At 69.4% G+C, this 56,780-nt stretch carries 52 protein-coding genes (2 of these 52 only partly in view); 33 read left to right on the top strand and 19 right to left on the bottom strand.

Annotated elements, in window-relative coordinates; genetic code table 11:
* On the bottom strand, positions 1-543 hold the 5' portion of the coding sequence (locus CYJ26_RS01720) for a TetR-like C-terminal domain-containing protein (protein ID WP_101637820.1). Its footprint begins 30 nt before the window's first position; the window shows 543 of its 573 coding nt (coding positions 1-543); the start codon lies at positions 541-543; its stop codon lies beyond the left edge, outside the window.
* 128 nt (positions 544-671) lie between these two features.
* Between CYJ26_RS01720 and CYJ26_RS01715 the strand changes: the two genes are divergently transcribed.
* The 3 genes from CYJ26_RS01715 to uppS all read left to right on the top strand — a co-directional run bounded on the left by CYJ26_RS01715 (position 672) and on the right by uppS (position 3,231).
* The gene (locus tag CYJ26_RS01715; RefSeq protein WP_006549566.1) at positions 672-1,595 is read left to right on the top strand and encodes a DUF5692 family protein; all 924 of its coding nucleotides are present in this window, start codon (positions 672-674) and stop codon (positions 1,593-1,595) included.
* A gap of 75 nt (positions 1,596-1,670) precedes the next feature.
* Entirely contained in the window at positions 1,671-2,420 is a 750-nt protein-coding gene (recO, locus tag CYJ26_RS01710; RefSeq protein ID WP_024034999.1) for a DNA repair protein RecO, read from the top strand.
* 1 nt (position 2,421) lies between these two features.
* Positions 2,422-3,231 carry a polyprenyl diphosphate synthase gene (uppS, locus tag CYJ26_RS01705; RefSeq protein ID WP_034234597.1) on the top strand — a complete coding sequence of 270 codons (810 nt, stop codon included), beginning with the start codon at positions 2,422-2,424 and terminating at the stop codon, positions 3,229-3,231.
* Positions 3,232-3,236: 5 nt separating this feature from the next.
* Here the strand turns inward: uppS and CYJ26_RS01700 are convergent, their stop codons facing one another.
* Genes CYJ26_RS01700 through CYJ26_RS01685 form a run of 4 tightly spaced genes read right to left on the bottom strand, consistent with a single transcriptional unit; the run spans position 3,237 to position 6,389 of the window.
* Positions 3,237-3,617, bottom strand: a complete 381-nt coding sequence (locus CYJ26_RS01700) for a Fur family transcriptional regulator (RefSeq protein ID WP_006549569.1) — start codon at positions 3,615-3,617, stop codon at positions 3,237-3,239.
* On the bottom strand, positions 3,614-4,471 hold the full coding sequence (locus CYJ26_RS01695) for a metal ABC transporter permease (RefSeq protein WP_180950826.1): 858 nt from the start codon (positions 4,469-4,471) through the stop codon (positions 3,614-3,616). Before CYJ26_RS01695 ends, CYJ26_RS01700 begins: the two co-directional genes overlap by 4 nt.
* A gap of 38 nt (positions 4,472-4,509) precedes the next feature.
* Positions 4,510-5,361 carry a metal ABC transporter ATP-binding protein gene (locus CYJ26_RS01690; RefSeq protein ID WP_101637897.1) on the bottom strand — a complete coding sequence of 284 codons (852 nt, stop codon included), beginning with the start codon at positions 5,359-5,361 and terminating at the stop codon, positions 4,510-4,512.
* Positions 5,358-6,389: a metal ABC transporter substrate-binding protein gene (locus CYJ26_RS01685; RefSeq protein ID WP_244901993.1), complete on the bottom strand. Its 1,032-nt coding sequence runs from the start codon at positions 6,387-6,389 to the stop codon at positions 5,358-5,360. The genes CYJ26_RS01690 and CYJ26_RS01685 overlap by 4 nt, the downstream gene beginning before the upstream one ends.
* 122 nt (positions 6,390-6,511) lie before the next feature.
* On the opposite strand from CYJ26_RS01685, the gene CYJ26_RS01680 reads away from it, so the two are divergent.
* Entirely contained in the window at positions 6,512-7,906 is a 1,395-nt protein-coding gene (locus CYJ26_RS01680) for a glycine--tRNA ligase (RefSeq protein ID WP_024034531.1), read from the top strand.
* Positions 7,907-7,983: 77 nt separating this feature from the next.
* Positions 7,984-9,273: a YibE/F family protein gene (locus tag CYJ26_RS01675; RefSeq protein ID WP_101637818.1), complete on the top strand. Its 1,290-nt coding sequence runs from the start codon at positions 7,984-7,986 to the stop codon at positions 9,271-9,273.
* On the opposite strand, the gene dusB is transcribed toward CYJ26_RS01675, so the two are convergent.
* Positions 9,253-10,569, bottom strand: coding sequence for a tRNA dihydrouridine synthase DusB (gene dusB / locus CYJ26_RS01670; protein WP_006549575.1), 1,317 nt, complete (start codon positions 10,567-10,569; stop codon positions 9,253-9,255). The genes CYJ26_RS01675 and dusB overlap by 21 nt on opposite strands.
* A 35-nt stretch (positions 10,570-10,604) precedes the next feature.
* On the opposite strand from dusB, the gene CYJ26_RS01665 reads away from it, so the two are divergent.
* From CYJ26_RS01665 to CYJ26_RS01655, 3 genes are read left to right on the top strand one after another with little or no spacing between them, the layout of a single operon-like run.
* Complete coding sequence (locus CYJ26_RS01665; protein ID WP_006549576.1) at positions 10,605-11,327, top strand: SDR family oxidoreductase; 723 nt, start codon at positions 10,605-10,607, stop codon at positions 11,325-11,327.
* Complete coding sequence (locus CYJ26_RS01660) at positions 11,324-12,157, top strand: SDR family oxidoreductase (protein ID WP_006549577.1); 834 nt, start codon at positions 11,324-11,326, stop codon at positions 12,155-12,157. Before CYJ26_RS01665 ends, CYJ26_RS01660 begins: the two co-directional genes overlap by 4 nt.
* Before the next feature lie 50 nt (positions 12,158-12,207).
* Positions 12,208-12,747: a SixA phosphatase family protein gene (locus tag CYJ26_RS01655; protein ID WP_244901988.1), complete on the top strand. Its 540-nt coding sequence runs from the start codon at positions 12,208-12,210 to the stop codon at positions 12,745-12,747.
* Between the two features lies 1 nt (position 12,748).
* Here CYJ26_RS01655 and serB read toward each other — a convergent pair whose 3' ends face one another.
* Complete coding sequence (serB, locus tag CYJ26_RS01650) at positions 12,749-13,453, bottom strand: phosphoserine phosphatase SerB (protein ID WP_101637816.1); 705 nt, start codon at positions 13,451-13,453, stop codon at positions 12,749-12,751.
* Positions 13,454-13,521: 68 nt separating this feature from the next.
* Positions 13,522-14,766, bottom strand: a complete 1,245-nt coding sequence (locus tag CYJ26_RS01645) for a glucose-1-phosphate adenylyltransferase (protein WP_034234579.1) — start codon at positions 14,764-14,766, stop codon at positions 13,522-13,524.
* Positions 14,767-14,983: 217 nt separating this feature from the next.
* On the opposite strand from CYJ26_RS01645, the gene glgA reads away from it, so the two are divergent.
* On the top strand, positions 14,984-16,219 hold the full coding sequence (gene glgA, locus CYJ26_RS01640) for a glycogen synthase (protein ID WP_101637815.1): 1,236 nt from the start codon (positions 14,984-14,986) through the stop codon (positions 16,217-16,219).
* 32 nt (positions 16,220-16,251) lie between these two features.
* Here glgA and CYJ26_RS01635 read toward each other — a convergent pair whose 3' ends face one another.
* On the bottom strand, positions 16,252-16,956 hold the full coding sequence (locus CYJ26_RS01635; protein ID WP_101637814.1) for a hypothetical protein: 705 nt from the start codon (positions 16,954-16,956) through the stop codon (positions 16,252-16,254).
* Positions 16,957-17,056: 100 nt separating this feature from the next.
* On the opposite strand from CYJ26_RS01635, the gene CYJ26_RS01630 reads away from it, so the two are divergent.
* The 7 genes from CYJ26_RS01630 to CYJ26_RS01600 all read left to right on the top strand — a co-directional run bounded on the left by CYJ26_RS01630 (position 17,057) and on the right by CYJ26_RS01600 (position 24,816).
* The gene (locus CYJ26_RS01630) at positions 17,057-17,869 is read left to right on the top strand and encodes an ABC transporter ATP-binding protein (protein ID WP_101637813.1); all 813 of its coding nucleotides are present in this window, start codon (positions 17,057-17,059) and stop codon (positions 17,867-17,869) included.
* A 48-nt stretch (positions 17,870-17,917) separates the two neighbouring features.
* A complete protein-coding gene (locus CYJ26_RS01625) occupies positions 17,918-18,370 on the top strand; it encodes an NfeD family protein (RefSeq protein ID WP_006549584.1) in 453 nt (150 codons plus the stop codon).
* 74 nt (positions 18,371-18,444) lie between these two features.
* The gene (locus CYJ26_RS01620; RefSeq protein WP_006549585.1) at positions 18,445-19,545 is read left to right on the top strand and encodes an SPFH domain-containing protein; all 1,101 of its coding nucleotides are present in this window, start codon (positions 18,445-18,447) and stop codon (positions 19,543-19,545) included.
* A gap of 77 nt (positions 19,546-19,622) precedes the next feature.
* On the top strand, positions 19,623-21,371 hold the full coding sequence (locus CYJ26_RS01615) for an ABC transporter ATP-binding protein (protein WP_006549586.1): 1,749 nt from the start codon (positions 19,623-19,625) through the stop codon (positions 21,369-21,371).
* Entirely contained in the window at positions 21,368-23,323 is a 1,956-nt protein-coding gene (locus tag CYJ26_RS01610; protein ID WP_048683984.1) for an ABC transporter transmembrane domain-containing protein, read from the top strand. Before CYJ26_RS01615 ends, CYJ26_RS01610 begins: the two co-directional genes overlap by 4 nt.
* The gene (locus CYJ26_RS01605; protein WP_006549588.1) at positions 23,320-24,183 is read left to right on the top strand and encodes a TrmH family RNA methyltransferase; all 864 of its coding nucleotides are present in this window, start codon (positions 23,320-23,322) and stop codon (positions 24,181-24,183) included. Before CYJ26_RS01610 ends, CYJ26_RS01605 begins: the two co-directional genes overlap by 4 nt.
* 207 nt (positions 24,184-24,390) lie before the next feature.
* On the top strand, positions 24,391-24,816 hold the full coding sequence (locus CYJ26_RS01600; protein ID WP_101637812.1) for a hypothetical protein: 426 nt from the start codon (positions 24,391-24,393) through the stop codon (positions 24,814-24,816).
* Positions 24,817-24,882: 66 nt separating this feature from the next.
* Here CYJ26_RS01600 and CYJ26_RS01595 read toward each other — a convergent pair whose 3' ends face one another.
* Positions 24,883-25,122 carry a hypothetical protein gene (locus CYJ26_RS01595; RefSeq protein WP_101637811.1) on the bottom strand — a complete coding sequence of 80 codons (240 nt, stop codon included), beginning with the start codon at positions 25,120-25,122 and terminating at the stop codon, positions 24,883-24,885.
* Between the two features lie 294 nt (positions 25,123-25,416).
* Complete coding sequence (locus CYJ26_RS01590; protein ID WP_101637810.1) at positions 25,417-27,462, bottom strand: glucose PTS transporter subunit IIA; 2,046 nt, start codon at positions 27,460-27,462, stop codon at positions 25,417-25,419.
* Positions 27,463-27,686: 224 nt separating this feature from the next.
* Here CYJ26_RS01590 and CYJ26_RS01585 point away from each other — a divergent pair, with 224 nt between their 5' ends.
* The 4 genes from CYJ26_RS01585 (at position 27,687) to CYJ26_RS01570 (ending at position 31,592) form a co-directional block, all read left to right on the top strand.
* Positions 27,687-28,307, top strand: coding sequence for a hypothetical protein (locus CYJ26_RS01585; RefSeq protein WP_040319865.1), 621 nt, complete (start codon positions 27,687-27,689; stop codon positions 28,305-28,307).
* A gap of 41 nt (positions 28,308-28,348) precedes the next feature.
* Complete coding sequence (locus CYJ26_RS01580; protein ID WP_006549594.1) at positions 28,349-30,007, top strand: ABC-F family ATP-binding cassette domain-containing protein; 1,659 nt, start codon at positions 28,349-28,351, stop codon at positions 30,005-30,007.
* A 164-nt stretch (positions 30,008-30,171) separates the two neighbouring features.
* Positions 30,172-30,564, top strand: a complete 393-nt coding sequence (locus CYJ26_RS01575; RefSeq protein ID WP_024034975.1) for a HesB/IscA family protein — start codon at positions 30,172-30,174, stop codon at positions 30,562-30,564.
* A 44-nt stretch (positions 30,565-30,608) separates the two neighbouring features.
* Positions 30,609-31,592 (top strand): FKBP-type peptidyl-prolyl cis-trans isomerase, encoded by a 984-nt coding sequence (locus tag CYJ26_RS01570; protein ID WP_006549596.1) that lies wholly within the window; start codon positions 30,609-30,611, stop codon positions 31,590-31,592.
* Positions 31,593-31,698: 106 nt separating this feature from the next.
* Here CYJ26_RS01570 and CYJ26_RS01565 read toward each other — a convergent pair whose 3' ends face one another.
* Positions 31,699-32,322 (bottom strand): superoxide dismutase, encoded by a 624-nt coding sequence (locus CYJ26_RS01565; protein WP_006549597.1) that lies wholly within the window; start codon positions 32,320-32,322, stop codon positions 31,699-31,701.
* Between the two features lie 196 nt (positions 32,323-32,518).
* On the opposite strand from CYJ26_RS01565, the gene CYJ26_RS01560 reads away from it, so the two are divergent.
* On the top strand, positions 32,519-32,962 hold the full coding sequence (locus CYJ26_RS01560) for a response regulator (protein ID WP_006549598.1): 444 nt from the start codon (positions 32,519-32,521) through the stop codon (positions 32,960-32,962).
* 8 nt (positions 32,963-32,970) lie between these two features.
* On the opposite strand, the gene CYJ26_RS01555 is transcribed toward CYJ26_RS01560, so the two are convergent.
* Positions 32,971-34,614 carry a DEDD exonuclease domain-containing protein gene (locus CYJ26_RS01555; protein ID WP_006549599.1) on the bottom strand — a complete coding sequence of 548 codons (1,644 nt, stop codon included), beginning with the start codon at positions 34,612-34,614 and terminating at the stop codon, positions 32,971-32,973.
* Positions 34,615-34,683: 69 nt separating this feature from the next.
* Here CYJ26_RS01555 and CYJ26_RS01550 point away from each other — a divergent pair, with 69 nt between their 5' ends.
* The 3 genes from CYJ26_RS01550 (at position 34,684) to CYJ26_RS01540 (ending at position 38,305) form a co-directional block, all read left to right on the top strand.
* Positions 34,684-35,532 (top strand): lysophospholipid acyltransferase family protein, encoded by an 849-nt coding sequence (locus tag CYJ26_RS01550; RefSeq protein WP_024034963.1) that lies wholly within the window; start codon positions 34,684-34,686, stop codon positions 35,530-35,532.
* A gap of 109 nt (positions 35,533-35,641) precedes the next feature.
* Positions 35,642-36,871, top strand: coding sequence for a pyrophosphate--fructose-6-phosphate 1-phosphotransferase (locus tag CYJ26_RS01545; RefSeq protein ID WP_101637809.1), 1,230 nt, complete (start codon positions 35,642-35,644; stop codon positions 36,869-36,871).
* 78 nt (positions 36,872-36,949) lie between these two features.
* Positions 36,950-38,305, top strand: coding sequence for a class II 3-deoxy-7-phosphoheptulonate synthase (locus CYJ26_RS01540; RefSeq protein ID WP_006549602.1), 1,356 nt, complete (start codon positions 36,950-36,952; stop codon positions 38,303-38,305).
* Positions 38,306-38,341: 36 nt separating this feature from the next.
* On the opposite strand, the gene pknB is transcribed toward CYJ26_RS01540, so the two are convergent.
* Together pknB and CYJ26_RS01530 are read right to left on the bottom strand one after the other, a co-directional pair.
* Positions 38,342-40,246, bottom strand: a complete 1,905-nt coding sequence (gene pknB / locus CYJ26_RS01535) for a Stk1 family PASTA domain-containing Ser/Thr kinase (protein ID WP_006549603.1) — start codon at positions 40,244-40,246, stop codon at positions 38,342-38,344.
* 126 nt (positions 40,247-40,372) lie between these two features.
* Positions 40,373-41,524, bottom strand: a complete 1,152-nt coding sequence (locus CYJ26_RS01530; protein WP_040319866.1) for a polyprenyl synthetase family protein — start codon at positions 41,522-41,524, stop codon at positions 40,373-40,375.
* A gap of 107 nt (positions 41,525-41,631) precedes the next feature.
* Here CYJ26_RS01530 and CYJ26_RS10925 point away from each other — a divergent pair, with 107 nt between their 5' ends.
* Entirely contained in the window at positions 41,632-43,257 is a 1,626-nt protein-coding gene (locus CYJ26_RS10925; RefSeq protein ID WP_006549605.1) for an RNA polymerase sigma factor, read from the top strand.
* A gap of 173 nt (positions 43,258-43,430) precedes the next feature.
* Here CYJ26_RS10925 and CYJ26_RS01520 read toward each other — a convergent pair whose 3' ends face one another.
* Positions 43,431-43,697: a DUF7455 domain-containing protein gene (locus tag CYJ26_RS01520; RefSeq protein ID WP_024036230.1), complete on the bottom strand. Its 267-nt coding sequence runs from the start codon at positions 43,695-43,697 to the stop codon at positions 43,431-43,433.
* A 139-nt stretch (positions 43,698-43,836) separates the two neighbouring features.
* Between CYJ26_RS01520 and CYJ26_RS01515 the strand changes: the two genes are divergently transcribed.
* Both CYJ26_RS01515 and CYJ26_RS01510 read left to right on the top strand, forming a co-directional pair.
* Positions 43,837-46,077, top strand: coding sequence for a DNA gyrase/topoisomerase IV subunit B (locus CYJ26_RS01515; protein ID WP_006549607.1), 2,241 nt, complete (start codon positions 43,837-43,839; stop codon positions 46,075-46,077).
* 245 nt (positions 46,078-46,322) lie between these two features.
* The gene (locus tag CYJ26_RS01510) at positions 46,323-47,378 is read left to right on the top strand and encodes a GNAT family N-acetyltransferase (RefSeq protein ID WP_024036231.1); all 1,056 of its coding nucleotides are present in this window, start codon (positions 46,323-46,325) and stop codon (positions 47,376-47,378) included.
* Positions 47,379-47,456: 78 nt separating this feature from the next.
* Here CYJ26_RS01510 and CYJ26_RS01505 read toward each other — a convergent pair whose 3' ends face one another.
* Complete coding sequence (locus tag CYJ26_RS01505) at positions 47,457-48,365, bottom strand: HNH endonuclease signature motif containing protein (protein ID WP_006549609.1); 909 nt, start codon at positions 48,363-48,365, stop codon at positions 47,457-47,459.
* A 727-nt stretch (positions 48,366-49,092) separates the two neighbouring features.
* Positions 49,093-51,627, bottom strand: coding sequence for a DNA gyrase/topoisomerase IV subunit A (locus tag CYJ26_RS01500; RefSeq protein WP_101637808.1), 2,535 nt, complete (start codon positions 51,625-51,627; stop codon positions 49,093-49,095).
* Between the two features lie 150 nt (positions 51,628-51,777).
* Here CYJ26_RS01500 and CYJ26_RS01495 point away from each other — a divergent pair, with 150 nt between their 5' ends.
* Both CYJ26_RS01495 and CYJ26_RS01490 read left to right on the top strand, forming a co-directional pair.
* On the top strand, positions 51,778-52,383 hold the full coding sequence (locus tag CYJ26_RS01495; protein ID WP_048680125.1) for a DUF5998 family protein: 606 nt from the start codon (positions 51,778-51,780) through the stop codon (positions 52,381-52,383).
* The gene (locus CYJ26_RS01490) at positions 52,380-53,693 is read left to right on the top strand and encodes an alkaline phosphatase family protein (protein ID WP_006549615.1); all 1,314 of its coding nucleotides are present in this window, start codon (positions 52,380-52,382) and stop codon (positions 53,691-53,693) included. Before CYJ26_RS01495 ends, CYJ26_RS01490 begins: the two co-directional genes overlap by 4 nt.
* A 33-nt stretch (positions 53,694-53,726) precedes the next feature.
* Here the strand turns inward: CYJ26_RS01490 and sepH are convergent, their stop codons facing one another.
* Positions 53,727-54,863, bottom strand: coding sequence for a septation protein SepH (gene sepH, locus CYJ26_RS01485; RefSeq protein ID WP_024036445.1), 1,137 nt, complete (start codon positions 54,861-54,863; stop codon positions 53,727-53,729).
* Between the two features lie 344 nt (positions 54,864-55,207).
* Between sepH and CYJ26_RS01480 the strand changes: the two genes are divergently transcribed.
* From CYJ26_RS01480 to CYJ26_RS01465, 4 genes are all read left to right on the top strand, one after another.
* Entirely contained in the window at positions 55,208-55,513 is a 306-nt protein-coding gene (locus tag CYJ26_RS01480; RefSeq protein ID WP_006549617.1) for a DUF4193 domain-containing protein, read from the top strand.
* 76 nt (positions 55,514-55,589) lie between these two features.
* A complete protein-coding gene (locus tag CYJ26_RS01475) occupies positions 55,590-56,315 on the top strand; it encodes a DUF3710 domain-containing protein (RefSeq protein ID WP_006549618.1) in 726 nt (241 codons plus the stop codon).
* Positions 56,312-56,686 (top strand): OB-fold nucleic acid binding domain-containing protein, encoded by a 375-nt coding sequence (locus tag CYJ26_RS01470; RefSeq protein WP_024036446.1) that lies wholly within the window; start codon positions 56,312-56,314, stop codon positions 56,684-56,686. The genes CYJ26_RS01475 and CYJ26_RS01470 overlap by 4 nt, the downstream gene beginning before the upstream one ends.
* Positions 56,683-56,780: the start of a DUF3159 domain-containing protein gene (locus CYJ26_RS01465; protein ID WP_024036447.1), read on the top strand. Its footprint extends 616 nt past the window's final position; only the first 98 of its 714 coding nucleotides appear in the window; its start codon is at positions 56,683-56,685; its stop codon lies beyond the right edge, outside the window. Before CYJ26_RS01470 ends, CYJ26_RS01465 begins: the two co-directional genes overlap by 4 nt.

Below are 56,780 nucleotides of genomic sequence, written 5' to 3'. Positions count from 1 at the left end.
CGACTGGGAGACGCACCCACGCAGGACCCGCTCGATCCTCGGCACGAGGACGTGCGGGTCCTGCTGCATCCCGGTGGCGAGCCAGTGCATGAGGTGCCCCAGGACGCACAGGGTGTAGTGGTCAATGATGAAGGCTCGGTCCTGCGGATGGAGGCCGCGGTCATGGTCGAGCTCGGCGACGATCACCACCATCATGGCGCGCAGCTGGCTGTGCAGGAAGCGCTCGAGGTCCTCGTGGCTGAGCGCCTGGATGGTCTGGTAGGTCTGGGCCTTGTGCTGGGCCATCCAGACCATGAGCAGCTCCAGGCCCTCGGCCCAGTGGTCGTAGCCGGCCGCGTCCATGACTCGGTGGGTGACCTCCTGCATGAAGGTCCACACGGCCAGGTCGTAGACGTCGGCGAAGTGGTAGTAGAAGGCCTGCCGGGTGATCCCGGTGGCCTGGGTGAGGCGACGGACCGTGACGCGATTGAGCGGCGTCGTCTCCAGCTCGTCCTTGAGCGCCTGGCCCAGGGCCAGGCGTGTGCGCGCGGCAGTGTCACTCACGGCTGCCAGCCTAACCAGGAAGGCCTTGACACTTCAGCCCAGGTGACAAGTGCGCGTGGTGGCGGCGCTGCCTAGCCTCACGGTGACAGGCAACCTCCTGACTCCCAATGACGTGAAAGGTGCTCGCCATGTTCCTGTACGCCGATATCGCCTGGTACTCCTGGGCCGCCTGGTTCGCGGTCCTGGCCGCCCTCATCGTGCTCAATGAGATCAGCCGCCGCTGGCGCGTGGCCGGCTGGCTGCTGTTCATCGCCCTGCCCGTGGCCCTGACGGTCTTCGTGTGGCCGCAGACCGCCGGGGCCGGCTCCTCCACCGGGACCTGGTTCCACTGGGTCAAGGTCTACTCCGCCCTGGCCGGCTGCCTGGGCTTCATGGCGCTGCGATACCGCCCACGCCTGGATTCCAACAAGTGGGCGCTGGCCTTTCCTCCTGCCATCCTGGCGATCAATATCGCTGAGGCCTGCATCCGTGACTTCCAGGTCGGGGCGATGGGCGCCAACGGCGTGGTGGACGGCGTGTTCATGGTCTCCGGCCCCTGGAACTGGATGAACGGTGTGGCGGGCCTGCTCAACCTGGTGACGATCTGCGGGTGGACCGGCATCTTCATCTCCAAGGCTCCCTCCAAGGACATGGTCTGGCCGGACATGCTGTGGTTCTGGGTCATCGCCTACGACCTGTGGAACTTCGCCTACGTCTACAACTGCGTGGGCGACCACTCCTTCTACGCCGGCGCCGCGCTGCTCATCTCCTGCACGATCCCGGCCTTCTTCATCAAGAAGGGCGTGTGGCTCCAGCACCGTGCCCACACGCTGGCCTTCTGGATGATGTTCACCATGGCAGTGCCGGCCTTCGTCACGGACTCCCGCTTCGCCGTCGAGGCCTCTCATGACCCGGCCGCGCTCATGACGGTCTCGGCCGTGGCCCTGGCTGCCAACGTGGCCGTGGCCGTCTACCAGCTGCGCACCATGGTCCGTGACCACCGCAGCCCGCTGGGCGAGGAGCTCTACACCGGGCACCGGGCCTACCGCGAGGTCGTGGAGGCCAACCGCTGACACGTCCGCTCAGGGCCGACGGCGCCGCCTGCCTGGCGGGGTGAGGCGGCGGCGCCGTCGTGGCACAGTGTCCCCGTGCCCAGCAAGCTCTACCGCGACGAGGCCATCGTCCTGCGGACCTACCGCCTCGGCGAGGCCGACCGCATCATCGTCATGCTCACCCGCGCCCACGGGCAGGTGCGCGCGGTGGCCAAGGGCGTGCGCAAGACAGGGTCGCGCTTCGGTGCGCGCCTGGAGCCTTTCTCCATGGTCGACGTCCAGCTCCACGCCGGGCGCAGCCTGGACGTGGTCACCCAGGTCGAGACCATCGAGCCCTTCTCCGCTCCCGTCTGCTCCGACTACGCCGTCTTCACCTGCGCCTCGACCATGGTCGAGACGGCCGAGCGGCTGACCGAGGACGACGGCGACCTGGGCACCACGGACTCACCCCAGCAGTTCCTGCTGCTCTACGGGGCCCTCGCCGCCATGGCCAGGCGCCGGCACGCCCCGGGCCTGGTCCTGGACTCCTACCTGCTGCGCGCCCTGGCGCTGGCCGGCTGGGCGCCGTCGTGCTTTGACTGCGCGCGCTGCGGTGAGCCGGGGCCGCACACCGCCTTCCACGTCCAGGCCGGTGGCGCGGTGTGCGCCAGCTGCCGGCCGGCCGGCAGCGTGGAGGTCAGCCCCCGCACGATGGCGCTGCTGGGGGCGCTGCTGTCAGGGGACTGGGCCCTGGCTGACGCCTCGGGGCCCCGTGAGCGCTCGGCGGCCTCGGGCCTGGTCTCGGCCTACGTGACCTGGCACCTGGAGCGTCGTCTACGCTCTCTGGCACTGGTGGAAAGGACCTGAGATGACCAGCACACCTGCCCCGCGTGGGGATGACGCCGCTGAGGACCGCGTGCCGCTGCACCGACCGGGACTGAGGCCGCCGGCGCTGGCGGCCGCTGCCGTGCCCGCGCACGTGGCCTGCGTGATGGATGGCAACGGTCGGTGGGCTAATGCCCGAGGGCTGCCGCGCACCGAGGGCCACCGGGCGGGGGAGTCCACCATGATGGACGTCATTGCCGGGGCGGTGGAGATCGGGATCAAGGAGCTGAGCGTCTATGCCTTCTCCACCGAGAACTGGCGCCGCTCACCGGCCGAGGTCCGCTTCCTCATGGGCTTTACCCGCCAGGTGCTGCGCGCCCAGACCGAGGACCTGCGCGCCTGGGGCGTGCAGGTGAGGTGGGTGGGTCGCGAGCCGCGGCTGTGGAAGTCCGTCCTGGAGGAGGTCCGCCGCGCCGAGCGGCTGACCGCCGGCAACGAGACCATGGTGCTCAACATGTGCCTCAACTACGGGGGCCGGGCGGAGATCGCCGACGCCGCCCGCGCGATCGCCCAGGAGGTGGCCGCCGGGCGCCTCAAGGCCTCCGCGGTGGGGGAGAGGACCGTGGCCCGTCACCTGTACTCGCCCACGATGCGGGAGGTAGACCTCATGATCCGCACCGGTGGGGAGCAGCGGACCTCAAACTTCCTCATGTGGGAGGCGGCCTACGCTGAGCTGTACTTCTCGCCCCTGCCCTGGCCCGAGTTCGACCGCACGCAGCTGTGGAAGGCCTGCCAGGCCTACGCCGAGCGCGACCGGCGCTTTGGTGGGGCGGTGGACCAGGTCCAGGCCTGAGCCACTCAGTCCTTGCTACAGGAGGCGCACACCCCGAAGAACTCGGCCGTGTGCTCCATCTGCGTGAAGCCCGCCTGGGCGGACACGCGCGCGATCCACTCCTCCAGCTCGCCACCAGCGACCTCCACGGTGTGCCCGCAGCGCCGGCACACGATGTGGTGGTGGTGCTCGCTGCCCTCGCAGCGTCGGTAGAGCACCTCCTCGTCGCTGCGCACCTGGTCCACCTCACCGGCCTCGGCCAGCGCGGTGAGGTTGCGGTAGACGGTGGCCAGCCCCACCTTGGTCCCCTCCGCCTCCAGGGCGGCGTGGATCTGTTGGGCGGAGCGGAACTCCTCGGTGCGCTCCAGGATGTCGCGCACGGCGGCGCGTTGCCAGGTTGATCTCATGCTGAGGCCTCCTTGCGGCCCGCCTTGCGCAGGTAACGGACCAGGCCGGTCGCCACGGCGACCACGGCGTAGAGCACCACGAGCTCGACGACGATCATGGCTCCTGGAGAGGCCGCCACGACGTAGGTGATGACCAGCCCGCTCACGCAGGCGGCCACACCGATGACCATGGCCAGTCCCATGGTGCGCGAGAACGAGTGCGAGACGAGCTGGGCCACCGCCACTGGCACGATCATGACGGCGCTGACCAGCAGGGCGCCCACCACCCGCATCGACACCGAGACCGTCAGCGCCGCGACCATGGCGACCAGCACGTTGAGCACGCCGGTGGGCAGCCCGATGGCACGGGCGAACTCCTCGTCGTGGCACAGGGCGAACAGAGGACCGCGCAGGCCCAGGCCCACGGCCAGCACGACGGCGGCCAGCGCGATGGTGAACCAGGCGTCGGCCACGCTCACCGTGGCGATGGAGCCGAAGAGGTAGGAGGTGAGGTTCGTCGTCGTGCCTCCGGCGACCTTGATGAGGATGACGCCGCCGGCGATACCGCCGTAGAAGAGGATCGCGAGCGCCACGTCCCCGCGGGTGCGGCCGCGGGCCCGGATGACCTCGATGAGGACGGCGCCGAGCACGGAGGCGATGATGGCGCCGGGGATTGCCCAGGCGTCGTGCGGGGAGACGTTGGCGGCGGCTCCGGCCAGCCAGCCCAGGGCTACTCCGGTCAGCGCGATATGCCCGATCCCGTCTCCCAGCAGCGCCAGACCACGCTGGACCAGGTAGGTGCCCACCACTGGCGCGGACACGCCGACCAGGACGGCCACGATGAGCGCACGCTGCATGAGCAGGCTGGAGAACATCTGCGAGCAGGTGTCGATGAGCTCGTTCACGGCGTTCCTTAGTGCGAGTGCACGCCGAGCGGGCCGGACAGGTCCGGGGCGTGGTGGCGAGCGGGGGCGGCGTCACCGTGCGGGTGCTCGTGCTCGCAGTCGTCGAGGTGGTCGTGGCCGACGACGTCGTGCTCACCGTGGTCGTGGTGGGCCGGGGCGAGCGCGGAGGCCGGCCCGTCAGAGATCACTCGTCCCTCCGACAGGACGACGGCGCGCTCGACGACGTCAGCCAGCTCACCCATCTCGTGCAGGACGGTCAGCAGCGTCAGCCCCCGCTCACGCAGGGTGGTCAGGATGCGTGCGAGCGCCTCGCGCGAGGCGCGGTCGATACCCGCCAGGGGCTCGTCCAGGATGAGCAGGTCAGGGTCACGCACCAGGGCACGGGCGATGAGGACGCGCTGGGACTGGCCGCCGGAGAAGACCTGGACGTGGTCGCCCGCGCGATCAGCCAGGCCTACCGCGTCCAGGGCGGCTAGCGCCCGCTCGCGCGCTCTGCGGCCCCGGTCGGCGAAAGGATGACGAGGGTCAAGCAGGCCCGAGCGCACGACCTCCAGCGCCGTGGCAGGCACACCCGAGGAGGCGCCCGCACGCTGGGGCACGTAGCCCACGCGGTTCCAGGCCACACCACAGCGGTGGGTGACGTCATGACCGAACAGACGTACGCAACCGGCCCACAGAGGGTTCAGACCCAGGACCGTCTTGACCAGCGTGGACTTGCCTGAGCCGTTGGCCCCCAGCAGCGCCACGGACTGCCCGGCTGCCACGGTGAGGTTGATACCAGACAGGATGAGGGTGGAGCCAAGGACCACGGAGGCGTCCTCGACGACGACGGGGTCCGGGTCGTGCCGAGCGGCGCTCACTGGCACCCCAGAGCGGTGCGCAGCTGGGAGAGGTTGGTGGTCATGGCCTCAGTGTAGTCACCGGACTCGGGTACTGACTCCACAGGGTCGAGCACCGCCGTCGTCGTCCCCGTCTCAGCGGCCAGGGCCTGGGTCGTCTTGGGGGAGAGGAGTGCCTCGGTGAAGACCGTGGTGGTGCCGGTGCGGGCCACGATCGTCTTGATCGCCGCGATCTCAGCCGGGCTGGGCTCGGCGTCGGGGTCGATGCCGGAGACCGAGGCCTGGGTGAGGTGGTAGCGGTCGGCGAGGTAGCCGAAAGCGGCATGGGCGGTGACGAAGGTGGTGCGCTCGCACTGGGCCAGGCCCGTGGTGTAGGAGTCATCCAGTGTGGTCAGGGTGTCGTTCAGCGTGGCGAGGTTGGCCTCGTAGTCGGAGGCGTGATCCGGGTCGACGGCGGCCAGGGCCTGGGCGACGGCGCTTGCGGCCGCCTTCATCCTGACCGGGTCGAGCCAGAAGTGCGGGTCGAGGGCCTCGGTGGCCTCGTCGTCGTGGTCGTGGCTCTCCTGCCCGTCCTCGTCCTCGCCGTGGTCATGGTCCTCGCCGTGGTCATGGTCCTCGCTCACGCCGTCGTGGTGGACCAGGTTCACGGCGCTGGCCAGATCGGTGACGGTGGGGCCGGAGACCTGGGCAACGGCGTCGTCAAGGGAGGGCTGGAAGCCGGAGACGTAGAGGATGGCCGCCTTGCCGCTCAAGGAGGTGACGTCGCGGGGGGAGAGCTCGTAGTCATGCGGCTCGACGTTGGTAGGGGTGACCGCGGCAGCGTCGACGTGCTCCCCGCCGATGGCCTGGGCCAGGTACTGGATGGGGTAGAAGGAGGCGGCCACCTGGATCCGGCCGTCGGCGGCGGTGGTGCCGGTGGCGGTGGCGGAAGCGGACTGCGAGGAGGGGGACAGGGCGGCGCAGGCGGTCAGGGCGCCGCCGAGGGCGAGGGCGCTGACCGTGGCGAGGGCGTGTCGGACGTGGGACTGGGTGATGTTCATGGGAATCATTTTCATCAAGTGGGTGGGGAGTGTCAAATGGACGCCGCTACGAGGTGGCGCCATACTGCCTCTAGACTGACCCCACTCGTTCCCACCAACCAGGTGCGGACAACGACTTGCAGGAGAACATGGTGGCCAAGACCTCCTCCACCCTCGACAACGTCATCAACCTCGCCAAGCGCCGCGGCTTCGTCTTCCCGTGCGGTGAGATCTACGGCGGAACCCGCTCGGCCTGGGACTACGGCCCGCTGGGCGTCGAGCTCAAGGAGAACATCAAGCGTCAGTGGTGGCAGTACATGGTCCGCTCGCGCGACGACGTCGTGGGCCTGGACTCCTCCGTCATCCTGCCGCGCGAGACCTGGGTTGCCTCCGGTCACGTCAAGGCCTTCACTGACCCGCTCATCGAGTGCACCTCCTGCCACAAGCGCCTGCGTGAGGACGAGCTGCAGGAGGCATACGCCGCCAAGCACGGCATCGAGGACCCCGACTCCGTCAGCCTTGACCAGCTCGTGTGCCCCAACTGCGGCACCCGCGGCCAGTTCACCGAGCCTCGCGCCTTCTCTGGTCTGCTCAAGACCTTCCTCGGTCCGGTGGATGACGAGGCGGGCCTGCACTACCTGCGTCCCGAGACCGCCCAGGGCATCTTCATCAACTTCGCCAACGTCATGAGCGCGGCGCGCAAGAAGCCGCCCTTTGGCATCGGCCAGGTGGGCAAGTCCTTCCGCAACGAGATCACCCCGGGCAACTTCATCTTCCGTACCCGCGAGTTCGAGCAGATGGAGCTGGAGTTCTTCTGCGAGCCGGGCACGGACGAGGAGTGGCACCAGTACTGGATCGACTACCGCAAGGCTTGGTACACGGGCCTGGGAATCAAGGAGGACAACCTCCGCCTCTACGAGCACCCCGCTGAGAAGCTCTCCCACTACTCCAAGCGCACGGTGGACCTGGAGTACCGCTTCGGCTTCCAGGGCAGCGAGTGGGGCGAGCTGGAGGGCATCGCCAACCGCACGGACTTCGACCTGAGCACCCACGCCGAGCACTCGGGCAAGGACCTGTCCTACTTCGACCAGACCAAGAACGAGCGCTGGACCCCCTACGTCATCGAGCCCTCGGCGGGACTGACCCGCTCCCTCATGGCCTTCCTGGTGGAGGCCTACACCGAGGATGAGGCTCCCAACACCAAGGGTGGCGTGGACACCCGTGTGCTGCTCAAGCTCGACCCGCGCCTGGCGCCGGTCAAGGCCGCCGTCCTGCCGCTGAGCCGCAAGGAGGAGCTGACTGGTCCGGCCAAGGAGCTGGCTGCGCGCCTGCGCCGAACCTGGAACGTCGACTACGACGACGCCGGTGCTGTGGGCCGGCGCTACCGCCGTCAGGATGAGATCGGCACCCCCTTCTGCATCACCTACGACTTCGACTCTCCGCAGGACGGCGCCGTCACGGTGCGTGAGCGCGACACCATGGCTCAGGAGCGCATCCCGCTGGAGGGCGTGGAGCGTTACCTGGCTGAGCGCCTCATCGGCTGCTGACCTCCTCAGCATCAACCCCCGGTTGAGGCGGGGCGTGGGTGGGAGAGCGTGAGTGAGCGGTCAGGCATGATAGACAGATGAGCACCGAGCCCCGTACCCCTGGCCTCAGACGCGCCGCCGGCCACGCCCACGACCACGGCGGGCCACTGAGGCTGGCGCCAGGCGAGTCCCGGCGTGTGCGGATCGTGCTCGCGGCCCTCGTCGTCCCCCTGGTCCTGGCCACGCTCCTCGGCATCGCGGTGCTGTGGCCCGGGCGCGTGGAGGCCATCGGCTCCCAGCCCTTTGCGGCCGAGGGCGCCAGCCTGGCCACGGCCCGTGTCACCGCCACGCAGGTCTCCTCCTGCGCCGAGTCGGCAGCGAGCCTGGGCGGGATCAGCGACGGCTCGCTCCTGGGCGACGCCGTGTGCGCCGAGATCACCTCGGGTGAGGGACGCGGCCTCGTGGTCCCCGTCCACGTGCCTGCCGAGTCCCTGCCGGCGGCCCAGGTCGGGGACCGGATGCGGGTCATGTACACCGCTCAGGCGCTGGCTGGCGGGACCCCTTACGTCTTCGTCGACTACGACCGCCAGCTGCCGGTTGGCGCTCTCGCCGTGGCCTACCTCGTGCTCGTCGTGGCGGTGGCCGGACTCAAGGGCCTGCGCGCCGTCCTCGGCCTGGTGCTGGCCACCGGCGTGCTCCTGCGCTTCATGATCCCCGCGCTGCTCGCGCTCCACCCTCCGCTCCTGGTCACCCTCGTGGGCTCGGTGGCCATGATGCTGCTCGCCGTCTACGTCGCCCACGGCGTCAGCGTCCGCACGACGACGGCGCTGCTGGGCACGCTGGCAGGCGTCGTCATCACGGTGGTGCTGGCGCTGTGGGGCGTGGACGCCGCCAACCTCACCGGCGCGGTGGGTGAGGAGGCCCTGACGCTGACCGCGATCGTGCCGGGCCTGAGCCTGACCTCACTGCTGACCTGCGGGATGGTGATCGCTGGGCTCGGCGTCCTCAATGACGTCACCATCACCCAGGCCTCGGCCGTGTGGGAGCTGCACGCCGCCAACCCCACGCTCAGCCGAGCACGTCTGCTGACCGGTGGGATGCGGATCGGCCGCGACCACATCGCCTCCACCGTCTACACCCTGGCCTTCGCCTACGCAGGCACCGCCCTGCCACTTATCCTGGCGGCCGCCCTCATTGACCGCTCCGTGGTGGACACGCTGCTCAGCGGTGAGATCGCCGAGGAGATCGTGCGCACGCTGGTCTCCTCGATCGGGCTGGTGCTCGCCATCCCGGCGACGACGGCGATCGCGGCCGCCCTGTGCGCGCCGGCCCGGCATGAGGCCGCAGTGGTGGGCAGCCAGGCAGGGTCAGCCTCCGGAGACGTCTGACTCGGCCTGGAGCAGCAGCACGCGCTGGTCCTGGCTGAGGTAGGGCGAGTCCAGCCAGCCGTCGGGCAGGTGCGGACGCTTGGGCGTGCCGGCCCGCCCTCGCGGTCCCTCCACGGTCTCGCCGGGGTAGAGCACCTGCTCGGGCAGGCGTGCGCGCATGGCCTCCAGCCCGGCGTCGAGCTCGGCGAGTGAGGAGACCTTCATCAGATCCCCACGGGCCTGCCCGCCCACCGGATACCCCTTGAGGTACCAGCCAATGTGCTTACGCAGGTCACGTACGCCCCGGTCCTCGCCGAGCTCGGCAGCCAGCAGGCGCGCGTGGGCGCGGATCGTGGCGATGACGGCGTCCAGGTCCGGGTGGGTGCGCTCGACGGAGCCGGACAGGGCGTGGACGATGTCAGCGAACAGCCAGGGCCGGCCCTGACACCCCCGGCCCACGACCACGCCGTCACAGCCCGTCTGCCTCATCATCTCCAGCGCGTGGCTACCAGTCCAGGTGTCCCCGTTACCCAGCACAGGAATCCGGCAGGCCTCCTTCAGACGCGCGATCGCGGACCAGTCCGCCTTGCCTGCGTAGTGCTGGCGGGCCGTACGCCCGTGCAGGGCCAGGGCCGCGACCCCGGCGTCCTGGGCGGCGCGGGCGGCGTCGAGATAGGTCTCATGCTCCTCGTCGACGCCGATGCGCATCTTGACGGTCACCGGCACCTCGCGCTCGCGCCGGCCCAGACGCACCCCCTCCTCGGCTCCGCGCACCACCTCGCGCAGGATTGCGTGCAGCAGGTCCTTCTTCCACGGCAGCGCCGCCCCACCACCTTTGCGGGTCACCTTGGGCACCGGGCAGCCGAAGTTGAGGTCAATGTGGTCAGCCAGGTCCTCCTCGACGAGGATGCGCGCGGCCTTCCCAGCGATAACCGGGTCCACCCCGTAGAGCTGGATGGAGCGCACGCGCTCAGTGGGGTCGGTGCGCACCATGGCCAGGGTCTTGTCATTGCGCTCGACCAGCGCGCGCGTGGTGACCATCTCGGTGACGTACAGACCTGCTGGGGCGAGCAGGCCGCCGTCGTCGGTAGGCAGCGGGCCGGCGGCTGCCGGGCGAGCGTGAGCGGGCAGGGCGCTCTCGCCCTGCTCCCGGCACAGGCGGCGGAAGGAGGCGTTGGTGACGCCAGCCATCGGGGCGAGCTCGACGGGCACGCCAACCGTAATTGGGCCAATGCGTAGCGGGCTGACGCCGAGCGGGGCGAGGCCGAGCTGGGCCGGGTCGGCAGGTTGCGAGGTGGGGGCGTGCGTCACGCGCACACTCTGGCACACGTAGGCTGGTAGCCGTGAGTGGTGTGAGGAACGACGGTGCTCTCGCGTCCCCGACGGCGCTGGTCACCGGTGCCTCTGGCGGCATCGGGGCGGCGGTGGCCGGGGCGCTGCGCCAGGCCGGTGACCAGGTAGTGGGCTGGTCACGCAGCGGCGCGGCGCCGGAGGGCGTGAGGGGATGCAGCGTTGACGTCACCGAGGCCGGCGCTGTGCGGGCCGCGGCTGCCCGGCTGGAGGAGGCCGGGGGAGTCGAGGTCCTCGTGTGTGCGGCCGGGGTGGCCGTGGACGCGCTGGCCATGCGCACCAGTGACGAGACGTGGCAGACCACGGTGGAGACCAACCTTACCGGTGCCTTCACGGTAGTGCGTGCGGTTCTGCCCGGCATGCTGCGCCGACGCAGCGGCCGGATCATCCTGGTCTCCTCCGTGATCGCGGCCCGCGGGGGCACGGGACTAGCGGCCTACGGTGCGTCCAAGGGCGGGATCGAGGGGCTCACGCGCAGCCTGGCCCGGGAGGTCGCGCCTCGGGGCATCACGGTCAATGCCGTGGCCCCCGGGTTCGTGGACACGCCGATGACGGCCGGTCTGAGCCAGCCGGCGCGTGAGTCCTACCTTGCCCAGATCCCGATGGGCCGGCTGGGACGGGCTGAGGAGGTGGCCGCCGTCGTCCGTTTCCTGGCCAGCCCGCAGGCCTCCTACGTCACCGGCGCGATCGTGCCGGTGGACGGCGGGATGGGGATGGGACGATGACGGGTCTGCTGGACGGGCGCACCGTCCTGGTCACCGGTGTGCTGCGTCCTTCCTCGATCGCCACAGCCGTGGCACGCGAGGCTGGCGCGCAGGGCGCCCGCCTGGTGCTGAGCTCGCCGCCACGGGCGCTGCGGGTGACTGAGCGGGTTGCCGCTGGAGCCGGCCTGGGTGAGGTCCCGGTGCTGGCGCTGGACCTGACCGACGCCGAGGCGCTGAGCGGCCTGGAGGCGCAGCTGCGCGGTCTGGGTGTGGACACGCTGGACGGCGTGGTCCACTCAGTGGCCCAGGCTGCTCCCGGCCTGCTGGGAGATCATCTGAGCCCGTCCGACTCGGCCGCGCCTGGTGCCGGGGAGGGGCAGGCCGGAGCGAGCGCCGCCGGCCTGGCCTCCTGGCAGTCGGATCTGGAGCGCGCGCTCACAGTCTCGGTGACCTCGCTGCCGGCGCTGGTGGGGGCTCTCAGCCCGCTCTTGGTGCCTGGGTCAGCGGTGCTGGCCCTCACTTTCGAGTCAGGCAGGGTCGTGCCCGGCTACGGCTGGATGGGACCGCTCAAGGCGGCGCTGGAGGCCAGTGTGAGGGGCCTGGCGGTGGAACAGGGGCCCCGCGGGGTTCGTGTCAACGCCCTGTCCGCAGGGCCCCTGCGGACGACGGCGGGGGGTGCGATCCCCGGTTTTGACCAGCTGGCTCAGGCGTGGGAGAGCCGGGCGCCGCTGGGCTGGGACGCGGGCGACCCGAGCCCTGTGGCGCGCACGGCGGTGGCACTGCTGTCCAGCTGGTTGCCGGCCACGACCGGTGAGGTGCTGCACGCCGACGGCGGGGCCAGCCTGGTGTGACCACCGCTCTCGTCACCTCCCGCGCCTAGCCGCTCGCGTATCCTGGCCGGGTGACTGAGAACGCTGTGAGCGCTGACGAGCCCATGACGAGCCAGCCGGACGAGCGCACCCTCGTGCTCGTGCGCCACTCCAAGGCGGCCCGGGGCATGTCCGACGCCGAGCGACCGCTGACCGAGCACGGCGAGCAGATGGCGGCTGACCTGGCCAAGCAGCTGGGCAGCCGGATCGCTAGCCTCGACCTCCTGCTCGTCTCCCCGGCAGCGCGTACTCGCCAGACGGCCCGCCCTGTGCGCGACCGGCTGCGTCCCCGGGACACACGGGTGGAGGAGGTCCTCTACATGGGCAGCTCGACCAGGGTCCTGGAACAGCTCACCGTGCTGGACGAGGAGGTGCGTAGCGTCGTCGTGGTGGGGCATGAGCCCACGACCTCGATCCTGGCCTATGAGCTGGACGAGGGCGCAAGCGACCTGGCCCGGCAGATCGAGTTCGGCATCCCGCCAGCCACGGCGCTGGTGCTCTCGGTCCCGGTCTCCTGGTCCGAGCTGGGCCCCGGCCGGGCCCGTCTGACCGAGATCCTCATGACCAGCTGAGCTAGAGGAGCTCCAGGACGGCGCGCAGGTCACGCACGTGCACGGCCGCCGGCGCCTGTTCGACGACGACCGGCTTGGCACAGAAGGCCACCCCCAACCCAGCGGTGGCGATCATGCCCAGGTCGTTGGCGCCGTCGCCCACCGCGACCGTGCGGGAGAGCTCGACGCCGTCCTGCCTGGCCCACTGGCGCAGGCAGCGCACCTTCTCCTGCCGGTCCACGATCCGGCCCAGGACCTGGCCGGTGAGGTGACCGTCGCGGACCTCCAGGCGGTTGGCGGCGACGTGGTCGATCCCCAGGCGCTCGGCCAGCGGGACCACCACCTCCTCAAAACCCCCGGAGACCACGCCCACCCGGCAGCCGCGTGCGTGCAGCTCGTTGATGAGCCCGGCCGCGCCACGGGTGGGACGGACCTCAGCCAGCACCTCGGCAAAGACCGTCTCCGGTACGCCACGCAGCGTGGCCACGCGCTCACGCAGGGAGGCGGCGAAGTCCAGCTCTCCACGCATGGCCCGGGCCGTGACCGCGGCGACCTGCTCGCGGGTGCCGGCCCTCTCGGCAATGAGCTCAATGACCTCCTGCTCGATGAGCGTGGAGTCCACGTCCATCACCAGCAGACCCGGGCCCGCCTGCGCCAGCAGGCCGGTGGCGCGGAGCCCAGAGACTCGCGGGGAGGTGGCAGCCGGTGCGCTGGTCGCGTTGCTCATGTGCCGATGCTAACGGCCCCGTCGTGTTGTGAGACGACGAGGCCGTGAGCGTGAGACGCCGCAGCTGCTCAGCGCGTGACAGTCTGTCCCTTGGCGACCACGGTGATCCCAGACTCGGTGACGGTGAAGCCACGTTCCCGGTCGTGCTCGGGGTCGATACCGACCATCGCGCCCTCCTCCACGTGGACGTACTTGTCCAGGATGGCGCGGTTGACCACGGTGTTGCGTCCCACGTTCACCCCGTCCATGAGCACGGACTCGCGCACCGAGGACCAGGAGTTGACGCGCACGCCCGGGGAGAGCACCGAGGAGATGACCTCACCACCGGAGACGATGACGCCGGGGGAGACGATCGAGTCCACCGCGTGGCCCAGGCGCTCGTGGTAGCCGTAGACGAACTTGGCCGGCGGCATGGAGTTGGTGTAGCCGGCGAACAGCGGCCAGCGGTCGTTGTAGAGGTTGAAGACCGGGGTGACCGAGATGAGGTCCTGGTGGGCGTCGTAGAAGGCGTCCACAGTACCCACGTCGCGCCAGTAGTCGCGGTCGCGCTCGGAGGCACCAGGAACCTCGTTGTCCTTGAAGTCGTAGACCCCGGCCGCTCCGCGTGCGACGAACCAGGGGACGATATTGCCGCCCATATCGTGCTTAGAGGACTCGTCCGCGGCGTCGACGGTGACCGCCTCCAGGAGGGCGTCGGCGTTCATGATGTAGTTGCCCATCGAGGCCAGGACCTCGTCGGGGGAGTCGGGCAGGCCCGGGGTGGACTGGGGCTTCTCCACGAAGGCCTTGATCTTGCCCTTGTCCGCCGGGTCGGTCTCGATGACGCCGAACTGGTTGGCCAGCGCCTTGGGCTGGCGGATGCCGGCCACGGTGCACGGCAGGCCCGAGGCGATGTGGTGCTCCAGCATCTGGGAGAAGTCCATGCGGTAGATGTTGTCCGCGCCGGTGATGACCACGTAGTCCGGCCGCTCGTCGTCGAGCAGGTTGAGGGACTGGTAGATGGCGTCCGCGCTGCCCAGGAACCAGTGCTTGCCTACGCGCTGCTGAGCGGGGACCGGGGCAATGTAGTTGCCCAGCATGTCGCTCATCCGCCAGGTCTTGGCGATGTGGCGGTCCAGCGAGTGGGACTTGTACTGAGTGAGCACAACCACCTTGAGGAAACCAGAGTTGATCATGTTCGACAGGGAGAAGTCGATGAGCCGGTAGATGCCGCCGAAGGGCACGGCCGGCTTGGCTCGGTCAACAGTCAGTGGCATCAGGCGCTTGCCTTCGCCGCCGGCGAGGATGATTGCAAGGACTCGTGGGTAGGCCATGGGCTCAGAGTAGAGGGCGGGTGAGCACCTAGGTGGGCAAATGGCGTGACAGGATGGTGAACGCTTTCGTCCGGACGAAAGCGGCACGGCGGGGCGCCAGAGCCGATACCGTCTGAGGGGAGGGCCGACGGCGTTGCCTGCCACCCGCTCGGCCGCTCACCACGACTCGATACCCACCCTGGCACCCGCAGTGCCCCACGAGGAAGAGATGAGGACCATGAGGGTCGACCTGCTGACCAAGGAGTACCCGCCCTTCATCTACGGCGGTGCCGGCGTCCACGTCAATGAGCTGGCCAAGGTCCTGCGTCCGGTGGCGGACGTGCGGGTCCACGCCTTTGGTGGCCCTCGCGAGCCTGGTACCGAGGGCGCCGATCCTGGGGTCACCGGCTACGCCGAGCTGCCGGAGCTGGCTGGCGCCAACGCGGCGCTGCGCACCTTCGGGGTGGACCTGACCATGGTGGCGGACGTGGAAGGGGCTGACATCGTCCACTCCCACACCTGGTACGCCAACCTGGCCGGTCACCTGGCTGGCCTGCTGCACGGCATTCCTCACGTGGTCTCGGCCCACTCCCTGGAGCCGATGCGCCCGTGGAAGGCCGAGCAGCTCGGCGGTGGCTACGCCCTGTCCTCCTGGGCCGAGGCTCAGGCCTACGAGGGGGCCAGCGCCGTCATCGCCGTTTCCCACGGCATGCGTGAGGACATCCTGCGCTCCTACCCGGCTGTGGACCCGCAGCGTGTCAAGGTCGTCCACAACGGCATTGACCTGGCCGACTGGGCCCGTCCCACCGATCCCGCCTTCGAGGACCTGGCGGCCCAGGTACGCGCCCGCTTCGGGATCGAGACCGGCCGGCCCACGATCGTCTTCGTCGGCCGTATCACGCGCCAGAAGGGGCTGCCCCACCTGCTGCGCGCCGTCGCCCAGCTGCCCGAGCAGGTCCAGGTCATCCTGTGCGCCGGCGCCCCGGACACCCCGGAGATCAAGGCGGAGGTTGATCAGGCTGTGGCCGGGCTCCAGGCCACGCGGACCGGCGTCATCCTCATCGAGGAGATGCTGCCCCACCGTGAGCTGCAGGCTGTGCTGGCCTCCTCCGACGTCTTCGTGTGCCCCTCGGTCTACGAGCCGCTGGGCATCGTCAACCTGGAGGCCATGGCGATGGGCCTGCCGGTGGTCGGCTCGGCCACCGGCGGCATCCCGGACGTCATCGTCGACGGCGAGACCGGTTACCTCGTGCCAATCGACCAGCTCACCGACGGCACCGGCACGCCGACGGACCCCGAGCGCTTCGCGGCCGACCTGGCTGAGCGCCTGACCGCGCTGGTCACGGATGCCGAGCTTGCCTCCCGGATGGGGGCAGCGGCCCGACGGCGCGTTGAGGAGCACTTCTCCTGGTCCGCGATTGCCACCCAGACCATGGACGTCTACGAGTGGGCGCTGGCCCACCCCAAGGGCTGAGGGGCTGCTGGCAACCGAGCAGGGCTGCGCTCCTACACGGCCCAGCTCTCGGTCGCTGCGGCCACGCCCTGGCGCGCCACAGCCAGCAGAGGGCGCAGGACCTGTCGGCGCCGCTGGGCCTGCGCCGCCGTCGCCGCGGCGCCGTCGTCACTCAGAGCAAGCTCGCAGATCGCCGCTAGCCGCAGGGACCGCTCCAGCAGCTCACGACGGCGAGGCTCTAGCGACGGCGGGATGAGACGGGGGTCTAGGACCGCGGTGATGAGGTCGGTGAGCTCCTCAGCCAGATCGGGGCGTTCGCGAGCCAGGTCCAGCTCGGTCAGTGCCGTGATGGCCTCCTCGGTGGCCTGGTAGGTGGCGCGACGCGCGTGGGCGGCGTCAAAGGGTGGGACGGCGGCGGTGAGCTCCTCGGCGTGCCAGTGCACCGAGGCCCCGGAGGGCTGCGGGACCAGCAGCAGGCGCCGGGTTGCGGTCTCAACCAGTACGCCCTCGCCAGCCTCCAGCGCGGCTGCCAGGCCGGGCAGGGGATCTGCCGGGCTCGGCAGGACCGCGGCGCAGCGTCGCAGCGCGCCAGTGCGCGCGAGCCATGTCTCCAGGCTGACGAGCCCGAGACCGCCAGGTCCTGGGTCCGCGACCTCGTGCACGGCGTCGGGCCCCTGGACCAGGGCCAGCCCGATCGAGGAGGGGACAGGCGCCCACAGGGCGAGCAGGACGCTCACGGGAAGAACCAGAGGGGACATGGGCGGGAGCCTAACGAGGAGGACCAGCGCGGACGTGACCTGGGTCCCACGCCCTGTCAGGTGTGGGACCCAGGTCACGTCCGCACGATAGGGTGGGGCCATGACCAGCGTGCTGCACCTCGACGACGTCTGCCTCCACCGTGGCAGTCACCAGATCCTGTCCCATGTGACCTGGAGCGTCACCGAGGGGCAGCACTGGGTGCTGCTGGGCCCCAACGGTGCGGGAAAGACCACGATCTCCCGTATCGCCGCAGCCAGGCTCTTCCCTTCCTCAGGCACGGTGGACGTGCTCGGCGAGCGCATGGGGCGTGTGGACGTGACTGAGCTGCGCCCGCGCATCGGGCTGACCTCCTCGGCGTTGGCGCAGTCCGTGCTGGAGAGCGAGACCGTGGAGTCCGTGGTGCTGTCCGCCTCCTACGGCACGATCGGTGTGTGGCGCGAGGAGTATGACGACTTCGACCGTGAGCGCGCCCACGCGCTGCTGGGCGCGCTCGGCGTGCAGGAGCTGGCGGACCGCCGCTGGGGCAGCCTGTCCTCCGGTGAGCGCAAGCGCGTGGAGATCGCACGCGCACTCATGCCCGACCCCGAGCTGCTCATCCTGGACGAGCCGGCCTCGGGCCTGGACGTGGCAGGACGTGAGCTGCTTCTGGCGGCCCTGAGCGAGATCATCTCGGCTCCCGGCTCGCCCACCATGGTGCTGGTGACCCACCACCTGGAGGAGATCCCGGTCGGATTCACCCACGCCCTGGCCCTGCGCGAGGGAATGATCGCGGGGCAGGGTCCCCTGGAGGAGGTCCTGACCGACGAGGTCATGTCCACCACCTTCGGCCTGCCCCTGGAGGTCACGGTGGACCGGGGCCGCTACGCCGCACGCGGCAAGGACCTGCTGGGCGTCCGCTCAGGCAGGCACTAGACAGACCCTGAACCCTCAAGACACGCACGAGCGAGCAAGGAGGCCCTGATGGACTGGTTGTGGTGGGTTGGAGGCGCCCTCGTCCTGGGGGTGATTGAGACCCTGACCGTGGACCTGACCTTCCTCATGTTCGCCGGGGGAGCGCTCGGAGCGGCGGTGACGGCGGCGCTGGGCGGACCCTTCTGGCTGCAGGTGGTCGTCTTCGCCCTGGTGTCCACGTTGCTGCTCGTCCTGGTCCGTCCCTGGGCCAAGCGGCACCTGCGGGCGACCACGCCGGACATGCGTACCAACGCCGAGGCCCTGGTGGGCCGTGAGGCGGTTGCTCTCACCGTCGTCGACGCCCACGGAGGACGAGTACGGCTGGGAGGTGAGGAGTGGAGCGCGCGCCTGGCTGACCCGGACCCGGCGCGTTCTGGTCCCCAGGAGGCGCGGCTGGCTACCGGTGCCCAGGTACGCGTCGTCGCCATCGACGGGGCCGTCGCCGTCGTCCAGCCCGTATGAGAGCGATGCCCTGACCGGTTCGATCCTCAAGCCCTGACCACGTCCTGACCACCGCACTGCCTGAAAGGCTCCTCATGAGTTCATTCGCGGGACTGCAGATCGTCCCTCTTGTTGTCCTGGCCCTCGTGGCCCTGTTCGTCATCGTCGCTATCGCCAAGGCAGTGCGGATCGTGCCGCAGTCCTACGCGATCATCGTGGAGCGTCTGGGCAAGTTCCAGGCCGAGTACGGCGCTGGCATGCACTTCCTTGTCCCCTTCATCGACCGGGTGCGCTCGACGGTGGACCTGCGTGAGCAGGTCGTCTCCTTCCCGCCCCAGCCGGTGATCACCTCCGACAACCTCGTGGTGTCCATTGACTCGGTCATCTACTACCAGGTCACCGACCCCAAGCGCGCCACCTACGAGATCGCCAGCTATCTGCAGGCCATTGAGCAGTTGACGGTGACTACGTTGCGTAACGTCATCGGCGCCATGGACCTGGAACAGACGCTGACCAGCCGCGACCAGATCAACGGCCAGCTGCGCGGGGTGCTGGACCAGGCCACCGGACGCTGGGGCATCCGCGTGTCCAACGTCGAGCTGAAGTCGATCGATCCGCCGGCCTCCATCCAGGGTGCCATGGAGCAGCAGATGCGCGCCGAGCGTGACCGTCGTGCCGCGATCCTGACCGCCGAGGGTGTCAAGCAGTCCCAGATCCTCACCGCCGAGGGTGACAAGCAGTCCGCCATCCTGCGTGCTGAGGGCCAGGCCCAGTCCGCCATCCTGAAGGCTCAGGGTGAGTCCCGCGCGATCCTGCAGGTCTTTGACGCCATTCACCGCGGCAACGCTGACCCCAAGCTGCTGGCCTACCAGTACCTGCAGACCCTGCCCAAGATCGCCAACGGCAACTCCTCCAAGATGTGGATCGTGCCGACCGAGTTCACGGCTGCCCTGGACGGGATCGCCGGTGCCCTGGGCGGCAAGTCTGGCGGCTCGCCCGCGGCTCCCGAGAGTGCGGATGAGGTGGGAGTCGACCTGTCCGGTATGGACGACGCCCTGTCCATCGCCTCTGACCTGGCCGAGACGAACCTCCAGACCCCGGAGGAGGCCCTGGCCCAGGCACGTGGCGAGGTGGCCTCGGCCTCCCAGGAGGCCACGGAGGAGCGTCCGACAGGCGGCTCCCACGCCGCTCACTAAGGACTGACTGCCAGATCACGGTGGGCAGGGCCGGAGTGCTCAGGAAATCGTCAGGTGAGTGCTCTAGCCTGCCCGCTGTGCTCTTTCGAACTCTGCGTCACTATCTGAGGCCGTACTGGCCCTCGCTGCTCGCAGTCCTGGCTCTCAAGGTCGTGGAGACGATCGCCGCCCTGTCCCTTCCCACGCTCAACGCTGACATCATCAACGACGGCGTGGTGGCCGGGGACACGGACCGGATCTGGGTGCTGGGCGGGCAGATGCTCGCAATCACCGCGCTTCAGGGAGTCTCCGCGGTGATCGGTACCTACCTAGCGGCCAAGGCCTCCATGGGACTGGGCCGGGCGATGCGCGCTGACGTCTTCAACCACGTCCAGCGCTTCAACACCGAGGAGGTCTCGCGCTTCGGCGCTCCCTCGCTGGTGACCCGCTCCACCAATGACGTCCAGCAGATCCAGATGGTCGTCTTCATGATCGCCTCCATGATGCTCATGGCACCGATCATGCTCGTGGGCGGCACGATCATGGCCCTGCGCGTGGACGCCCCGCTGTCCGCCCTGCTGCTGGTCCTCATCCCTCTGCTGCTCGTGGTGGTCGGGCTGCTGATGAGTCGGCTGCTGCCACACTTTAAGTCGATGCAGTCGCGCATCGACCGCGTCAACCTCGTCATGCGCGAGCAGATCCAGGGCGTGCGCGTCATCCGCGCCTTCGTGCGCCAGCGCCAGCGCCGGGAGGTCTTTGACCGGGCCAACCAGGACCTGACGACGACGTCCCTGGCGATCGGCCGGCTCTTCGCCCTGCTCATGCCGAGCGTCATGCTCATCATGAACCTGGCCACGATCGCCGTCATGTGGTTCGGGGGACAGCGCATCTCCTCGGGCGGCATGGAGGTGGGCGACCTGACCGCCTTCCTCAATTACATCATGCAGATCCTCTTCTCCGTCCTCATCGCCGTCATGCTGGTCACCCTCCTGCCACGTGCCCAGGTGGCTGCTGACCGCATCGGTGAGGTCATGGCCGTCCACCCGGCGATCTCCTCCCCGGCCAGCCCTCAGACGCTGCCGGCCGCCGAGGGTCCGGGCCGAGGACGCCGCGTGCGTCTGGACAAGGTCACCTTCCGTTACCCCGGGGCGGCCTCGCGAGTCCTGGCCGAGATCGACCTAGAGATGGCTCCCGGCACGATGACGGCCGTCATCGGCTCCACAGGATCGGGCAAGACCACGCTGGTGGGCCTGCTGCCCCGGCTCCTGGACGCCACCGAGGGGCGGGTGAGCATCGACGGCGTCGACGTGCGTGACCTCGACCTCGCCGAGCTGCGCTCGGTTGTGGCCACGGTGCCGCAGAAGGCCTTCCTGTTCTCCGGCACGATCCGCTCTACCCTGCGCCACGGCAAGAGCGACGCCACGGACGATGAGCTGTGGGCGGCCCTGGAGGCCGCCCAGGCGGCCGACTTCGTCCGCCAGCTCGACGACGGCCTGGACCACGAGGTGGACCAGGGAGGCGTCAACTTCTCCGGTGGCCAGCGCCAGCGGCTGGCCATCGCCCGGGCCTTGGTGCGCCCGGCCGGCGTCTACATCTTCGACGACTCCTTCTCGGCCCTGGACTACGCCACGGACGCACGTCTGCGTGCGGGCCTGCCGGAGGCCACTGACGGGGCCACCCTGCTGGTGGTGGCTCAGCGCGTGGCCTCGATCCGCGGAGCGGACCAGATCGTGGTCCTTGACGAGGGGCACGTGGTCGGCATCGGACGCCATGAGGAGCTCATGGACACCTGCCCGACCTACGCCGAGATCGTCCTGTCCCAGATCAGCGCGGAGGAGGCAGCATGAGCGCCGGACCCGGACCCCGTACCCTCGCGCCGGGGATGAAGGCGCGCAACTTCTCCGCCACCTGGAAGCGGCTCATCCACGAGCTGCGTCCTGAGCGCTGGCGGATCGGCCTGGTCATCGCCCTGACAGCCGTCTCCGTGGTGCTCAACGTGCTGGCTCCCAAGGTGCTGGCACGCGCCACGAACCTCATCTTCGAAGGCGTCATCGGTACCTTGCTGGGACACCTGGGGCTTCCGGCCGGGATGAGTGGGGACCAGCTCGTGGCCGCCCTGCGCGCCGCCGGGCAGGACACCTACGTCTCCATGCTCTCGGCCTACGACGTGGTCGTGGGTCAGGGGCTGGACACGCGCGCCCTGCTCATCGTGCTGGCCCAGGTACTGGCCCTCTACCTCACCTCGGCGGTCTTCCTGTGGCTCCAGGGACGTATCCTGGCCGGCGTCGTCCAGCGCACGGCGAGCCGGATGCGTGGAGAGGTCGAGGCCAAGCTGGCCCGGGTGCCGCTGTCCTACATCGACCGTGGCAGCCGCGGCGACATGCTCTCCCGGGTCACCAACGACGTCGACAACGTCTCCCAGACCCTCCAGCAGACCCTGTCCCAGGCCTTCAACTCCATCATCACCGTCATCGGCGTCTTCGCGATGATGCTCACCGTCTCCTGGCAGCTGACGTTGGTGGCAGTGGTGACCATCCCGCTGGCGATGATCATCTCCGTCCTCATCGCGCGCCAGGCCAAGCCGCACTTCACCCAGCAGTGGAAGGCCACCGGTGAGGTCTCGGGCGTGGTGGAGGAGGCCTTCACCGGGCACGAGGCCGTGGCGCTGTTCAACTCGGAGGAGACCTTCGCGGACCTGTTCGAGCAGGCCAACAACCGCCTGTACGAGGGTTCCTACAAGGCCCAGTGGATCTCGGGGACCATCCAGCCGGCGATGCGTGTGGTCTCCAACCTCAACTTCGTCATCATCGCGGTGGTTGGTGGTATCCGCATCACGCAGGGAGCGATGACGCTGGGAGATGTGCAGGCCTTCATCCAGTACTCCCAGCAGTTCACCCAGCCCATCACGCAGCTGGCCTCCATGGCCAACCTCCTGCAGTCCGGCGCGGCCAGCGCCGAGCGGGTCTTCGAGGTGCTGGACGCACCCGAGGAGAGCGAGGACACCCAGGACCGCCTGCTGCCTGAGCGGGTGTGCGGTCGCGTGGTCTTTGACCACGTCCGCTTCTCCTACACCCCGGACACCGAGCTCATCACGGACCTCAACCTCACGGTCGAGCCTGGTCAGACGGTGGCGATCGTCGGCCCGACGGGCGCGGGCAAGACCACCCTGGTCAACCTGCTGCTGCGCTTCTACGATCCCCAGTCCGGCACCATCAGCCTGGACGGCGTGGACAACCGCGATGTGGCACGGGGCGAGCTGCGTGAGCAGATCGGCATGGTCCTCCAGGACACCTGGCTCTTCGAGGGCACGATCCGCGAGAACATCACCTTCGGGGCGGCCAGCGCGAGCCAGGAGCAGGTGCTCGCTGCGGCCAGGGCGGCCAGCGTCGACCACATCATCCGCGCCCTGCCCCAGGGCTACGACACAGTGATCGACGATTCCGGCTCTGGGGTCTCGGCCGGTGAGAAGCAGCTGATCACCATCGCCCGTGCCTTCCTGGCCGACCGGCAGATCCTCGTCCTGGATGAGGCCACCAGCTCGGTGGACACACGCACCGAGCTGCTGGTGCAAAAGGCCATGGTGGGGCTGCGGCAGGGACGGACGAGCTTCGTCATCGCTCACCGCCTGTCCACGATCCGCGATGCCGACGTCATCCTGGTCATGGAGCACGGTGACATCGTGGAGCAGGGCAGCCATGACGAGCTCATGGCGCGTCACGGTGCCTATTTCGAGCTCTACCAGAGCCAGTTCTCCGGCCCGGCGGACGAGGAGAGCGCGGCGTCAGGGGACCGGGCGTGATCATCGAGCTCGACGACGTCGACGACCCCCGCCTGGCCGATTACACGAGCCTGACTGACGTCGCCCTGCGGCGCCGTCTGGAGACCGAGCGCGGCCTGTACATGGCCGAGTCCTCCAAGGTGATCGTGCGTGCCGTGGAGGCTGGGCACGCCCCGCGCTCCTTCCTCATGGCGCCGCGCTGGTACGACGAGCTGCGTCCCGTCATCGCCGCCGCTACCGGCTGCCAGGGGCGTGACGACGGCGGGGGCGTCCCGGTCTTCATCGCACCTGAGCCCTTGCTGGAGTCGATCACGGGCTTCCACCTTCACCGTGGCGCCCTGGCGGCGATGAACCGGCCTGCTCTTCCCAGCGTCGGCGAGCTCCTCGCCTCGGCGCGCGGGGGAGCGGGGGCTAGGCGCGTGGCGGTGCTGGAGGACCTGGTGGATCACACCAACGTCGGCGCCGCCTTCCGCAGCGCCGCCGCCCTGGGGATCGACGCCGTGCTGGTGACCCCGCACTGCGCCGACCCTCTGTACCGGCGCAGCGTGCGGGTCTCGATGGGAACGGTCTTCCAGGTCCCGTGGACGCGGATCGACCACTGGCCGGCCCTGGACGAGCTGCACGCCGGAGGATTCACCGTGGCGGCCCTGGCACTGAGTGAGGACTCGGTGAGCCTGGGGGAGTTCTCCGCCTCCCCGGCTTGTAGCGGGGCGGACTCGCGCGTGGCCGTGGTACTGGGGACCGAGGGGGACGGACTCGCGCCGCGCACGATCGCGGCGGCCGACGCCGTCGTGCGCATCCCGATGGCCGGAGCCGTGGACTCCCTCAACGTGGCTGCGGCAGCCGCCGTCGCCTTCTGGGAGCTACGGGTCAGGAGCTGAGATGAGCGGCGGAGCGACCCCGCGGACCTATACGGTCGCGGTCTCCTACGGCCTGCTCGCCGGGGCGGTGACGGCGCTGACCTTCGCCCTCATGCGGGGCCTGCAGCACCTGGTGTGGTTTCATGAGGCCTCCGGCTGGTACATCGCCGTCGTCGTCATGACCGGTGGCGTGCTCCTGGCCCTGCTGCGGCCGGCAGCGCCGCAGCCTTGTCCGGTTTCTACGGCTCGCCGCCCGCCGGAGCCTTCTACCGTGCTGCTGAGGACCCTCAGGAGATGCAGGAGGACCAGGCGCCGGGTTCCAGCCGCCTGCCGCTGCTGTGTGCCTCGGTGGCCGGATTCATCGCATTCGTCCTGACCTGGCGGCTGCTCGGTCTGCAGACGCACGCGCTGGAGCTGCCGGGCGGGCAGAGCGAGGTGATGGACAATGTGCTGGCCGTGGTACCGGCGGTGGCGAAGGTGGCGCCTATAGCGCTGAGCCTGGCTGCCGGATGGCGTGGGGGGAGACTTCTTCCCCCTCATGCTGGCTGGTGGTGCGGCCGGAGCCGCCACCCTGGCGCTCCTGCCTGCCTGGTGGCCACGCTCGCCCTCAAAACGCTGCCGCAGCATCCGGCGCTCACGGCCCAGGGGCACTGAGACGACGCGAGTGACGCCGGTAGGCCGCAGGCCGGGCATCGACGGGGTGCCGGCCGGGCACTGCCTCTAGGCAGAGGCGAGGAGCATCTCGATGAGGTAGCTGCCGGTCACCAGGATCCAGGAGGCCCCCACGCCAAGGACCAGGGCGAGCGCGGCCTTGCCCCAGGCCCGCGTCCACAGCGCCATGGCGAGGGCGACCAGCCCCAGGAGCGGGGAGAGCACGAACAGGGGCGACCAGCCGCCGTCGGGCAGGTGGAGCTGGAGGAGGTTGGGTAGCCACACCAGCCAGGCGGCCGCAAGCGCCACCTAGTACACGCTGCGAGTCCAGGTCGGAGCCGCGGAGCGTGGTGGGAGGGAGCTCAGCGGGCTTGAGGATGCCAGGCGGGATGATGACGCAGGGCTGTGGGTTGACATGGTGACCTCCTTGGAGCGCGTCCCCCTGGCAGCCGGGCGGAGCCTGGGTGCTGACGCACGACGCTGTGACAGCCAGCACGTCCATGGTGACAGGTCCACTGACTCGTAACAAGAGCACGCGGCCCGCCGGAACTGATCCGGCGGGCCGCGGGGGGGGGGAGGCGGGCTGGTGGGCTCGCTGGTGGGTTACTCCTCGCTCTGGGCGGTGATGCGCAGCAGCGGCTGGCCGGCGGCCACCTCACCAGAGGCGATGAGCTCGACGTCGGCGAAAGCGGCGGTGTTGGTCACCAGCACCGGGGTGGTCAGCGGGTAGCCGGCCTCCTCAATGACGGCACGGTCCACCCGGACCAGCTCCTGGCCAGCCTCCACGCGGTCCCCCTGGCTGACCCGCACATCGAAGCCCTGGCCCTCCAGGTTGACGGTGTCGATGCCCACGTGGACCAGGATCTCGACGCCGTTGTCCAGGGCGATGCCGTAGGCGTGGCCGGAGGAGGGCGCCACAACCACGGTGCCTGCGGCCGGAGCCGTGACGACGACGTCGCCCGCCGGCTCGATGCCGGCCCCCTTGCCCAGCGCCCCGGAGGCGAAGACCGGGTCAGCGACGTCCTCGACGGCCATGACCGTGCCGGACAGGGGCGCCACCAGCTCGGTGACGGCGCCAGGGGTGAGGGCGGTCGTGGCCGGCTCCTGGGCGGCCGCAGCCTGGGCAGCCTCCAGGGCGGCGTCGGCCTCGTTCTGGGCGGCGATGGCGTCAACCTCGGCGCGGTCCTCGCTCGTGCGGTAGTCCGAGATGATGACGAGCACCATGGCAGTGAAGAAGGCGGCCAGGACGCTGACGGCGTAGACCGGGATGTTGGAGAAGGCCGGGATGGTCAGCAGCGAGGTGAACACGAAGGCGTTCGTGGTCACGCCGCCGAAGACGCCCTGGATGACGCCTCCGACCACGCAGCCCACCAGCAGGCGGGGGTAGATGCGCTTGTAGCGCAGGTGGATGCCGTACAGGCTCGGCTCGGAGATGCCGCCGACCAGTCCGGCGAACAGGGCGCCGGTGGCGGTCACGCGCATGTCCTTCTCCTTGTGCCGCACGGCCAGGACCAGCACGCCGGCGGTGGCTCCGAAGCAGGCGAAGTTCCAGGCGCCCATGGGGCCCTGGATGAAGTCGAAGCCGTTCTGCTGGATGTTGAGCAGCATGACGGCGTTGATCGGCCAGTGCAGGCCCAGCGGCACCATGAAGGGGTAGGCCAGCGGGATGAGAAGGCAGAAGATGAAGGGGCTGACGTTGTTGATCGCCAGCAGGACCTTGGACAGGCCCGCGCCCACGTACACGCCGATCGGGCCCAGGATGAAGCTCGTGAGCGGAATCATGATGAGCATGGCGATGAAGGGCACGAAGATGAGCTGGACGTCGGCGGGGACGACCTTCTTCAGCCACTTCGTCAACGGGCCGAGCACCGCTGCCATGAGCAGGGGCGGGAAGACCTGGGAGTTGTAGTCGAAGATCGTCAGCGGCAGGTGACCGAAGAGGGTGACCTGCGTGATCTCAGAGCCCAGGAAGGTGATCTGGTGGGCCGCATCAGTCAGGCCCAGCGCGGCAAAGCCCGGCAGCATGGTGAAGCCCATGACCGCGAAACCGACCCACGGGTCCGCCCCCAGCTTCTTGGAGGCGTTGTAGGCGACCATGAGGGGCAGGAAGTAGAACACTGCCCGCCAGGTCAGGTTGAGGTAGGCCCAGGTGGGCTCCAGGGTGACACGTGAGTCCGCCCAGTTGCCGATGACGCCCAGGGTGCCCATGAGCGCCATGAAGGTGATGAAGATCGAGGCGCCCAGCAGCGCGCCGATGAGCGGGCGGAAGGAGTCAGAGAGGAACTCGAAGAAGGAGTCCACCCAGGCAAAGCGGCCGCGGATGCCGCTGGCGCGGGCGGCGGCCTTGATCTCGTCGTTGCTCTTGGCGGCCGAGCCCGTCGTGGCGCCAGCGTCCTTCATCGCGGGCAGGGCCATGATCGACTCGTACATCGACTGGACGGTGCCGCCGATGATGATCTGGTACCGGTTGCCTGACTGTGGGACGGCGCCCATGACGCCTGGGATCTTCTCCACGGTCGGGGTATCGACGATCGAGGCGTCGTTGAGCTCAAAGCGCAGCCGGGTGGCGCAGTGGGTGAGGTGGGCGATATTGCCCGGGCCGCCGACGGCGTCGAGGATCGCCTCGGGGCTCGAGGTTGTGGTTGCCATGACAGTGTCTCCAGCGGGTGGGGCAGGATCGAAAATGCGCTGGACGGGCGCCCGCGCACCAACGAGGGTAGCGGACGAGGATATGAGAGGCTCGGGCTCCACAGGTGCTCCCCGCAACAGGGTGGCGAGCGACCGTCCACAGGCGCCCTGCAGCGAGCCGGCCCGATGGGGCACGGTAGTGGCGACGGCGGCACGAGGTCGCCGCGCACGCTCAAGGAGGAGCCATGTCAGTACACACCGCAGCACCCGCCAGCTCTCGGCAGTCCGCGCCAGGGGGCCGTGCGACTGAGGAGGAGGGGCTCTACGGCCCACGGGGATGGAGCGTGCGCGCCGGGGTCTGGGAGGTCCTTGCCGGTGCGCGCGATGAGCTGCGCTCCACCATGATCCCCGGGCGCTTTGGCATTGCTCCGCAGGGGCATATCGACAAGGAAGGGCCTGTTGACGACTACACCCCTTTCCATGACATGGGGCCCTCGGCTGCCAGGCGCCTGCTGGAGATCTTGCCGGCCCGCCAGCTGGAGGACCGGCAGAACCTGGGGCCCAGCCTGGGCTGCCTCCTACGCGCCTGTGCCTCGGCCTCGGGCCGGGTGCGGCTGTCGGGCTACGGCATCGGCCCTCAGCGCAGTGACGAGCGCGTGACGGTCGAGGCGCTGTGGGTGGCAGATCCGGACCTGCTGGATCTGGAGATCGACGACGATCACGAGGAGGGCTGCTGCTGCCAGCAGGTGTGGCAGATGGTGGAGGAACGATACGGCCTGGACGCCCGGGCCTGCCCGGACGAGATCTCCGTGATCCGGCGCCAGTGGAGCTGGGGGGAGCCGGGGACCTGGCTGTGGTGGGACTGACCGGGTGGGGAGCACCTGGTTCCACCCCGTAGCATGGCGGGGTGATCAACGTCCAGGACCTCACCATGCGTATCGGCGCCCGTCAGCTCGTCGCGGGAGCCAGCTACCGCGTGGACAAGGGGATGCGCGTCGGGCTGGTGGGACGCAACGGCGCCGGCAAGACGACGATGACCAAGCTGCTCGCCGCCCAGTCGGTGGCGCAGGGCACCTCGCGCACCGTCGCCGACGCCGACGAGCGCCACGGCCTGGAGGCGGTGGAGTACGAGGGCACCATCAGCTGCAACGGCTCGGTGGGCTATCTGCCCCAGGACACCAAGGTCGGTGACCTGACGGAGATCGCACGGGACCGGATCCTGTCTGCCCGCGGGATCGACGCCCTGCTGGCGCGTATCCGTAAGGCGGAGGAGAAGATCTCCACCACCTCTGGCGACGCCCAGGCCAAGGCCCTGGACCGCTACACCCGGCTCGACCACGAGTTCACCATGGCCGGCGGGTACGCGGCTGCCTCGGAGGCGGCACGCATCTCAGCGGCGCTGGGCCTGCCGGACAGGGTCCTGGATCAGGAGATCGGGACCCTGTCCGGTGGCCAGCGACGACGCGTCGAGCTGGCCCGGGTGCTCTTCCAGCAGCCTGACACCCTCCTGCTGGACGAGCCGACCAACCACCTGGACCACGACTCGATCCTGTGGCTGCGTGACCACCTGCGGACCTATGCCGGTGGCTTCATCGTCATCTCGCACGACGTCGAGCTGCTGCGCGACACCGTCAACCAGGTGATGTACCTGGACGCCAACCGTGGGGTGCTGGACGTCTACCACCTGGGGTGGGACGCCTACCTGCGCCAGCGTGCCGAGGACGAGGCTCGCCGTCGTAAGGAGCGGGCCAACGCTGAGAAGAAGGCCGCCGCCCTGCGCGCTCAGGGAGAGAAGATGCGTGCCAAGGCCACCAAGGCCGTGGCTGCCCAGCAGATGCTGCGGCGCGCTGACCGTCTCATGGAGGGACTGGAGGAGGAGCGCACGGCGGAGAAGGTGGCTCACCTGCGCTTCCCTGACCCTGCGCCTTGCGGCAAGACGCCCCTGCGTGCCACAGGGCTGTCCAAGGCCTACGGCTCGCTGGAGGTCTTTGCCGGGGTGGACCTGGCGATCGACCGAGGCAGCCGCGTGGTGGTCCTCGGGCTCAACGGCGCCGGGAAGACGACCCTGCTGCGGCTGCTGGGGGGAGTGGAGCAGCCGGACTCCGGTGAGGTCATCGCCGGGCACGGGCTCAAGATCGGTTACTACGCCCAGGAGCACGAGACCATTGACACCTCGCGCACGGTGGTGGAGAACCTGCGCTCGGCCGCGCCGCAGATGGATGACACGCAGGTGCGCAGCGTGCTGGGTTCCTTCCTCTTCTCGGGGGCGGACGCGGACAAGCCGGCTGCCGTGCTCTCCGGCGGGGAGAAGACCCGCCTGGCCCTGGCGATCCTCGTGGTCTCCTCGGCCAACGTGCTCCTGCTGGACGAACCGACCAACAACCTCGACCCGGCCAGCCGCGAGGAGATCCTGCGGGCGCTGGGGACCTTCACAGGCGCCGTCGTCCTGGTCACGCACGACGAGGGCGCGGTCGAGGCGCTCAACCCTGACCGGGTGCTCCTGCTGCCGGACGGGGACGAGGACCTGTGGAGCGAGGACTACCTCGAGCTCGTCACCCTGGCCTGAGCCCCGACTGCCCGGCTCCTGGCGCGGGCGACGGTGAGTGCCGTCACGTGGGGTCAGGCTGTGGCAGGACGTAGGGTGGGCGGGAACAAGTCACTGTGCTGCCGTGTTGGCACAGGCGGTCCGTGGCGCCCGCTGCGGAAGCGACCCTGAACGAGGAGAAGACCATGGCCGAGACAACCCCCACCGACGCCCCCCAGACCGAGGTGCCTGAGCACGAGGTCATCCTCACCCAGGTGGCTGCCGCCAAGGTGGCGAGCCTGCTGGCCCAGGAGGGCCGCGACGACCTTCGCCTGCGTGTAGCCGTCCAGCCCGGTGGCTGCTCCGGCCTGGTCTACCAGCTCTACTTTGACGAGCGTGTGCTGGATGGCGACGCCGTCCGTGCCTTCCCGACCGGCTCGCAGGAGATGAGCGAGGTTGAGGTCGTCGTCGATCGCATGAGCGTGCCCTACCTGTCCGGCGCGACGATCGACTTCGCGGACTCCATCGAGAAGCAGGGCTTCACGATCGACAACCCGAACGCCGTCGGCACCTGCGCCTGCGGCGAGTCCTTCCACTGAGCCCAGCTGCCCGGACCTCATCTCACCAACGTCTAGGAGACTACGTGCGTCCTGCGCCACTGACTCTGTCCGCTCTCGCCCTCACCGCCTGCCTGACGCTGGCCGGGTGCTCGGGCTCCGGCTCCTCCTCGGCCCAGGCCAGCGCCTCGGCAACCGCCGCAGCCACGGCTTCTGGCGTCCAGGAGTGCTCCAGCCTGACCATTGACAAGGACTCTGACGCCCTGCCGACCGTCAACGGCGAGGCCGGTAACCAGCCGACCCTGACCTGGAGCGGCAAGGACGCACCGGCCAACCTCACGGTCAAGACGCTGAGCCAGGGCAACGGCGAGGAGGTGAAGGAGGCTGACTACGTCACGGTGAGCTATGCCGGCTGGCAGTGGGGATCGGACACGGTCTTCGACTCCTCCTACCAGCGTGGGTCGGTGACAACCTTCGGTCTTGACCAGGTCATCACCGGATGGCGCTGCGGGCTGGTGGGGCTGCACGTGGGTGACCGCGTCGTCATGTCGATCCCCGCGGACCAGGCCTATGGTGACTCCTCCTCCAACGGTGTGTCCGGGCCGTTGGTCTTCGTCGTCGAGATCGCAGGGACGGGCTCCTCCGACGAGCTGGCCGCCGGCACGGCCGACGCGACGATGGAAGGCGAGCAGGCCCTGGCTGACCGCGGTATCACGGTCAGCGGGGACCTGGGCGGGGCCGCCACGATCAGTGTCAACGACGGCGCTGCGGAGCCGACTGAGGTGGAGACGATCGTCGTAGCCCGTGGCAGCGGACCTCAGATCACGGCTGAGTCCTCGCTGCTGATGCACATGGCCTTTACCTCCTGGGACAACTCCTCGACCCAGTCAACCTGGGACGTGGGACAGCCTCAGACGGTCTCGATGGCGAACGCGCCGGGCCTGACAGGCCTGGTCGGCGTGCCGGTGGGCTCGCGCGTGGCCATCCTCATCCCGGCCTCGGCCGGTGAGAACGGCGCGGCCTCGGCACCTGCCCAGGCCTACGTCGTCGACGTCGAGCAGGAGCTCTGACGCCCAGAGGCGCGCGGCGCCGACGACGTCACGTACGACAAGACGGGGCTGGTCACCACAGGTGGTGACCAGCCCCGTCCCTGTCACGGTGGGCCAGATACTGGGCTCAGCGCACGATGAGGCCGGAGGCCTGGGAGGTCGCGGTGGCCAGACGCTCGGCGACGTCCTGCCAGTTGGCGATGTTCCAGATGGCCTTGACGTAGTCCGCCTTGACGTTGAGGTAGTCGAGGTAGAAGGCGTGCTCCCACATGTCCACCTGGAACAGCGGGATGGTGCCCACGGGCACGTTGCCCTGCTGGTCGAAGAGCTGGAAGGTCACCAGCTTGCCGGACACCGAGTCATAGGCGAGCACGGACCAGCCCGAGCCCTGGATGCCCAGTGCGTTGGCGGTGAACTGCGCCTTGAACTTCTCGAAGGAGCCGAAGGAGTCCTTGATAGCCTCGGCCAGCTCGCCCTCGGGCTCGCCTCCACCGTTGGGGGAGAGGTTCTTCCAGAAGATCGAGTGGTTGATGTGGCCACCGAGGTTGAAGGCCAGGTTTTTCTCCAGCAGGTTGATCGCGGCGTGGTCGCCGGCCTCACGAGCAGCCTGAAGCTTCTCCAGCGCGGCGTTGGCGCCGGCGACGTAGGTGGCGTGGTGCTTGTCGTGGTGGAGCTCCATGATCTTGCCGGAGATGTGGGGCTCCAGGGCGGCGTAGTCGTAGGGGAGCTCGGGGAGCGTGTACACGGCCATGACTGACCTGCCTTTCGTTGAGCGACGACCTCAGTTCGATAGAACGATCTGAGGTGTTGAACGCTATTGATCATAGTCTGTGATGGCCGCAGGTGCTAGGGGCCGATCGTGATTACACTGACCGCGCAACCCACGGCGCCCGACGCGCCGTCGGCACCCGCCCGCACGGCATCAGCCAGCACCATCCGGAGGAACTATGACCGACCAGGACGCCACCACCCGCCTTGAGCTCCTCGTCTTCTCCGACGACGCCAGCGTGCGTCAGGAGGTCATCACCGGCGTCGGTCGTCGCCCCGCCAAGGGCCTTCCCCTGGTGAGCTGGACCGAGGTGGCCACGGCCGAGGGCGTGCGCCTGGCGATCAAGGACCGCCAGGCCCAGGGCCTGAAGCCCTTCGACCTGCTCGTGCTGGACGCGGAGGCCAAGAAGCTGGGAGGTATGGGGCTGGCCCACGAGCTGCTCACGGAGCTGGACGTGCGTCCGCCGGTCCTGCTCCTGACGGCCCGTCCCCAGGACGCCTGGCTGTCTGCCTGGGCCCGTGCCCAGGCCATCGTCGCTCGTCCGCTGGACCCCATGAGCCTGCAGGAGGGCGTGACCAAGGCGCTCCAGGCTCGCTCGGGCGCCGTCGTCGCCGCGGGCTGAGCGGCGGGTCAGTCGCGCGAGGCCAGCACCTTGCGGTAGCGCGCTGCGCTGCCCACTGGCCAGGTGAGCACCTCGGTGGGCCCCTCGACCTCGACCAGCCGGGCGCCGTCGTCGAGCACCCAGTCAGCCAGTACCAGGGTCTCCTCCACGCTTGTGTCCTGCCCCACGCGTTCGGGACGGCTGACCACCTGAGCGGTGGCGCGCAGCGAGGCGACCATGGGGCGCGGGTCAGCGCCCGGTGGCGTGACGGCGGACCCCGCCAGCCGTCCCCAGCGCACGCAGACCAGCTCCCAGCTACCGCCGCTGCGCCGTCGGGCGGCGATGAGGTGCGGGCAGCTCAGAAGAGGCCGCACCTGGTCCGCCCGTCGGGCCGCGGCCAGCAGGCTGCGCAGGCGCGTCGTCCACAGACCTGCCTCCTCGTAGCGCTCGGCCGCCGAGAGCCGGGCGACCTGCTCCAGCGCCGGCACCGCGACAAGATCAATCTGCTCCGCCAGCGCCTGAAGGATCTCCTGGCTGCGCGCGGCCTGGTCGTGCCAGGCGCGTAGCCCGAGTGCACACTCCACCGCGCGCTGGGCCTGCGAGAGCGAGTGCCGGGAGGAGAAGGGGCCGACGGCGCTGCCCACCTCGCTCGTGGGCAGCACGGTGGTCCCGGCCAGGTGAGGGTGGGAACCTCTGACCAGGTGGAGCCAGGGCTGGCGGCGCGGGGAGCGTGACCGGCGGTTGACTGGCGGGTCAAGCTCGGCGATGAGCCGCAGCTCGCGCACACGCGCCTCAACCTCGGTAGGTGTGGGGATGGCGCGCACCTGCACGGTGGTATCCAGCATCTGGGTCACCCGCGTGCGCTTCTCGGCGGCGGTGAAGTAGGAGCGCACCCGCCGGCGCAGGTCGACGGCGCTGCCCACGTAAAGCACCTGCCCGGCGGCGGACAGGAACTGGTAGACCCCCGGGCTGGTCGGCAGGTCCTGGGCGAGCCGGCTCTTGGCCCGGCGCCTGGCAGGCACCGGGTCTGTGGCTGTGGCCAGGTCCTCCAGATGCGTCACTCCCAGGGGGCCGAGTACCTCCAGGGCGGCGTGGAGGACGTCGACGGTGGCCCTGGCATCGTCCAGCGCTCGGTGCGTGGGCCTGGTGGGGGAACCGACGAAGGAGGCCAGGGTGGCCAGCCGGTGGTTGGGGACCTCGCTGCGCGTCCAGGCCCGCCGCGCCAGGGCGAGGGTGTCCAGGACGCGGGGCTCGTGCCAGTCGAGCTCGAGCGCACGCGCCGCCCCACGCAGGTGTCCGACGTCGAAGCGGGCGTTGTGTGCCACCAGGACGGTCTCCTCCTCCCACAGCCGTGCCCACTGGAGGAACCGCTCCAGCGCCTCGGGCACGGGCGGGGCGCCGGCCACCATGGCGTTGGTGATGCCGGTGAGCACGGTGATCTGTGCCGGGATGGCTCGCCCGGGGTTGACGAGTGTGGACAGCTCGTCCTCCACCTGCCCGCCACGCACGCGCACGGCGCCGATCTCAGTGATGGTGTGGGAGCCCGGACCGGCTCCGGTAGTCTCCAGGTCGACCACGACGAAGGTCGTCTCCTGCAGGGGCGTGCCCATGGACTCGAAGGAAGCCTGGGTGGCGCCGGCGAACGCGGAGGACGGAATCTCGGAGGCGACCACGCTCTGAGGCTAGACTCGACCAAGCGGCCGGTCCAGGACCGCGCTGTCTTACCCAGTACAGGAGGTCCCGTGGGATACCGAGGCATCAAGGCGGCAGTCGGCCCGGCCATGGAGATTCTGTACCAGCCGTGGATCCGTGGTGAGGAGAACATCCCTGCCCAGGGTCCTGCGATCCTGGCCTCCAACCACCTGGCGGTGATCGACTCCTTCTTCCTGCCCCTGCTCATCGACCGTGAGGTCGCCTTCATCGGCAAGTCCGACTACTTCACCGGCAAAGGTGTCAAGGGCTGGGCCGTGAAGAGCTTCATGACGGCCGTGGGCACCATCCCGGTGGACCGCTCGGGCGGGCGCGCCTCCCAGGCGGCGCTCCAGGCGGGAATTGACCGACTGCGCGCTGGCGAGCTCTTCGGCATCTACCCCGAGGGCACCCGCAGCCCTGACGGCAGGCTTTACCGCGGCAAGACCGGGGTGGCGCGTGTGGCTCTGGCCACGGGGGCGCCGGTGGTCCCGGTGGCGATGATCGGCTCCAACCTCGCCCAGCCCATCGGGCAGGCCGTGCCCTCGACCCGGCACCGGGTGGGCATCGTCATCGGTGAGCCGATGGACTTCACCCGCTACACCGGCCTGGAGAACGACCGCTTCGTGCTGCGTTCGATCACCGACGAGATCATGTACTGCCTCATGGCGCTGTCTGGCCAGGAGTACGTGGACCTGTACGCCGCCGACGTGAAGAAGGCCATGGACGCCGAGCACGCCAGCGCCGAGGAGGTTGTTGCGCAGATGCTGGCCGAGCAGGCCGCGCGGCGTCCGGCGGCCGCCCCGGTGGCGGCTCCCGGTGGTCGTCCGGCTCCTGAGCTCGTGGTTCCCGAGCCTCCCCAGGAGCCGACGGCGCAGCCGGGCCCTTCGTCCGAGGAGTAAGTGACGCGGGGGCCGCGTAGAATGGCCCTGGTGCGGCCTGGTCCGCGCCCTGCCGTCCCGTGGCACGTGCCCGGGACGGGTCACCGTTACCTCCTCCGAAAGGTTCTCGATGTCGATCCGTCGCGTCGCCCTGCTCACTGCGGGCGGTTTCGCCCCCTGCCTGTCCGCCGCTGTCGGCGACCTTATCGAGCGCTACACCGAGGTCGCTCCTGAGGTCGAGATCATCGCCTACCAGTACGGCTACCACGGTCTGCTCACTGGCAACTACATCGTCATCGACGAGGAGGGCCGCAAGAACGCCGGCATCCTGCGTGAGTTCGGCGGCTCGCCGATCGGCAACTCGCGTGTCAAGCTCACCAACGCCAAGAACCTGGTGGAGCGCGGCCTGGTGGTCGAGGGTGTCAACCCCCTGGAGTTCGCTGCCGAGCAGCTGCGCAAGGACGGCGTGGACGTCCTGCACACCATCGGTGGAGACGACACCAACACCACGGCCGCTGACCTGGCGGCCTACCTCCACGAGCACGACTACGAGCTCACCGTCGTCGGCCTGCCCAAGACCATCGACAACGACATCATCCCGATCCGTCAGTCGCTGGGCGCCTGGTCCGCGGCCGAGGAGGGTGCTGGCTTCGCCTTCAACGTCATCGGTGAGCACCGTTCCAACCCCCGCATGCTCATCATCCACGAGTGCATGGGCCGTAACTGCGGCTACCTCACGGCTGAGACCGCCAAGCGCTACCACGAGCTGCTGGACACCAAGAAGTGGGCTCCCTCGCTGGGCCTGACCCGTGAGCGCTGGGACGTCCACGCCGTCTTCCTGCCCGAGATGAAGCTGGACTTCGCTGCTGAGGCCGAGCGTCTCAAGGCCATCATGGACGAGCAGGGCAACGTCAACATCTTCCTGTCCGAGGGCGCCGGCGTGCCCGAGATCATCGCGGAGATGGAGGCCCGCGGCGAGGAGGTCCAGCGCGACCCCTTCGGCCACGTCAAGCTCGACACCATCAACCCCGGCCAGTGGTTCGCCAAGCGCTTCGCCAGCCTCATCGGTGCCGAGAAGGTCATGGTGCAGAAGTCTGGCTACTACTCGCGTGCCACCAATGCCAACGCCGAGGACCTGGACCTCATCAAGTCCATGTGCGACCTGGCTGTGGAGTGCGCCCTGCGGGGCGAGTCCGGCGTCATCGGCCAGGACGAGGAGAACGTTGACCGGCTCAGCGCGATCGCCTTCCCACGGATCGCCGGAGCCAAGCCCTTCGACATCACCCAGAGCTGGTTCACCGAGCTCATGGCTGAGCTGGGCCAGAAGGTCGATCCTGCCGAGACCGCTCCCGAGCACTGAGACTGACCGCTCTGGCGCGTCCAGGCCCCTGCGTCCCGCTAGATGGCGGGAGGCGGGGGCCTGGCCTGTGGGGCACGTATGATGCCGCTCGTGATGAATGAGCTCGACGTACCCCGGACCGCTGCCAGCTGGCGAGAGCACCCCGCCGCCCAGCAGCCGCCCTATCCGGACGCCGAGGCGCTGGCTGCCGCTGCTGCTGACCTGCGTAGCCGGCCGCCGCTCGTCTTCGCCGGTGAGGTGGACTCACTGCGCGAGAAGATGGCCGCTGCCAGCCGCGGTCACGCCTTCGTGCTCATGGGCGGTGACTGCGCCGAGTCCTTCCATGACAACACCGCTAACAACATCCGTCTCAAGCTGCAGACCATCCTCCAGATGGCGGCGGTGCTGACCTACGGTGCCTCGACCCCCGTTATCAAGATCGGCCGGATGGCGGGCCAGTACGCCAAGCCGCGCAGCGCGGACACGGAGACTCGCGACGGGGTGACCCTGCCCTCCTACCGCGGCGACTGCGTCAACGACCACGCCTTCACGTCCGCCGCCCGCGTCCCGGACCCCCAGCGCATGGTCGAGGCCTACCTGCGTGCCGGCACCACCCTGAACCTCATCCGTGCCTTCACGATGGGTGGCTACGCCGACCTGCGCGAGGTCCACTCCTGGAACCGAGGCTTCACGGACAACCCGGCCTACAAGCGCTTTGAGTCCTTCGCCGAGGAGATCGACCGCGCCATGCGCTTCATGGAGGCTGCGGGCGTGGACTTTGACGCCCTGCGCCAGGTCGACTTCTACGCCGCGCACGAGGCGCTGCTGCTGGAGTACGAGGACGCCATGATCCGCGAGGACTCGCGCTCGGGCCGCCTGTACGACACCTCGGCGCACCTGCTGTGGGTCGGTGAGCGGACCCGCGGGCCGCGTGACGCCCACGTGGCGCTCCTGGAGGGCGTGCACAACCCCGTCGGTGTCAAGGTCGGCCCGACCACCACGCCGCAGGACCTCATTGACCTCATCGACCACCTCAACCCGCAGGGTGATCCTGGGCGCCTGACCTTCATCACGCGGATGGGCGCGGCTCGCATCCGCGAGGTCCTACCGGCGCTGGTCGAGGCGGTGCGCGAGGACGGGCGGCCGGTGACCTGGGTGACCGACCCGATGCACGGCAACACGATCACCTCGGACAACGGGTACAAGACCCGTCGTTTCGACACGATCATGGACGAGCTGCGAGGCTTCTTCGAGGTCCACCGTGAGCTGGGGACGGTACCGGGTGGTATCCACGTCGAGCTCACCGGTGACGACGTCACCGAGGTCCTGGGCGGCGGGGAGCACATTGACGAGTGTCGCCTGGCTGAGCGCTACGAGACCCTCGTCGACCCGCGCCTGAACCACCAGCAGTCTCTGGAGATGGCCTTCGAGGTCGCGGAGATGCTGCGGCAGTAGGCCGGGTGACCACGTGGTCGGGTCAGACCACTGCGGTCAGACCACGTAGAGCGTGACCGTGGATCCCTTGCGCACGCTCGTGCCCGCGGCCGGGTCGGTGGAGCGTGCGGTACCGAAGAACCCGCCCAGGATCCGGTTGACGCTGACCACGAGGCCCGCGGCCTCAAGAGCAGCCTTGGCATCAGCCTCGCTCTTGGACACGACCTCAGGAACCGTGACCATCTCAGGTCCCTTGGAGACGACGACGCTGACGGAGTCCCCGTAGAAGTACCCCTCGGCCTCAGCGGCAGGGTCGGAGGAGATGATCAGACCCGCTGCGACGTCGTCAGAGAAAGCCTCCGTGGAACCCGACAGCGTCAGGCCCGCCTCCTGGATGGCGGCGGTCGCCTCCTCAAGGCTCTTGCCAGTCACGTCCGGCACCGTGGCGGGGCGACGTCCCTTGGACACGACCATGGCCACGGCCGAGGAGTGGTTGACCATCTCGCCCGAGGCCGGGCTGGAGGAGATGATGGCGCCGGCGGCGACGTCGTCGGAGAAGTCCTCCGTGACGGCTCCGACGCTGAGCCCGGCCTCCTCGACGGCCTTCTCGGCCTCCGCCTGGGGCTTGCCGACGACGTCAGGAACCTTCTTCTGCTCCACCCCACGCGAGATGACGGCAGTGATCGCCGTCCCGACGCGCACGGAGCTGCCGGGGGCGGGGGTGGCGGAGATGACGCTTCCGGCCGGGACGGTGTCGGAGTAGTCGCGGCCGGGTGAGCCCCACTCCAGCTCGGCGCCCACGAGGGTGTCACGGGCCTGCTCCTCGCTGAGCCCGGCGATGTCAGGGACGGTGACTCGCCGGCCCGGACCGATACCGAAGTACCAGGCACCTGTGACGCCACCGGCCAGCAGGACGAGGACGCCAGCCCCCAGCACGGCGCGGCGGCGCGTGCGGCGGGCACCGGCGACCGGGGCGGTCTCCTGGGACTGGGTCACGGCAGCCTCACGCGCGAGCGCACGGGTGGCGTCGCCGCCGATGGAACCGATGGGCAGGGAGACGGTGCGGGTTCCTGCGTCGCTGTGGTCGGTGCCGTCCTCGCCGCGGCGCACCGCTAACTCCTCCTCGGACAGGGAGTCCAGGACCTCTCGCACTGCTGCTAGAGCGGCGTCGGCGTCGGCCAGGCGTGAGGAGCTCTCCCGCCGGGTCATCGCGGCGGCGAGCTCGTCGACGCCTGGTGCCAGGCCAGGAACGAGGAGCGAGGGGGCCGGCACGTCCTCGTGGACCGTGCGGTAGGCCACCTGGATGGGGGAGTCGGCAGTGAAGGGCTGCACCCCGGTGAGCAGCTCATAGAGGATGACGCCGACGGAGAAGACGTCAGCGCGCGGTGTGGCCACTCCCTTGGTGATGAGCTCGGGAGCCAGGTAGGCCACCGTGCCCAGGATGTTGCCGGTGGTGGTCTGGGTCGCCTCGGTGATGGCGCGGGCCAGACCGAAGTCGGCGACCTTGGCCACCGATCCGTCGGCGGGAAGCAGTACGTTCTCGGGCTTGACATCGCGGTGGATGAGGCCAGCGCGGTGGGCGGCCCCTAAGGGATGCAGGACCTGGGCCGTCAGCTCCAGGGCCTCCTTGACGCTGACGGGGCCCGAGGCGAGCAGGACGCGCAGGTTCGATCCCTCGACCAGCTCCATGACCAGGTAGGCCAGGCCGTCGACGGTGCCCTGGTCGTAGACGGCGACGACGCCGGGGTTGGACAGGCGTGCGGCAGCCCGTGCCTCGCGGCGGAAACGAGCCACGAAGTCAGGGGAGTCGGCCAGGTGGGCGTGCATCACCTTCAGCGCGACGCGCCGGTCCAGACGCCGGTCACGGGCGAGGTAGACGGTGGCCATCCCTCCACGCGCAACACGGTCGACGATCTCGTAGCGAGAGTCGACCAAGCGACCGATGAAGGGATCTGTGACCACGCCGCGAGTCTACGATGACTGGGCGCGATCGGCTTGAAGCGACGCGGAGCGTGGGACGCGGCAGTGGAAGGCGATCGCGGCGCGGGTCCCGAGGCCTGGCGCGTGCCCAGGGCCTGGCGTGGTCCCTCAGGCCTGGCGCGTGCCCAGGGCCTGGGCTACCTGAATGAGGGCCTCGCGGCTGGGCTCAGGCAGCTCGGCGTCGGGGACGCGGTCCAGAGCGGCGTGGGCAGCCTCCAGGTGCGCCGTGATCTCCTCCTCATGCGCCTGGACTGCTCCGCACTGGCGCATGAGAGAGCAGGCCTGGGCAATGTCCTGGCTGGAGGCCTCGCGGTTGGCCAGGACGGAGCGCAGCAGCTCACGGCCCTCTTGGCCAGCACGCTGCCAGGTCAGTGCGAGCAGGACGGTGCGCTTGCCCTCGCGCAGGTCATCGCCCACCGGCTTGCCGGTGACCTGCGGGTCGCCGAGGACTCCGAGGAGGTCATCGCGCAGCTGGAAGGCGATCCCGACCTCCTCGCCGAACTGCGCCAGTCGGGCGGCCAGGGCACAGTCAGGGTCGACTCCCGCTAGCAGGGCCCCGATGAGCAGGGGGTACATGACGGAGTACCTGGCTGACTTGCGGCGCACGACCCCCAGGGCATTGCGGTGCATGGTCTGGCCAGCCTCGACGGGGTTCTCCTCGGGCCCCGGCAGCGGCACGACCTCGCTGCGCAGGTCCAGGTACTGGCCGACGGCGACCTCGCTGGTCATGCGGTCAAAGGCCTGGCGTGCAGCCGTGGCGGCAGCAGGGCTCACACCCACCTCAGTTACCGCGTGGCCCATCTCCTCCCCACAGGCCGACAGCAGCAGGTCCCCGAGCAGGATGGCGCCGGAGGTACCAAAGGTCAGTGGCTCGGTGAGCCAGCCGTGGTCACGGTGCACCTGCGCCAGACGGCGGTGGGCGGCCGGTTCACCGCGACGGGTCAGGGCGGCGTCGATGACGTCGTCGTGCACCAGGGCGCTGGCCTGGTAAAGCTCCAGCGCCGCCCCGGCGGAAGCGACCAAAGGACTAGACAGCAGGGCGGTGCGCGCCGGGCCGTGGCTGTCCAGGGCGATCCCGAGCCCGGCCAGGAGGGCGCGCATTCGCTTGCCTCCCTTGAGGAGGACCTCGGCAGCATCGAGCAGCTCGGTGGCTGCCTCGCCCAGGTCCTCATAACGTGCCCGGCGCTCTTGAAGGACCTGGGCGAGGCGGGCGTCGACGCCCGCGCGGACCAGGCGGGCCGTGTCAGACAGATCGCTCATGGGAATAAACGCTACACTTGAGCGGTTGCCTGCAGCGTCGGTAGGGAGCAGGCAGCTCACGAGCATCGGCTCCCGCCTGAGACGTCCGCCCACGTGAAAGGAAATCCGTGGCTACTTCCACAGCTACGCGTCACCGCGACCTTGGTGATGACGACCTCGACACCGCCGAGGACCACGAGGACTTCGACCTCGACGAGGACGAGGAGTTCGACGACGAGGCTGAGGACCCAGACGAGGACGATGAGGACGAGGACCTTGAGGAGGACTCCGAGACGGAGGCCGACGACGAGGACGAGTCTGAGTCGGAGCCGGCCCCGGAGCTGCGCGACTACTACCTGGACGTGACGCTGGAGGAGGACGGTGACGGTTCCAAGCGTCACCCCTTCAACAACCCGGCCTGTCTCAAGAGTGTGCGCCTGGCCCCCGGTGCGACGCTGTACGTGCGTTCGCGCACGACGGTCGAGGGCCTGGAGATCAGCGGCGACGGTACCTTGGACAACCCGATCACCCTGGCACCCTACGGCCACGGCCCGGTGCCTCGCTTCGTCGTGCCTGACGAGGAGGAGCCGGTTGTCGCCCGTGACTTCCTGACCCACAACGGCTACATCTTCCGAGGCTGGGTCATCAAGGGCATCAAGATGAGCCCCTCGATCGCTGCGCTGACCGGTGAGCTGGAGCGCATGCGCCGTGAGGAGGCCGAGAAGGCGGCGGCCAAGAAGTCAGGCAAGCGCAAGTCCTCCTCCAAGGAGAAGGATGGTTCCTACACCGTCTCGGACTCCGACGAGGGCGACGAGCCCGCGCAGAAGGTTGTCACCGCCGGTGCGACGGCTGACCCGGTCAAGGACTACCTCAAGCAGATCGGTAAGGTCGCCCTGCTCAACGCTGCTGAGGAGGTGGAGCTGGCCAAGCGCATCGAGGCCGGGATGTATGCCGAGTACCTGCTGGGTACCGAGGGCAATGAGCTGGACGCAAAGTACCGCCGTGAGCTCCACTGGATCTCTAACGACGGCCAGCGCGCCAAGAACCACCTGCTGGAGGCCAACCTCCGCCTCGTGGTCTCTCTGGCCAAGCGCTACACCGGTCGCGGCATGCTCTTCCTCGACCTCATCCAGGAAGGCAACCTGGGCCTGATCCGCGCGGTGGAGAAGTTCGACTACACCAAGGGCTTCAAGTTCTCCACCTACGCCACCTGGTGGATCCGCCAGGCCATCACTCGCGCGATGGCGGACCAGGCTCGCACGATTCGTATCCCGGTCCACATGGTCGAGGTCATCAACAAGCTGGCTCGCGTCCAGCGTCAGATGCTCCAGGACCTGGGCCGCGAGCCCACCCCGGAGGAGCTGGCCGTTGAGCTGGACATGACGCCGGAGAAGGTGATCGAGGTCCAGAAGTACGGTCGTGAGCCGATCTCGCTGCACACCCCGCTCGGCGAGGACGGAGACAGCGAGTTCGGTGACCTCATCGAGGACTCGGAGGCCGTGGTGCCGGCTGACGCGGTGAGCTTCACGCTCCTGCAGGAGCAGCTGCACGCGGTTCTCGACACCCTGTCCGAGCGTGAGGCCGGCGTGGTGTCCATGCGTTTCGGGCTGACTGACGGCCAGCCCAAGACCCTGGACGAGATCGGCAAGGTCTACGGCGTCACGCGTGAGCGTATCCGCCAGATCGAGTCCAAGACCATGTCGAAGCTGCGTCACCCCTCGCGCAGCCAGGTGCTGCGCGATTACCTGGACTGAGGACTACCGGGACTGGCTGGGCCAGTGGCTCGGCCAGTGAGACGACGGCGGGGCCGTCACCCGATCGGGTGACGGCCCCGCCGTCGTCATCATGACTGGGGACCGAGGGACCGTGCTGATCAGGACCGTGCTGGTCTGGCCGGCGTCGTGATCCCCGTGCAGCGGATTGCGACTCAGAGGTCGGCAGCCAGCTGGCTTGTTTCGTCCTGGATGAACAGGGCCTGCTTCTCCAGCGCGCTCATGTGAGCGTGGCCGTGGTGACCGCAGAAGAGCAGCTCGCCGCTGGCCAGCACGACGCGGATGAAGGCCTGGGCCCCGCAGACGTCACAGCGGTCTGCAGTGGTCAGGGGACGCCGGCTCGTCGTCTCGGTCGCGGAGGCATCCTGGACCTCCGGGGCCTGAGGTGCCTGCGTCAGGCTTGGGGTGCTTGTCTGGCTCATGTCCTTACAACACCACACTCGCCTTCTGCTCTGCCCCACGAGGCACCGCTTTCCGCCCCTGGCGCACGCGGTGCGCCTGAGGCGAACACCGCAGGCCGGGCTGTGAGACGGGCGGGGGCCAATCGGCTAGGTTTCGGACGTGGCCGACTCCTCTAGCTCCTACTCCGCCCGTCACCTCTCTGTCCTGGAGGGGCTCGAGGCGGTCCGCAAGCGTCCCGGCATGTATATCGGCTCCACTGACCAGCGGGGCCTCATGCACTGCGTGTGGGAGATCATCGACAACTCCGTCGACGAGGCATTGGAGGGCTACGGCGACTCGATCGCGGTGACGGTCCATGAGGACGGCTCCATTGAGGTCCGCGACAACGGACGTGGCGTGCCTGTTGACGTCGAGCCTGGATCCGGGCTGACCGGCGTCGAGCTGGTCTACACCAAGCTGCACGCGGGCGGAAAATTCGGCGGTGGCTCCTACGGCGCGGCCGGAGGCCTGCACGGAGTAGGCGCCTCGGTGGTCAACGCTCTGTCCGAGCGGATGGATGTGGCCGTGGACCGTGGCGGCAAGACCTACGCGATGAGCTTCCACCGCGGGGTCCCCGGCGTCTTTGACGACCCCGATCCCGCTCACCCCAGGCCGGATACCCCTTTCACCGAGTACACCGAGGCCTCGGAGCTACGGGTGATCGGCAAGGTCAAGCGGGGCGTGAGCGGCACGCGCGTGCGCTACTGGGCTGACCCGCAAATCTTTCCTCGGCCGAGCGAGTACGACGCCGCGGCGCTGCGGGCTCGGCTGCGCCAGACCAGCTTCCTGGTTCCTGGGTTGAGCCTGACTCTGACTGACGAGCGCAGCGCGGAGGAGGCCGCCCGGGCGGAGAAGGCTGCGCCGTCGGGCTCGGGGGCCGCGGGTGACGACCCCGCCTTGCGCGCCAGCGCGAAGAACGCGACGGAAGAAGCCAGCGACCTGTTCGCCTCGCAGACCCAGGCGCCTGAGGGCAGTGAGGTCTTCCTGGCCAAGGGCGGGACCCGGGACTTCGTCGACTTCCTGGCGACCGACGCCTCGGTGACGGACACCTTCCGCCTGACGGGGGAGGGGACCTACACCGAGACGGTCCAGCAGCTGGACAAGAAGAGCGGGCACTTACGGCCGGTTGAGGTCGAGCGCACCTGCAGCGTCGACGTCGCCCTGCGCTGGGGCATCGGCTACGACACCATCGAGCGCTCCTTCGTCAACATCATTGCCACCCCGATGGGCGGTACGCACCTGACCGGCTTCGAGCAGGCGGTCACCAAGGTGCTGCGCAAGCAGATTGACTCCAACGCCCGCGCGCTCAAGGTCACCGCCCGCGACGGCAAGATCGAGAAGGACGACATCCTGGCCGGCATGACCGCCGTGGTGACGGTGCGCGTGCCCGAGCCCCAGTTCGAGGGACAGACCAAGGAGGTGCTCGGTACCGCCCCGGTCCGTCAGATCGTGGCCAAGGTGGTGGAGAAGGAGCTCACCGCGCTGCTGACCTCCTCCAAACGTGACCTCAAGACCCAGTCCCGGGCGCTGCAGGAGAAGGTCGTCGGCGAGATGCGTGCGCGCATCAGCGCGCGGATGCACAAGGAGATCACCCGCCGTAAGACGGCGCTGGAGACCTCGACCCTGCCGGCCAAGCTGGCGGACTGCCGAAGTGACGACGTCGCCGCCTCAGAGCTGTTCATCGTCGAGGGCGACTCGGCGCTGGGCACGGCCAAGAACGCCCGGAACTCCGAGTTCCAGGCTCTACTGCCGATCCGCGGCAAGATCCTCAATGTCCAGAAGGCTTCCCAGGCGGATATGCTGCGCAACGCCGAGTGCTCTGCCATCATCCAGGTGGTCGGAGCCGGGTCGGGGCGCACGTTTGACCTCGACTCCGCGCGCTACGGCAAGGTCATTCTCATGACGGACGCGGACGTCGACGGCGCCCACATCCGCACCCTGCTGCTCACGCTCTTCTTCCGTTACATGCGACCGATGATCGAGGCTGGGCGGGTCTATGCGGCGGTTCCTCCGCTGCACCGCATCGAGGTCTCGGCGCAGGGACGGCGCAAGAAGGAAGTGATCTACACCTACTCCGACGACGAGCTCGTCCGGACGTTGCGCAAGCTGGAGAAGCAGGGACGCAGTTTCAAGGAGCCTCAGCGTTACAAGGGCCTGGGGGAGATGGACGCTCACCAGCTGGCTGAGACGACGATGGAGCCCGAGCATCGCACGCTCAGGAGGATCACCCTGGGTGACGAGGCTGAGTTGCTGGAGGCCGAGAACGTCTTCGAGTTGCTCATGGGCTCCTCGGTGGAGCCGCGTCGAGACTTCATCGTTGAAGGTGCTCAGGACATCGACCGCGAGCGCATCGACGCCTGAGGCGGTGGGCCGGCACTGCGGGTGCCGGGCCCGCGGGTATCGGGAGGCGGGGCCGGTCTGGGCAGGCCGGGCCGTAGCAGGACCGACACACGACTCGGGTAACCTGCTTCTACGCGTGCGAGAGGTCTGTGCCCAGGCCAGGGCCTGGTCGAGACCTCGTGCACGGCGGCATCATGCTGAACCCAGGGTCAAGACGGCCCTCGGCGGCAGGTTTCCCCAGGCCCGTGATCTGCGAAGGAGGCGAGATGGTTCCCGTTTACGGTACGTCGCGACGCACAGGGCTCGGCCCCTGGTCCATGCTCCGCCCCGGTCCCCGTTCGTCCCTGCCTTCGGTGCTGACCTGGTTGCCTCTGGGGCTGGGGGATAACGGTGAGCTGGCCGAGCTGATCGCGCGGGCGGAGGCTCAGGACGATCCTCCCTACCGCACGACAGCGCAGGAGACGAGCGAGTACTTTCTCGATCCCACCTACTCCGGGGTCGCCGGGCGTGACGACGACGGCGTCATGCGGGCCTTCGGTCTGGTTCGTATTCGGCCTGCGCACGAGATCTACGCCTCGATGACGGGGGTCGTCGACCCGCAGTGGCGCCGTCGAGGTATCGGCGGAGCCTTGCTTCACTGGCAGGCGGAGCGGGCGCGTCACCTCATTGGTGCTGAGCGTGCCGGGGCGGATCCGGGGAGCACGACGGCGACGGCGCCGGCCCACGTCGTGACCACGGTGCTGGAGGACGATGAGCGCATGAAGGGGCACATGCGCGAGCTGGGCTTCACGGCGCGGCGGTGGTACCGCGAGGTGCGCCGTCGTCTGGACGTGGAGATCCCCGAGGTGGATCTTGATGGGTTCCTGTCGATCGAGCCGTGGAGCGAGGAGCTGGACGAGGCCGCCCACCGCGCCCATAACCAGGCATATGCCGAGGGCTTTGGCGCCGCTTCGGTGAGCCTGGAGGAATGGCGTGCCGGGCGTGCCTACTTCGCCCCGGAGTGGAGCTTCATCGCGGTGGATCGTTCTGGCGACCGGGCCAGGGTGGCCGGGTACCTGCGTTCGGGACGCTACGAGCAGGACTGGGAGGCGCTGGGCTGGCGTGAGGGCTACACCGACATGCTGGGAGCCCTGGCGGACTATCGCAGCCGCGGGGTCGCCCCTGCGCTCTTGACGGCGGCCATGCGCGCCTACCAACGCGACGGGATGGAGTACGCGGCCGCCGGGGTCGACTCTGATGACCCGACCGGGGCTGTTGACCTGTATCGCGAGCTGGGGTTCGTCCCGACGCGTGGCTCGATTCTCTACGGTCTGGATGTCTAGATAGCGGTCTGGCTGGGCGTTGAGCTGGGAGGCCTGATCGGGCGTCTGGCAGGAGACAATCACCTGATCAGAAGGGAATCACCTCATCCAGTAGCGCTGCGAGCCGAGCTGATGGAGGACAGGTGGCAGAGGCCTGGTGCTCCAGGCCCCGATGGGCTCGCCAGGACGTGGACCGCGACTCTCTAGCCGGGGCGGCCTGGTGGGTGAGTGCGGCGCGGCCTGAAGCAGCCCTCGTTCGAGCTCGTTGATGACGGCGTCGGTCAGCGCCTGCGAGACGCCGGTGGGGAGGATCATGGCCGGCTGGTGATGGTGCCGAGGACCGACACGGCGTGGAAGGACGGTGATGGTGCCGTTCGGGGTACGGCGGTACCTGGTGCGGCTGGGAGTGTGCCACTCCAGGGAGCCCTCCTGCGTGCGGGTGAGGGACCAAGCCGGAGTGTGCTTGAGGCGGTGATGGGCCTCGCACAGTGCCGTGAGGTTATCCAGGCTGGTGGTCCCGCCCTCGCTCCAGGGCTGGATATGGTCGATGTCGCAGCGTGCTGCGGGAACCTGACAACCAGGGTGGGTGCAGGTGAGATCCCGGGCTCGTACGGCGTCGGCGAGCGCGGCCGGAGGACGGTAACGGGTGCGTCCGACGTCCAGGACGACGCCGGTGACCGGGTCAGTGAGTAGGCGTCGCCAGGTACCGCCAGCGGCCAAGGCAACGGCGATCACGGCAGGAACGGGCGTGCTGCGTCCCCCGGCGGTCAGGGTCGCACTAGAGGCAGCGGCATCAGGTGTGGCGGCGCTGGGCATGACCGTGTTGGGTGTGGTGGCGTTGGGGGTGGCGGCGCTGGGCATGACGGTACTGGCCTCGATATTGCCGATGCTGGGCGTGCTGGGCCAGCCGGGCGAGCCGGAGGCCAGCGTGGCGTCACCCGGTGGGCTAGCAGCAGGGCAAGGGCTTGCTGCCAAGGCGGCGGCTGCAAGCTGGTCGATGGGGGCCATGACGTTGATGTGGACCTTGAGACCTGGGGGAAAGATGACGGGTGGGTGACCAGCGGGCGTCCACCAGGGGCTCGTCGAGCTGACTCAGGCTCGCGAGGAGAGGTTCAAGCGGCACGCCATCGGGCAGGAGCCGGCCCGGATCGGGCTCGCCGGGAAGAGGCAGACCTGGAACTAGCTCGCCCAGCAGACCCTCATTGCGATCAGGAGCGCCTGGGTGAAGGAGGCCCACGAGGCGAGCCGGCCGCAGGCAGCGATCAGCTCGCTGAGTGCATCCAGGCTCAGGTGCGCCAGCGCCTCAGCCGCGGCCATCGCCTGGCCAGGGCTAAGACTGACCGAGCGGAAAAGGTCCGTCTCACCCGGGTCGACGCCGGTGGCGGGCTCTGTGGTTAGGTCGAGAGCCTCAGGACCGCCTGCCCGGGCGGCATGGTCCGGCCAGGTGGCGCAGGAGACGATCCGTTCAATGAGCCCAGCCAGTGCGGCACCTGAGCCAATGCGTCCAGGACCTCATCCTGGCGTTCTGACCCATGGCAGCTGACGAGCAGGGGCGTGCTGCTTCGGCCAGCCTCAGCAGGGTGAGACTGGCGGCTAGATGCACGCGCTGGTTCGAACATGTGTACAGTCTAGCGCACTCAGGTCATGGACGCTAGTGCTTGATCATGTTTGAGTGCGGTCGAGAGGTGAATCCGTGTTCCGTCGTCTTGCCCGCCCGCCGTCTTGCCCGCCGGCGCTACCCCACAGCCGCCACAGGTGCGGACAACGCCGTTCCCGAGGCGTCTCGGCGCTCGTCAACCTCCGGCAGGGCCACCCCCTGGCCGCCGCTGCCGACCGCGCGCGCAGGGCCAACACCCACCCAGGCAACCACCAGCTGGTCCTCGCCGCGAAGGAAGCGCTGGGCACGCACACCGCCGGTAGCCCGTCCCTTAGCCGGGTAACGGTCCAGCGGAGTGACCTTGACAGAGCCCGAGTCCATCCCCGGCAGGGCCCCCTCGGCGTCGGCGATCGTGACGACGACGGCCTCGGCGAGCAGCTCGGCCGGAACCGATGCCCCGGCGATGACCCGGGCACCCTCGTGCAGGCTGATCCCCGCCATGCCCGCGGCCCCGCGTCCCTGAGGGCGGACCTTTGAGGCCTCAAAGCGGAGGAGCTGGGCGTCATCGGTGACCAAGGTGAGCACATCCGTGTCCGCTGCGATACCGGCGAAGACCACACGGTCGCCGTCGGCCAGGGAGATGACCTCCCAGCTCTCGCCACGTGCGGGCTCATCGCCCGGCTTGACCCGCTTGATGACGCCGCCGGCCGTCGCCAGCACAACGGGCTCGCGCTGGGCCTCGCCCACAGGAACGAGCCCGACCACTGTCTCACCGGGCTCCAGGTCCACGAGCAGGCCCACGGGCTGGCCCCCAGCCAGTGACGGCGCCCCCTCCAGACGAGGCACCTCGGGAGTGGAGAGCACCTCCATGACCACCAGCCGCCCCGTGTCGGTGACGACGCCGACTCGGCTGCGCGCCGTCGTCGGCACCTGGCTGGTCAGCGCGTCGTGACGCTGCCGCTCCCCGGTACGTGGGACTGCCTCGGCGCCAGCCACCCGGGCCACCAGCCCGGTGGCGCTGAGCAGCACACGGCAGGGGTCGTCCGGAACCGTGAGCGGGACCTGGGAGGCGGTGGCCGCCAGGCTCGCCGCCACGGCCTCCTTCATCGCCTGCCCGGCCCCGGCGCCGGCCCCACCGGGAGCTCCCGCGCCACCGGCCAGGGCGCCGGCCCCCGAACCTGCGGCCTCCAGCAGGACCGTGCGGCGCGGTGTACCGAACTCCTCGGCCACGGCTGCCAGCTCGCGTGAGACGACGCCGCGCAGCAGCGTCTCGTCGGCCAGGATGGCCTCCAGCTGCTCGATCTCGCGGGCCAGTTCGTCGCGCTCCTTCTCCAGCTCGATGACGGAGAACTTGGTCAGGCGCCGCAGCTGCAGCTCCAGGATGTAGGAGGCCTGGGCCTCGGACAGGTCAAAGACCTGCATGAGGCGGGTGCGGGCGGTGGCTGCGTCGTCGGAGGAGCGCACCACCTGGATGACCTCGTCGATGTCCAGGATCGCGATGAGCAGTCCCTCAACCAGGTGCTGACGCTCGCGCCGCTTGCCTAGCCGGAAGCGGGTGCGCCGCTCCACCACCGTCATGCGGTGACGCACGAAGACGTCGAGCAGCTCGCGCAGTCCCAGGGTGCGCGGCTGGCCGTCGACCAGGCACACGTTGTTGATCCCGAAGGAGTCCTCCAAGGGGGTGTGCTTGTAGAGCTGGGCGAGCACCGCCTCGGGGTTGTAGCCGTTCTTGACCCCGATGACCAGGCGCGTGCCGTTCTTGCGGTCGGTCAGGTCCGCCACGTCCGTGATGCCCTGGAGCTTCTTGGCGCTCACGGCGTCCTTGATCCGGGCGATCACCTTCTCCGGGCCCACGAGGTAGGGCAGCTCGGTGACGACGATGCCCTTCTTGCGCGGCGTGATGTTCTCGATCCGGGCGGTGGCGCGGGTGAGGAACTTGCCTCGTCCGGTCCGGTATGCCTCGCGGATTCCGTCCAGCCCCACGATCATGCCGCCGGTGGGCAGGTCCGGCCCGGGGACGAAGGCCATGAGGTCCTCCAGGCTCGCCTCGGGGTGGGTAATGAGGTGACGGGCGGCGCTGACGACCTCGACGAGGTTGTGGGGAGGCATGTTGGTGGCCATGCCGACCGCGATGCCCGAGGTGCCGTTGACCAGGAGGTTCGGGAAGGCGGCGGGCAGGACGTCGGGCTCGGTGAGGGTGTAGTCGTAGTTGGGGGAGAAGTCGACGGTGTCCTCGTCGATGTCCGCCGTCAGCGCCAGCGCGGGAGAGGCCAGCCGGGCCTCGGTGTAACGCGGCGCGGCCGGGCCGTCGTCCAGCGAGCCGAAGTTGCCGTGCCCGTCGATCAGCGGCAGGCGCATCGTGAAGGGCTGGGCCAGGCGGACCAGCGCCTCGTAGATGGCCACGTCACCGTGAGGGTGCAGGCGCCCCATCACGTCACCGACCACGCGAGAGGACTTCACGTGCGGACGGTCTGGGCGCAGCCCCATGCGGTCCATCTGGAACAGGATGCGGCGCTGGACGGGCTTCAGCCCGTCACGGGCGTCAGGCAGCGCCCGGGCGTAGATCACCGAGTAGGCGTACTCCAGGAAGCTGGTACGCATCTCGGTGGACAGGTCCTGCTCGACGATCTCGCCGTCGATGGGTGGGGGCGTCATGGTGGCGGACTTCGACATGGGCACATTGTCAGGGCTCACCGGCCACCTCGGGGCAGCGACACCCGTGCGTGAGAGGGACGACGGCGCAGCCTGTGGACAGCGGGGCACGGCACCACCCCTGTGGGTGGCGCCGATGGCAGGGGGAGCGAAGATGGCATGATCGTTTCCATGACGACGCAGCAGACGCACAGCGGGCGTGAGACCAGTGGTGACTCCACGCACGCGCTGGCTCAGGAGGTAGCCCGGGCAGGCTTCTACCCGGAGGTCGTGCTCGGGGTGCTCACCACGGCGCTGGCGGGGGAGGAGGCTGGTGCCTTCCTCGTCCAGCCAGAGACAACCTTCGCTGAGGCGGTGCACCGTCACCTCACCGTGCTGGCGCTGACTCGCACGCGCTTTATCATCGTTCACGTCGACGACGCAGTCGGGGAGGACGGCGAGCCGGTGGCCATCGCCACCAGTGAGGCCGTCCCGGTCTCACGCATCAGCTCGGTGGCGCTCACGCACGGGGTCTCGCGTCCGGCGGCGCACGGTGGCAACCTCACGGAGGTCACGATCGCGATCTCCTGGGGCGCAGTACGCCGTATGGAGCTGGAGCCGGTGGCCTGCCCGGACCCGGCCTGCGAGGCGGACCACGGGTTGTCGGGAGTCTCGATGCCTGACGACATCGTGGTGCGCGTGGCCGCAGGAGTCGAGGGGGACGACGCCGTCCACCGCGCCCAGGTCTTCGCTCAGGCCCTGTCAGCCGCGACGGCCCGCGTGGCCCAGGCCGCATGAACGCCGTCGACGCTCCCTCGGCGTGGCCGCTTGGCGTCCAGGAGCAGGCGCTTCCTGAGCTCAGGCAGGTCCTGGGTGCCGGGGCGGTCAGTGCCGGTCTGGCGCTGGCACCCACCGGGCGCGAGGGCGTGCTGACCGACGGCGAGGCCCGCCAGGCCGCGCAGGCCTGGGGAATCGCCGAGGAGTCGGATCGCGGCCCAGGATCGGGAGGAGGCGTCGTCATCGTCCTTGTTGACGGGCTCGGGCTGGAGCTGCTGTGTGAGCGCAAGGGACACGCCCCGACGCTTCGCTCCTGGCTGGCTGAGGCGCAGGCCAGCGCGTGCGGACCGGCTGCGGTGACCTGCCGTCCCTCGACGACGGCGGCCGCGCTGACCACGCTCGGAACGGGTGCGACGCCCGGGGTGACGGGGATGGTGGGCTACAGCGTCCTCAGTCCCCTCATTGACCGAGCACGCCGGACGGGCGCGCCCAGCCACGAGGACAACCTTTGCCTCATCACCTGGGAGGGCCGCGCACCTGAGCCGCGGGCCTGGCAGGACGTGCCGACGCTCTTCCAGCGTCTGGAGCTGGCCGAGGGTGTGACGCGCTCAACCAAGGGGCAGAGCGCGCCGCTGGCCGTGACCATCGGCCCGGCACGCTTTGCCGGCTCGGGGCTGACGGAGGCGGGCTTGCGCGGTACTCCTCACCTGGGAGCCGACCTCATGGAGAGCCGGCCGGCCCTGGCAGCAGGAGCCCTGCGCCGCGGCGTGCGGCTGGTCTACCTCTACGTCGGCGAGCTCGACCACGCCGGGCACGGCCACGGTTGGCGCTCAGCGCAGTGGCTGGCACAGCTGGAGCGTCTGGACGCGGCGATGGCTGAGCTGGCCCGGCGCGTGCCGCGGGGCACCCGCATCATCCTCACGGCTGACCACGGCATGGTGGACACGAGTCAGGACCTGCGCATCGACGTCACGCAGGAGCCTGAGCTCGCCAAGGACGTCATCGGCCTGGCCGGTGAGCCTCGCTTCAGCCAGCTCTACGTTCCCGGCGCTGACGCCGAGATCGCCCAGGAGGTGGCCGAGCGCTGGCGCCGGGTGCTGGGGGAGCGGGCCCTGTGGGTGGGGACCTGGGACGAGGCGGAGCAAGCCCTGGGGCCGGTGGGTCCACGGGCCCGCTCCGTGCTGGGCGACGTCCTGGTGGCGATGGACGGGGCCTGGGTGGTGGTGGACCCACGTGTCCACAGCGAGCAGGCAATCGCCATGCCTGGGGTGCACGGGTCCTTCACCCAGGCGGAGATGAGCGTTCCCCTGCTTCTGACCCGGGCGGGCTGAGCCAGCGCAGGCACGGGCTACTCAGACCGGGGCTTACTCCGGTTTGGCGCCGAAGACGATCTCGTCCCAGGAGGGAACGGAGCGGCGCGAGCGACGTCGGGCCTTGGGCGAGGCGGCAGGCATATCCGGTAGCGCCTGCTGCGTGCCGGCCGAGTCAGCCGCGGCCTCCTCACTGCCGGGCTCGGCGGGCTGGCCGGGCTCGCTAGGCGGCTGCGCGGCCTGCGTGCCGACGGCGTCGGCCTCCTCCTGCGCGGGCACGGCGGCCGTGAGGGTATCGAGCCGAGGGGCCTGGCCGAGCCGGGAGCCAGCCGGATGGTTGCCGGTGTGGGCCCGGCGACGTTCGGACATGGAGACCACCTGTGCCTGGCCACGAGGGGAGGTGGGCGGAGCGGGCAGCTCTGCCTCGTCGTCGAGGTCGGGGATCGTCACCTCCAGGCGGCGTCCGCGGTTGGAGGCCAGGTCAGCCAGCAGCGCGTCGGTGGAGGTGTCCTCCACGGCGCCAGCGCCCGGGCCCGGGGCAGCCTCAGAGGCAACAGCCTGGCTGGCGCGCGCCGAGGCGGAGCGGGCGCCGGAGTCCTGGTCGAAGACCTGGGCCTGAGCCAGGCCGGCGGCCTCAGTCAGCCACCGGGCCTCGTCGTCGAGCGCCGTGACCGAGCGTGCGGTCAGGTCCAGCTCCCAGCGTGCCTGCTTCTCCTCAGCGCCCTGGACGAAGGTGAGGACCACCTGCCACGGCTCGCGTCCCTGGCGCAGAGCGTCCCAACCGAGGCTCGCCGGCTCGACCCCGCGGGTGGCCAGCCGGTCGATGACGAGCTCTCCCAGGACGGGGGAGTCCTTCTCCCACCCGATGCGGCACGAGCGCGCCTGCTCCACGGCCCAGGCCCGCTCGGCCAGGACCGGTCCCTCGAAGCGACGGATGTGGTCAATGTCCAGCCCGGTGGCCTGGGCGACCTCCTGGGCCGAGGCTCCGGCACGCATCAGTGCCTGCAGGTCGCGTGGGCGCACGGCGGAGCCGGGAGCAGGCGGCTGCGGAGCAGGGGCCAGGGCAGCCGGACGGGCACGGCGCACGGCCGCGCGCAGGGCGTCATCGACCACGATGGAGTAGCGCTCGCCGTGCTGGTCGGTCATGACGACCTGGTCGCCATTGGCTCCCAGCAGCTCAAGCTCGATCATGGTCAGGTGCCTCCTTATACCGCGTGGCCCACCGCGTGGCCTGCGGGCGTCGTCTGCTACGCGCACAGGTTGCCACCTGCGGCCCCTGTGGAGCGGGAGGCGGGGCGGGCGTGCCGTGCGCCAGCAGCGCACACGTTCGCCCAACGGGGCGTGTGTGACGAGCAGCGCGTTGCGGGAGCGTGACCGGCCTGTTCACGAGTGGCCCGCCTGGTGCTATGGTGCGCGTGCCCTGCCCGCAGGACGGTAGGCAGTGGATCGGCGCGCCCGCGGATCTGTTGCACGGTCCCGGTCTCGCGGCACAGGGTCGCATCGATTGCCGTCGACGAGATAGAGAGTGACGAGCCATGGCGACCGACTACGACGCCCCGCGTAAGAACGACGACGAGCCCGAAGCCGATTCCATCGAGGAGCTCACCGCTCGGCAGAAGGACCACTCCTCGGAGGCCATTGAGGAGGACGAGAACGAGGTTGCCGAGGGCTTCGAGCTTCCCGGTGCGGACCTGTCGCGCGAGGAGCTGAGCGTGCACGTCGTCCCGCAGCTGGAGGACGAGTTCACCTGCTCGGAGTGTTTCCTGGTGCACCACCGCAGCCAGCTGGCCTACGTGGATGACGCCACAGGCCTGCCTGTGTGCACTGACTGCGCGGGCTGACCGGGCCGAGCAGGGCACCAAGCACACAGCGATCCCAGGGGCCTGACACGCCCCGACCCTGACCTAAGGAGCACGGATGGGTCTGTTCAGCAAGCGAAGTAAGCAGGCTGCGCCGGCGTCGAGCCAGTCGGGCGCCAGCGAGCCCGAGCAGGAGTCGCACGAGGCTGAGCAGGACCAGGAGCAGCAGACGGCGCGCGGTCCCTGGGACCTTGCCAACGCCCCAGAGTCTGCCGGCGGTCGCATCGACCTGGGCGCCCTGCGGGTGCCAGCCGTTGACGGTATGCAACTGCGGCTGGACGCTCCGGGCGAGGGACAGGCGCCGGGGGCCGTGGTGATCGTGCTGGCCGGCTCGGCGCTTGAGCTACGTGCTTTCGCTGCCCCACGCAGCGAGGGCGTGTGGGATGAGCTGCGTGCGGACATCACTGAGGAGCTGGGCCGTACCCAGGCCACTTACCGTATCGAGGACGGCCCGCACGGCCCTGAGGTCCTGGCGCAGGTGCCGACCCAGGGGCCGGAGGGGACCACAGTGACGGCGCCGGTGCGTTTTATCGGCGTGGACGGTCCAAGGTGGTTCCTGCGCGGCGTGCTTCAGGGCCCGGCTGCCACCGATGAGCAGGCGGCGCTCCGGCTGCGCGAGGTGCTTGACGACGTCGTCGTGGTGCGTGACGGCGAGGCCCGTCCTCCCCGCGAGATCCTGCCGCTGCACATGCCTGAGGCCGCGTCCGCCGCGAAGGGGGCGCAGGACCAGGGCCCGCAGCTGGAGCCTCTGGAGCCGGGCCCCACCATCGCTGAGGTCCGATGAGCCTGCTGCGGCGCCTGGGCTCGCGACTGGGCGTGCTGCGCGCCAGCCGCGAGGACCTGGAGGCCAGTGACGAGCAGCGCCGCGCCGTCGAGCAAGGCACGGTGCTCATCAGCCAGGCTGTGCCGCGTCAGCGCGCGTGCGTGTCCGGGGTCCTGCGCGCCGTGACCTACCGCCCGGCGCAGGACAAGCCGGTCTTTATCGGCCAGCTCTTTGACGGCACCGGCTCCATCGACCTGGTCTGGATCGGGCGCCGCTCGATCGTCGGTGTCCGTCCGGGCGTGCACCTGCGGGCCGAGGGGATGGTGGTGGCGGGTCGGACCCGCCCCACAATGTACAACCCGGCGTACGAGCTGTTGGGAGCAGGGCAGTGAGCGGACTACGAGAGGTGAGCAACGAGCACTTTGACGCTGCCTCGGCGGTCGGCGGCTGGCGCGGGATCGTGGAGTCAGTGGCTCCGACCCTGGT

Source organism: Actinomyces urogenitalis (assembly GCF_002861525.1).
Lineage (GTDB): Bacteria > Actinomycetota > Actinomycetes > Actinomycetales > Actinomycetaceae > Actinomyces > Actinomyces urogenitalis.
The sequence above is the reverse complement of the archived record's forward strand: the minus strand, read 5'-3'. Positions and strand labels throughout refer to the sequence as shown.

Bases quoted from the DNA above. Each gene is read 5' to 3' on its own strand.
- CYJ26_RS01715 (WP_006549566.1), top strand. From the start codon at position 672: ATGTTCCTGTACGCCGATATCGCCTGGTACTCCTGGGCCGCCTGGTTC.
- uppS (WP_034234597.1), top strand. From the start codon at position 2,422: ATGACCAGCACACCTGCCCCGCGTGGGGATGACGCCGCTGAGGACCGC.
- CYJ26_RS01700 (WP_006549569.1), bottom strand. From the start codon at position 3,617: ATGAGATCAACCTGGCAACGCGCCGCCGTGCGCGACATCCTGGAGCGC.
- CYJ26_RS01695 (WP_180950826.1), bottom strand. From the start codon at position 4,471: ATGTTCTCCAGCCTGCTCATGCAGCGTGCGCTCATCGTGGCCGTCCTG.
- CYJ26_RS01685 (WP_244901993.1), bottom strand. From the start codon at position 6,389: ATGATTCCCATGAACATCACCCAGTCCCACGTCCGACACGCCCTCGCC.
- CYJ26_RS01675 (WP_101637818.1), top strand. From the start codon at position 7,984: ATGAGCACCGAGCCCCGTACCCCTGGCCTCAGACGCGCCGCCGGCCAC.
- CYJ26_RS01660 (WP_006549577.1), top strand. From the start codon at position 11,324: ATGACGGGTCTGCTGGACGGGCGCACCGTCCTGGTCACCGGTGTGCTG.
- serB (WP_101637816.1), bottom strand. From the start codon at position 13,453: ATGAGCAACGCGACCAGCGCACCGGCTGCCACCTCCCCGCGAGTCTCT.
- CYJ26_RS01645 (WP_034234579.1), bottom strand. From the start codon at position 14,766: ATGGCCTACCCACGAGTCCTTGCAATCATCCTCGCCGGCGGCGAAGGC.
- glgA (WP_101637815.1), top strand. From the start codon at position 14,984: ATGAGGGTCGACCTGCTGACCAAGGAGTACCCGCCCTTCATCTACGGC.
- CYJ26_RS01635 (WP_101637814.1), bottom strand. From the start codon at position 16,956: ATGTCCCCTCTGGTTCTTCCCGTGAGCGTCCTGCTCGCCCTGTGGGCG.
- CYJ26_RS01630 (WP_101637813.1), top strand. From the start codon at position 17,057: ATGACCAGCGTGCTGCACCTCGACGACGTCTGCCTCCACCGTGGCAGT.
- CYJ26_RS01625 (WP_006549584.1), top strand. From the start codon at position 17,918: ATGGACTGGTTGTGGTGGGTTGGAGGCGCCCTCGTCCTGGGGGTGATT.
- CYJ26_RS01620 (WP_006549585.1), top strand. From the start codon at position 18,445: ATGAGTTCATTCGCGGGACTGCAGATCGTCCCTCTTGTTGTCCTGGCC.
- CYJ26_RS01610 (WP_048683984.1), top strand. From the start codon at position 21,368: ATGAGCGCCGGACCCGGACCCCGTACCCTCGCGCCGGGGATGAAGGCG.
- CYJ26_RS01590 (WP_101637810.1), bottom strand. From the start codon at position 27,462: ATGGCAACCACAACCTCGAGCCCCGAGGCGATCCTCGACGCCGTCGGC.
- CYJ26_RS01585 (WP_040319865.1), top strand. From the start codon at position 27,687: ATGTCAGTACACACCGCAGCACCCGCCAGCTCTCGGCAGTCCGCGCCA.
- CYJ26_RS01575 (WP_024034975.1), top strand. From the start codon at position 30,172: ATGGCCGAGACAACCCCCACCGACGCCCCCCAGACCGAGGTGCCTGAG.
- CYJ26_RS01565 (WP_006549597.1), bottom strand. From the start codon at position 32,322: ATGGCCGTGTACACGCTCCCCGAGCTCCCCTACGACTACGCCGCCCTG.
- CYJ26_RS01560 (WP_006549598.1), top strand. From the start codon at position 32,519: ATGACCGACCAGGACGCCACCACCCGCCTTGAGCTCCTCGTCTTCTCC.
- CYJ26_RS01545 (WP_101637809.1), top strand. From the start codon at position 35,642: ATGTCGATCCGTCGCGTCGCCCTGCTCACTGCGGGCGGTTTCGCCCCC.
- CYJ26_RS01540 (WP_006549602.1), top strand. From the start codon at position 36,950: ATGATGCCGCTCGTGATGAATGAGCTCGACGTACCCCGGACCGCTGCC.
- CYJ26_RS01530 (WP_040319866.1), bottom strand. From the start codon at position 41,524: ATGAGCGATCTGTCTGACACGGCCCGCCTGGTCCGCGCGGGCGTCGAC.
- CYJ26_RS01520 (WP_024036230.1), bottom strand. From the start codon at position 43,697: ATGAGCCAGACAAGCACCCCAAGCCTGACGCAGGCACCTCAGGCCCCG.
- CYJ26_RS01510 (WP_024036231.1), top strand. From the start codon at position 46,323: ATGGTTCCCGTTTACGGTACGTCGCGACGCACAGGGCTCGGCCCCTGG.
- CYJ26_RS01505 (WP_006549609.1), bottom strand. From the start codon at position 48,365: ATGGCCCCCATCGACCAGCTTGCAGCCGCCGCCTTGGCAGCAAGCCCT.
- CYJ26_RS01500 (WP_101637808.1), bottom strand. From the start codon at position 51,627: ATGTCGAAGTCCGCCACCATGACGCCCCCACCCATCGACGGCGAGATC.
- CYJ26_RS01495 (WP_048680125.1), top strand. From the start codon at position 51,778: ATGACGACGCAGCAGACGCACAGCGGGCGTGAGACCAGTGGTGACTCC.
- CYJ26_RS01490 (WP_006549615.1), top strand. From the start codon at position 52,380: ATGAACGCCGTCGACGCTCCCTCGGCGTGGCCGCTTGGCGTCCAGGAG.
- sepH (WP_024036445.1), bottom strand. From the start codon at position 54,863: ATGATCGAGCTTGAGCTGCTGGGAGCCAATGGCGACCAGGTCGTCATG.
- CYJ26_RS01480 (WP_006549617.1), top strand. From the start codon at position 55,208: ATGGCGACCGACTACGACGCCCCGCGTAAGAACGACGACGAGCCCGAA.
- CYJ26_RS01475 (WP_006549618.1), top strand. From the start codon at position 55,590: ATGGGTCTGTTCAGCAAGCGAAGTAAGCAGGCTGCGCCGGCGTCGAGC.
- CYJ26_RS01470 (WP_024036446.1), top strand. From the start codon at position 56,312: ATGAGCCTGCTGCGGCGCCTGGGCTCGCGACTGGGCGTGCTGCGCGCC.